At 61.3% G+C, this 55,001-nt stretch carries 53 protein-coding genes and 2 pseudogenes (2 of these 55 only partly in view); 22 read left to right on the top strand and 33 right to left on the bottom strand.

Annotated elements, in window-relative coordinates:
* Positions 1-231, bottom strand: the 5' portion of a protein-coding gene (locus tag CXQ80_RS02840) for a TSUP family transporter (protein ID WP_101316285.1). The gene continues 528 nt to the left of window position 1, outside the view; 231 of the gene's 759 nt are visible here — the first part of the coding sequence; it begins with the start codon at positions 229-231; its stop codon lies off the left edge, out of view.
* Positions 232-372: 141 nt separating this feature from the next.
* Here CXQ80_RS02840 and CXQ80_RS02845 point away from each other — a divergent pair, with 141 nt between their 5' ends.
* Entirely contained in the window at positions 373-1,305 is a 933-nt protein-coding gene (locus CXQ80_RS02845; RefSeq protein ID WP_101316287.1) for a LysR family transcriptional regulator, read from the top strand.
* Between the two features lie 287 nt (positions 1,306-1,592).
* Here the strand turns inward: CXQ80_RS02845 and CXQ80_RS02850 are convergent, their stop codons facing one another.
* The 6 genes from CXQ80_RS02850 to CXQ80_RS02875 all read right to left on the bottom strand — a co-directional run bounded on the left by CXQ80_RS02850 (position 1,593) and on the right by CXQ80_RS02875 (position 6,900).
* A complete protein-coding gene (locus tag CXQ80_RS02850; protein ID WP_101316289.1) occupies positions 1,593-2,366 on the bottom strand; it encodes an amino acid ABC transporter ATP-binding protein in 774 nt (257 codons plus the stop codon).
* A 77-nt stretch (positions 2,367-2,443) separates the two neighbouring features.
* Positions 2,444-3,184: an amino acid ABC transporter ATP-binding protein gene (locus CXQ80_RS02855; protein ID WP_101316292.1), complete on the bottom strand. Its 741-nt coding sequence runs from the start codon at positions 3,182-3,184 to the stop codon at positions 2,444-2,446.
* Entirely contained in the window at positions 3,181-4,683 is a 1,503-nt protein-coding gene (argH, locus tag CXQ80_RS02860; RefSeq protein WP_101316294.1) for an argininosuccinate lyase, read from the bottom strand. Before argH ends, CXQ80_RS02855 begins: the two co-directional genes overlap by 4 nt.
* Positions 4,653-5,372, bottom strand: a complete 720-nt coding sequence (locus CXQ80_RS02865) for an amino acid ABC transporter permease (protein ID WP_101316296.1) — start codon at positions 5,370-5,372, stop codon at positions 4,653-4,655. The genes argH and CXQ80_RS02865 overlap by 31 nt, the downstream gene beginning before the upstream one ends.
* 7 nt (positions 5,373-5,379) lie before the next feature.
* Entirely contained in the window at positions 5,380-6,042 is a 663-nt protein-coding gene (locus tag CXQ80_RS02870; protein ID WP_101316298.1) for an amino acid ABC transporter permease, read from the bottom strand.
* 12 nt (positions 6,043-6,054) lie between these two features.
* Positions 6,055-6,900 carry a transporter substrate-binding domain-containing protein gene (locus CXQ80_RS02875; protein WP_101316300.1) on the bottom strand — a complete coding sequence of 282 codons (846 nt, stop codon included), beginning with the start codon at positions 6,898-6,900 and terminating at the stop codon, positions 6,055-6,057.
* A gap of 229 nt (positions 6,901-7,129) precedes the next feature.
* Here CXQ80_RS02875 and CXQ80_RS02880 point away from each other — a divergent pair, with 229 nt between their 5' ends.
* The 3 genes from CXQ80_RS02880 to CXQ80_RS02890 all read left to right on the top strand — a co-directional run bounded on the left by CXQ80_RS02880 (position 7,130) and on the right by CXQ80_RS02890 (position 9,440).
* Positions 7,130-8,047: a LysR substrate-binding domain-containing protein gene (locus CXQ80_RS02880; RefSeq protein WP_310794598.1), complete on the top strand. Its 918-nt coding sequence runs from the start codon at positions 7,130-7,132 to the stop codon at positions 8,045-8,047.
* Positions 8,048-8,152: 105 nt separating this feature from the next.
* Positions 8,153-8,710 (top strand): hypothetical protein, encoded by a 558-nt coding sequence (locus tag CXQ80_RS02885; RefSeq protein WP_101316302.1) that lies wholly within the window; start codon positions 8,153-8,155, stop codon positions 8,708-8,710.
* 94 nt (positions 8,711-8,804) lie between these two features.
* The gene (locus CXQ80_RS02890; protein WP_101316304.1) at positions 8,805-9,440 is read left to right on the top strand and encodes a hypothetical protein; all 636 of its coding nucleotides are present in this window, start codon (positions 8,805-8,807) and stop codon (positions 9,438-9,440) included.
* Between the two features lie 128 nt (positions 9,441-9,568).
* Here CXQ80_RS02890 and CXQ80_RS02895 read toward each other — a convergent pair whose 3' ends face one another.
* The 5 genes from CXQ80_RS02895 to CXQ80_RS02915 all read right to left on the bottom strand — a co-directional run bounded on the left by CXQ80_RS02895 (position 9,569) and on the right by CXQ80_RS02915 (position 14,319).
* Positions 9,569-9,856 carry a hypothetical protein gene (locus tag CXQ80_RS02895; protein ID WP_101316306.1) on the bottom strand — a complete coding sequence of 96 codons (288 nt, stop codon included), beginning with the start codon at positions 9,854-9,856 and terminating at the stop codon, positions 9,569-9,571.
* A gap of 35 nt (positions 9,857-9,891) precedes the next feature.
* Complete coding sequence (locus CXQ80_RS02900) at positions 9,892-10,494, bottom strand: hypothetical protein (RefSeq protein ID WP_101316308.1); 603 nt, start codon at positions 10,492-10,494, stop codon at positions 9,892-9,894.
* Positions 10,495-10,689: 195 nt separating this feature from the next.
* Positions 10,690-11,352: a hypothetical protein gene (locus CXQ80_RS02905; RefSeq protein WP_101316310.1), complete on the bottom strand. Its 663-nt coding sequence runs from the start codon at positions 11,350-11,352 to the stop codon at positions 10,690-10,692.
* A gap of 243 nt (positions 11,353-11,595) precedes the next feature.
* A complete protein-coding gene (gene dctA, locus CXQ80_RS02910; RefSeq protein ID WP_101316312.1) occupies positions 11,596-12,897 on the bottom strand; it encodes a C4-dicarboxylate transporter DctA in 1,302 nt (433 codons plus the stop codon).
* Between the two features lie 66 nt (positions 12,898-12,963).
* Entirely contained in the window at positions 12,964-14,319 is a 1,356-nt protein-coding gene (locus CXQ80_RS02915; protein ID WP_101316314.1) for an adenylosuccinate lyase family protein, read from the bottom strand.
* 116 nt (positions 14,320-14,435) lie between these two features.
* Between CXQ80_RS02915 and CXQ80_RS02920 the strand changes: the two genes are divergently transcribed.
* A complete protein-coding gene (locus tag CXQ80_RS02920) occupies positions 14,436-15,164 on the top strand; it encodes a GntR family transcriptional regulator (RefSeq protein ID WP_101316316.1) in 729 nt (242 codons plus the stop codon).
* A gap of 173 nt (positions 15,165-15,337) precedes the next feature.
* Here CXQ80_RS02920 and arsH read toward each other — a convergent pair whose 3' ends face one another.
* The 6 genes and pseudogenes from arsH to CXQ80_RS02950 form a co-directional block, all read right to left on the bottom strand.
* Positions 15,338-16,081, bottom strand: coding sequence for an arsenical resistance protein ArsH (gene arsH / locus CXQ80_RS02925; protein WP_371918910.1), 744 nt, complete (start codon positions 16,079-16,081; stop codon positions 15,338-15,340).
* A gap of 14 nt (positions 16,082-16,095) precedes the next feature.
* Positions 16,096-16,566, bottom strand: coding sequence for an arsenate reductase ArsC (locus CXQ80_RS02930; RefSeq protein WP_101316320.1), 471 nt, complete (start codon positions 16,564-16,566; stop codon positions 16,096-16,098).
* A 10-nt stretch (positions 16,567-16,576) separates the two neighbouring features.
* A complete protein-coding gene (locus CXQ80_RS02935) occupies positions 16,577-17,866 on the bottom strand; it encodes an arsenic transporter (protein ID WP_101316322.1) in 1,290 nt (429 codons plus the stop codon).
* 19 nt (positions 17,867-17,885) lie between these two features.
* A complete protein-coding gene (locus CXQ80_RS02940) occupies positions 17,886-18,236 on the bottom strand; it encodes a metalloregulator ArsR/SmtB family transcription factor (RefSeq protein WP_101316324.1) in 351 nt (116 codons plus the stop codon).
* A 76-nt stretch (positions 18,237-18,312) separates the two neighbouring features.
* Positions 18,313-18,676, bottom strand: a pseudogene (locus CXQ80_RS02945) (transposase domain-containing protein); the annotation flags it as partial.
* A 63-nt stretch (positions 18,677-18,739) separates the two neighbouring features.
* Positions 18,740-19,708 (bottom strand): AraC family transcriptional regulator, encoded by a 969-nt coding sequence (locus CXQ80_RS02950; RefSeq protein ID WP_101316326.1) that lies wholly within the window; start codon positions 19,706-19,708, stop codon positions 18,740-18,742.
* A gap of 103 nt (positions 19,709-19,811) precedes the next feature.
* Between CXQ80_RS02950 and CXQ80_RS02955 the strand changes: the two genes are divergently transcribed.
* From CXQ80_RS02955 to CXQ80_RS02975, 3 genes are all read left to right on the top strand, one after another.
* Complete coding sequence (locus tag CXQ80_RS02955) at positions 19,812-21,056, top strand: MFS transporter (RefSeq protein ID WP_101316328.1); 1,245 nt, start codon at positions 19,812-19,814, stop codon at positions 21,054-21,056.
* Positions 21,057-21,420: 364 nt separating this feature from the next.
* The gene (locus CXQ80_RS02970; protein WP_101316330.1) at positions 21,421-22,233 is read left to right on the top strand and encodes an alpha/beta fold hydrolase; all 813 of its coding nucleotides are present in this window, start codon (positions 21,421-21,423) and stop codon (positions 22,231-22,233) included.
* The gene (locus CXQ80_RS02975; protein WP_101316332.1) at positions 22,226-23,401 is read left to right on the top strand and encodes a PAS domain-containing sensor histidine kinase; all 1,176 of its coding nucleotides are present in this window, start codon (positions 22,226-22,228) and stop codon (positions 23,399-23,401) included. Before CXQ80_RS02970 ends, CXQ80_RS02975 begins: the two co-directional genes overlap by 8 nt.
* 92 nt (positions 23,402-23,493) lie before the next feature.
* Here CXQ80_RS02975 and CXQ80_RS02980 read toward each other — a convergent pair whose 3' ends face one another.
* Positions 23,494-25,023: a methylenetetrahydrofolate reductase C-terminal domain-containing protein gene (locus CXQ80_RS02980; RefSeq protein ID WP_101316334.1), complete on the bottom strand. Its 1,530-nt coding sequence runs from the start codon at positions 25,021-25,023 to the stop codon at positions 23,494-23,496.
* A 251-nt stretch (positions 25,024-25,274) separates the two neighbouring features.
* Between CXQ80_RS02980 and CXQ80_RS02985 the strand changes: the two are divergent.
* A pseudogene (locus tag CXQ80_RS02985) lies at positions 25,275-26,246 on the top strand (5-methyltetrahydropteroyltriglutamate--homocysteine S-methyltransferase); the annotation flags it as partial.
* A gap of 105 nt (positions 26,247-26,351) precedes the next feature.
* On the top strand, positions 26,352-27,071 hold the full coding sequence (locus CXQ80_RS02990; protein ID WP_101316339.1) for an SDR family oxidoreductase: 720 nt from the start codon (positions 26,352-26,354) through the stop codon (positions 27,069-27,071).
* A gap of 61 nt (positions 27,072-27,132) precedes the next feature.
* Here CXQ80_RS02990 and CXQ80_RS02995 read toward each other — a convergent pair whose 3' ends face one another.
* A complete protein-coding gene (locus CXQ80_RS02995) occupies positions 27,133-28,311 on the bottom strand; it encodes an acetyl-CoA C-acetyltransferase (protein WP_101316341.1) in 1,179 nt (392 codons plus the stop codon).
* Positions 28,312-28,779: 468 nt separating this feature from the next.
* Between CXQ80_RS02995 and fabV the strand changes: the two genes are divergently transcribed.
* Both fabV and CXQ80_RS03010 read left to right on the top strand, forming a co-directional pair.
* Positions 28,780-29,991: an enoyl-ACP reductase FabV gene (gene fabV, locus CXQ80_RS03005; protein WP_101316343.1), complete on the top strand. Its 1,212-nt coding sequence runs from the start codon at positions 28,780-28,782 to the stop codon at positions 29,989-29,991.
* Positions 29,992-30,068: 77 nt separating this feature from the next.
* Positions 30,069-30,977: an alpha/beta fold hydrolase gene (locus CXQ80_RS03010; protein ID WP_101316345.1), complete on the top strand. Its 909-nt coding sequence runs from the start codon at positions 30,069-30,071 to the stop codon at positions 30,975-30,977.
* Positions 30,978-31,017: 40 nt separating this feature from the next.
* Here the strand turns inward: CXQ80_RS03010 and CXQ80_RS03015 are convergent, their stop codons facing one another.
* The 4 genes from CXQ80_RS03015 to CXQ80_RS03030 form a co-directional block, all read right to left on the bottom strand.
* A complete protein-coding gene (locus tag CXQ80_RS03015) occupies positions 31,018-31,359 on the bottom strand; it encodes a HopJ type III effector protein (RefSeq protein WP_178080741.1) in 342 nt (113 codons plus the stop codon).
* Entirely contained in the window at positions 31,352-31,648 is a 297-nt protein-coding gene (locus tag CXQ80_RS03020; protein WP_150570009.1) for a DUF1244 domain-containing protein, read from the bottom strand. Before CXQ80_RS03020 ends, CXQ80_RS03015 begins: the two co-directional genes overlap by 8 nt.
* Before the next feature lie 9 nt (positions 31,649-31,657).
* Positions 31,658-32,350: a dihydromonapterin reductase gene (folM, locus tag CXQ80_RS03025; RefSeq protein WP_101316349.1), complete on the bottom strand. Its 693-nt coding sequence runs from the start codon at positions 32,348-32,350 to the stop codon at positions 31,658-31,660.
* A 75-nt stretch (positions 32,351-32,425) separates the two neighbouring features.
* Positions 32,426-32,998 (bottom strand): antibiotic biosynthesis monooxygenase, encoded by a 573-nt coding sequence (locus CXQ80_RS03030; RefSeq protein ID WP_101316351.1) that lies wholly within the window; start codon positions 32,996-32,998, stop codon positions 32,426-32,428.
* 215 nt (positions 32,999-33,213) lie between these two features.
* Between CXQ80_RS03030 and CXQ80_RS03035 the strand changes: the two genes are divergently transcribed.
* Entirely contained in the window at positions 33,214-34,140 is a 927-nt protein-coding gene (locus tag CXQ80_RS03035; protein WP_101316353.1) for a MerR family transcriptional regulator, read from the top strand.
* Between the two features lie 3 nt (positions 34,141-34,143).
* Here the strand turns inward: CXQ80_RS03035 and CXQ80_RS03040 are convergent, their stop codons facing one another.
* Positions 34,144-34,752 carry a hypothetical protein gene (locus CXQ80_RS03040; protein ID WP_101322937.1) on the bottom strand — a complete coding sequence of 203 codons (609 nt, stop codon included), beginning with the start codon at positions 34,750-34,752 and terminating at the stop codon, positions 34,144-34,146.
* 65 nt (positions 34,753-34,817) lie between these two features.
* Positions 34,818-35,255, bottom strand: a complete 438-nt coding sequence (locus tag CXQ80_RS03045; protein ID WP_101316355.1) for a PAS domain-containing protein — start codon at positions 35,253-35,255, stop codon at positions 34,818-34,820.
* Positions 35,256-35,362: 107 nt separating this feature from the next.
* Here CXQ80_RS03045 and CXQ80_RS03050 point away from each other — a divergent pair, with 107 nt between their 5' ends.
* A complete protein-coding gene (locus tag CXQ80_RS03050) occupies positions 35,363-35,818 on the top strand; it encodes a flavodoxin (RefSeq protein ID WP_101316357.1) in 456 nt (151 codons plus the stop codon).
* Here CXQ80_RS03050 and CXQ80_RS03055 read toward each other — a convergent pair.
* Positions 35,815-36,693, bottom strand: a complete 879-nt coding sequence (locus CXQ80_RS03055) for a LysR family transcriptional regulator (RefSeq protein WP_101316359.1) — start codon at positions 36,691-36,693, stop codon at positions 35,815-35,817. The genes CXQ80_RS03050 and CXQ80_RS03055 overlap by 4 nt on opposite strands.
* Positions 36,694-36,790: 97 nt before the next feature.
* On the opposite strand from CXQ80_RS03055, the gene CXQ80_RS03060 reads away from it, so the two are divergent.
* From CXQ80_RS03060 to CXQ80_RS03070, 3 genes are all read left to right on the top strand, one after another.
* Complete coding sequence (locus CXQ80_RS03060) at positions 36,791-37,177, top strand: CidA/LrgA family protein (protein WP_101316361.1); 387 nt, start codon at positions 36,791-36,793, stop codon at positions 37,175-37,177.
* Positions 37,167-37,853, top strand: coding sequence for an LrgB family protein (locus tag CXQ80_RS03065; RefSeq protein WP_101316363.1), 687 nt, complete (start codon positions 37,167-37,169; stop codon positions 37,851-37,853). Before CXQ80_RS03060 ends, CXQ80_RS03065 begins: the two co-directional genes overlap by 11 nt.
* Positions 37,854-38,048: 195 nt before the next feature.
* Positions 38,049-38,954, top strand: a complete 906-nt coding sequence (locus tag CXQ80_RS03070) for an alpha/beta fold hydrolase (protein WP_101316365.1) — start codon at positions 38,049-38,051, stop codon at positions 38,952-38,954.
* A gap of 109 nt (positions 38,955-39,063) precedes the next feature.
* Here the strand turns inward: CXQ80_RS03070 and glyA are convergent, their stop codons facing one another.
* Complete coding sequence (gene glyA / locus CXQ80_RS03075) at positions 39,064-40,317, bottom strand: serine hydroxymethyltransferase (RefSeq protein ID WP_101316367.1); 1,254 nt, start codon at positions 40,315-40,317, stop codon at positions 39,064-39,066.
* Between the two features lie 136 nt (positions 40,318-40,453).
* Entirely contained in the window at positions 40,454-44,284 is a 3,831-nt protein-coding gene (locus tag CXQ80_RS03080) for a bifunctional diguanylate cyclase/phosphodiesterase (RefSeq protein WP_178080742.1), read from the bottom strand.
* Positions 44,285-44,532: 248 nt separating this feature from the next.
* Between CXQ80_RS03080 and CXQ80_RS03085 the strand changes: the two genes are divergently transcribed.
* From CXQ80_RS03085 to gdhA, 3 genes are all read left to right on the top strand, one after another.
* Positions 44,533-44,964, top strand: a complete 432-nt coding sequence (locus tag CXQ80_RS03085) for a hypothetical protein (RefSeq protein ID WP_101316371.1) — start codon at positions 44,533-44,535, stop codon at positions 44,962-44,964.
* 188 nt (positions 44,965-45,152) lie between these two features.
* Positions 45,153-46,820: an energy-dependent translational throttle protein EttA gene (ettA, locus tag CXQ80_RS03090; protein WP_101316373.1), complete on the top strand. Its 1,668-nt coding sequence runs from the start codon at positions 45,153-45,155 to the stop codon at positions 46,818-46,820.
* Positions 46,821-47,052: 232 nt separating this feature from the next.
* Entirely contained in the window at positions 47,053-48,393 is a 1,341-nt protein-coding gene (gdhA, locus tag CXQ80_RS03095) for an NADP-specific glutamate dehydrogenase (protein WP_101316375.1), read from the top strand.
* A 121-nt stretch (positions 48,394-48,514) separates the two neighbouring features.
* Here the strand turns inward: gdhA and CXQ80_RS03100 are convergent, their stop codons facing one another.
* The 4 genes from CXQ80_RS03100 to CXQ80_RS03115 all read right to left on the bottom strand — a co-directional run bounded on the left by CXQ80_RS03100 (position 48,515) and on the right by CXQ80_RS03115 (position 51,991).
* Complete coding sequence (locus tag CXQ80_RS03100; RefSeq protein WP_101316377.1) at positions 48,515-49,015, bottom strand: GreA/GreB family elongation factor; 501 nt, start codon at positions 49,013-49,015, stop codon at positions 48,515-48,517.
* A 68-nt stretch (positions 49,016-49,083) separates the two neighbouring features.
* Positions 49,084-49,440, bottom strand: coding sequence for a hypothetical protein (locus tag CXQ80_RS03105; RefSeq protein ID WP_101316379.1), 357 nt, complete (start codon positions 49,438-49,440; stop codon positions 49,084-49,086).
* 133 nt (positions 49,441-49,573) lie between these two features.
* Positions 49,574-51,427: a DUF4105 domain-containing protein gene (locus tag CXQ80_RS03110; RefSeq protein WP_101316381.1), complete on the bottom strand. Its 1,854-nt coding sequence runs from the start codon at positions 51,425-51,427 to the stop codon at positions 49,574-49,576.
* 75 nt (positions 51,428-51,502) lie between these two features.
* The gene (locus tag CXQ80_RS03115) at positions 51,503-51,991 is read right to left on the bottom strand and encodes a DUF3015 domain-containing protein (RefSeq protein WP_101316383.1); all 489 of its coding nucleotides are present in this window, start codon (positions 51,989-51,991) and stop codon (positions 51,503-51,505) included.
* Between the two features lie 255 nt (positions 51,992-52,246).
* Between CXQ80_RS03115 and CXQ80_RS03120 the strand changes: the two genes are divergently transcribed.
* Positions 52,247-54,685 (top strand): Lon protease family protein, encoded by a 2,439-nt coding sequence (locus tag CXQ80_RS03120; RefSeq protein WP_101316386.1) that lies wholly within the window; start codon positions 52,247-52,249, stop codon positions 54,683-54,685.
* A 162-nt stretch (positions 54,686-54,847) separates the two neighbouring features.
* Positions 54,848-55,001, top strand: the 5' end (the start) of a protein-coding gene (locus tag CXQ80_RS03125; protein ID WP_101316388.1) for a hypothetical protein. Its footprint extends 185 nt past the window's final position; 154 of the gene's 339 nt are visible here — the first part of the coding sequence; it begins with the start codon at positions 54,848-54,850; the stop codon falls past the right edge of the window.

Here is a 55,001-nt window from a genome sequence, read left to right on the forward strand (position 1 = left end):
CGCGGGGATCACAAGCCCCCAGTCGATCACCACCTTGCGTATGAAGGACCGGGCCGCGAATGCTGTACCGCAGGCGGCCGCGACCTTGTTGGTACCCAGCAGCGCTGCCGGTTGAGCGGTGGGTAGTACGTTGAACAGTGCGGGTATCTGGATCAGTCCGCCGCCACCCACCGCCGCATCGATCAGGCCGGCAGCGAAAGCGAACACGCAAAGGATGACAATATCGACCATGAACTAAGGCTCTGACTATCTAGGTGGGTGGCGCATATCGCTGCAACCAGAGGACATGCTGATCTGGCTGACGGGAAGGTTAACGGAAGGGCTTTTTCTGTGTTGCAATGCCGCATTGTGAAAAGTGCAATGAGGTGGAGCGTGGCGTTGAACATGTTGGCGGAACTTGAAGCCTTTGCGGCAGTAGCTCGCAAGCGCAGCTTCGTCGCCGCGGCGCGGGCCTTGGGGCGTTCCCCTAGTGCACTGACCCGCGCCATTCAGGCTCTAGAGGAAAGTGTCGGGCTCAAGTTGTTCAATCGCTCGTCCAATACCGTGAGCCTGACTGAGGCGGGTGAGTGCTTATTACCCCATGCCTACAAAATGCTCGAACTGCAACGTGAGGTGGATGAAGACCTGGCCGGTCTCAGCGGCCTGGCCTCCGGCTGGATCCGCTTCTCCGCCCCCGAGGTACTTGGACACGGGGTGTTGCCTCGGTTGATCGCGCAATATTGCGAGCGTTATCCAGACGTCAACATCGATGTGATTTTCACCGATGAAATCATCGACCCGGCCAAGAGCAAACTGGACTTCTCGATCCGCGGGGCATTTCCACAATCCAGCGACTTGATCGGTTTCGCGCTCTGGAGTTACTCACGCCATCTGTATGCCGCCCCCGGGTACCTGGAGCGCAAAGGCGTGCCCGACTCTATCGAGGCGCTGGAGTCGCATTCGCTGATCCTGCATACGGCGCCGCGGATTCTCAAAGAGTGGAATTTTCGCAGCGAGGGGCAAGCCATCAGCTTTCGGGTTCATCCGAAATTTCGTTTCAGTTCCGGTCTGGCGGTATTCCAGGCAGCCATGGCGGGCGTCGGGATCGCCCGCTTGGCCGATTGGATGGCAGAGCCCGAAGTGGAGGCGGGGCGCTTGGTGCGGGTTTGCCCTGACTACAAACTCACCTCCAGCAGCGGCGAGAGCCCACAGATGCATGCGGTTTACCCGGCCGGAAATCTGCCGCTGCGGGTGAGGGCCTTGCTGGAAATGATTCGTGGCGTGGGTGAGAGCCCGAAATATAGCCGCGGCACAGCACTGATATGAGATTACAGGGCGTTCAGCCCGGCGGTACGTCTGACGTCAATACGCGCATTGTCAAACATGGCCATATCTTGTGATCTGTGTGCTTGAGGCCATACCCTGAACGCCGGAACCCGTCGTGGTGCTCTCACAGGGGCAGGTATCGATACCTGCAAAGCTACGAAGCAAAAGTCGAGGTTATGGCCGGCGATGCGGTGTGCAGCGTGGAGCGCCGCAAAAGTGAAGGGGTTACCGCGCACGCGGGGTCGATGACAGCCACCCTAGCTCAACTGGAGGTGCTGCACTGCTGATCAATGCAGCACCTGACTCAAGAACAACCGACTCCGCTCACTCTGCGGATTCTCAAAAAACTCCCTGGGCGTAGCCTCCTCAACAATCTCCCCCTGATCCATAAATACCACCCGGTGAGCCACCGTCCGGGCAAAGCCCATCTCATGCGTCACGCACACCATGGTCATGCCGTCTTCGGCCAGGTCGACCATGGTCTGCAGCACTTCCTTGACCATCTCCGGGTCCAGCGCCGAGGTGGGTTCGTCAAACAGCATGATCTTCGGCTTCATGCACAACGCCCGGGCAATCGCGACGCGCTGTTGCTGGCCGCCTGAAAGCTGGCCGGGGTATTTATGCGCCTGTTCGGGAATGCGCACCCGTTCCAGGTAATGCATCGCCACCGCCTCCGCCTCCTTGCGCGGCATCTTGCGCGCCCACATCGGGGCGAGGGTGCAGTTCTCCAGGATGGTCAGGTGCGGGAACAGGTTGAAGTGCTGGAACACCATGCCGACTTCGCGGCGGATGGTTTCGATCTGTTTGGCATCATTGGTCAGCTCGGTGCCGTCGACGACGATGCGGCCTTGCTGGTGTTCTTCGAGGCGGTTCAGGCAGCGAATGGTCGTCGACTTGCCCGAGCCAGATGGGCCGCACAGCACGATGCGTTCACCTTGGCGCACGCTGAGGTTGATGCTCTTCAGTACCTGGAACTCGCCATACCATTTGTTGACGTTCTCCATCTGGATCATGGTCTGTGCGCCCAGTGGATCCAGGGCTTTGCCGGTCGCTTGACTCATTTGAAACTCCTTGCCGGAGCACAGGCGCGCCGTCCCGGTGGAGGCGGGCACGCCGGGTGTGGAAGAGGATGTTGAAGTCAGTGCAGGACGCTTTCCAGAAACTGCCGGGTGCGAGGCTCCTTCGGTGCGCTGAAGATTTCCGCCGGCGGGCCCATTTCGATGATCTTGCCGCCGTCGAAGAACACCACGCGGTCGGCCACCTCACGTGCGAAGCCCATTTCGTGAGTGACGACGATCATGGTCATGCCCTCGGCCGCGAGGCCTTTCATCACGTTCAGCACGTCACCTACGGTCTCCGGATCGAGCGCGGAGGTGGGCTCGTCGAACAGCATCAGCTTGGGTTTCATCGCAAGAGCGCGCACTATCGCCACCCGCTGTTGCTGGCCGCCGGACAGCTCCGCCGGGTAGTGTTCGGCCTTGTGCCGCAGGCCAACGCGGTCGAGCAGGGCGAGGGCGTGAGCCTGGGCTTCTTGCTTGTTCGAGCGCTTGAGCTTGACCGGGGCGAGCATCATGTTCGCCAGCACGCTCATGTGCGGGAACAGGGTGTAGTCCTGAAACACCATGCCCACCTCTTCGCGCAGCCTGGCCAGGGCTTTGCGGTCACCGGCATTGGCCGAGTCGCCGTTGGCGATTACCACGGTACCGAGGGACGGCTCTTCCAGGCTGTTCAGGCAGCGGATGAAGGTCGACTTGCCCGAGCCGCTGGGGCCGATGATGACCACCACTTCGCCTTGTTGAACGTCCATGTCCACGCCCTTGACCACCTCGTGCGCACCGAAGCTTTTGTGCAGGTCGCGAACCGTCAGGATCGTGCTCATACGCCCGCCTGTGCCCGGGTCAGGGTTTGCAGGTTGAGGTCGGCCGCGCTGAGGCGCTCGCGGCGCTGCTGGTTGGCAATGCGCTCGGCGCTCAGGCGCTCGCTGGCACGTGCCAGGCTTGGCTTGAGTGAGCCGAGCGAGGGGCCGCCTGCGGAGCTGCGGCCTTGGACGTTGCTGACCGGGTCGAGGCAATCACGGACTTTCTGCTCGGGCAGGTTGAGGGCGTGGCCGAGTTGTTCGAGGGCGCAGGCATCGACCATCTGCGTGGTGATCTGGTTGGCCGGCAGGCCCTGGTCCATGGCCATGCGCACCACGCCGCCGACCACATGGTGGGCTTCGCGGAACGACAGGTCGACTTCGCGCACCATCAGGTCGGCGAGGCCGGTGGCGGTGGAGAAGTCTTCACCGGCGCGGCGTACCGCCAGGTCGATGTTGGGCGTTGCGGTGCGCAGCACCAGGTCGAGCAGTTTCAGGCAGCGTAGGGTTTCTTCGGCGGCTTCCCAGAAGCCGCGGGTGCCTTCGCGGTTGCCGTCGCCGGTGTGGGAAAAGTTGGTGCCCTTGATGCTCACGCTGGCGCCCATCAGCAGGCCGACGATGTGCCCGCTGCGGCCCTTGAGGTACTCGAGCACGGTGGGGTTTTTCTTTTGCGGCATGATGCTGGAGGTGGCGGCGACGCTGTCGGGGAAGTCGATGAGGTTGAACTCATGGGTGCTCCAGACAAAGTAGTCCTGCGCGACGCGGCTCCAGAACACCGCCAGGTGGCTCAGGTGCGACAGGCTTTCGAGCAGGAAGTCGCGTGAGCCGATGGCGTCCAGCGCGTTGTCCAGGTAGCCGTCGAAGCCGAGCAGCTCGGCGGTGCGTGCGCGGTCGATGTCGAACGGCGTGCCGGCGAAAGCGGCTGCGCCGAGTGGACACTGGTTCATCGACTCCAGGGTCTGGATCAGGCGCTTGCTGTCGCGCTCCAGCGCCTGTTCCACCGCGCTCAGGTAGTAGCCGTAGGTGATCGGTTGCGCCGGCTGCAGGTGGGTGTAGCCGGGCATCACCACTTCGGCGTACATCGCGGCGCAGCGCAGGGCCGTGGCGCGCACGGTCACCAGTTCATCGATCAGGTCCATCAACAACTCGCGGCAGCGCAGGCGGTCGAGTGTGGCGAGGATGTCGTTGCGGCTGCGACCGGTGTGCAGCCGCCCGCCGATGTCGGCGCCGATCTGTTCGATCAGGTGCGCTTCGTAGTTGAAGTAGGCGTCTTCGCGGGACGGGTCCAGCTCGACCGCATCCGGCCCGGCCTGCTCCATGTCCAGCACACCCTTGGCCAGCGCACTGGCATGTTCGCCGCGAATCAGCCCCTGTTCGGCAAGCATCAGGATGTGCGCCTTGTTGACGTTGCCCAGGTTGGCGAAACCGCTTGCGAAGCCTTCCAGGCGCGGGCGATAGATGTACTCGTTGACTTCCGGCGCGGTGCTTTCTTTCAGACGCCGACTGACTTTGGATTCTTGCATGTTGGAACCTCTCCAATAGAAGTACGTACCGCCGGGCGACCCAGACGACGTTCGAGATAACGGCTAAGCCAGGTCAGTGCCGAGCAGATGACGAAGTACATCAGCAACACCACGGCGTAGACCGAGAAGGCCGGGCTGACGCCGGTCATGACGGTTTCCCGTTCGATGATGATCTGGCCGACCTTGAGGAATTCGCCTACGCCGACCAGGGCACCCAGCGACGTGGCTTGCACCAGGATCGTCAGCAGCCCGGTATAGGCCGGCAGAATGGCTTTCATCGACTGCGGCACGATCACGTGCAGGTAGATCTGCCAGGGGCGCAGGCCCAGGGCCCAGGCGCTTTTCCACTGGTGTCGGGACACCGACTCCAACCCGCCCCGCACGATCTCGATACCGTTGGCGCTGCCCCACAAGGTCAGGCCGACGGTGACCGCGGCAAACGGGCTTAGATCGACGCCGAACATCGGCGCGCCGAAGAAGATGAAGAACACGTTGACGATCAGCGGAATGGAGCGGAACAGCTCCACATAGGCATGAATCGTCCACCACAGCACGCGGTTCTTGACCGTGGCCAGTACGCCGAGCACGGCCGAAATCAGCGTGGTGAACAACAGCACCACCAGCGCCAGCTGCAGGGTCATCAACAACCCTTTTAAAACGAAGCTCCAGTTATCGAAGATGAAGTTCATGCTCGCCTCACTGCCGGAAAGGGCGTTGTAAGTGGGCGGAAAGGCGCGCGGTCAAAAGCGCGAGCACGCCGACCAGCACCAGGTACATGACGCAGATGGCCGTGAACATCTCGATGGCGCGAAAGTCCGTGGCGATGCGGTCCACCGCGACGAAGGTCAATTCCGCCAGGCCGATGGCCTGAAGGTACGAAGAGTTCTTCAGCAGCGAGATCGCGGTGTTGAGCATCGCCGGCAGGCTGGTGCGAAACGCGATCGGCAGGGCGATCAGGGCAAAGTACTGCGCGGGCTTGAGGCTGAGTGCCAGGCTCGCCTCGCGCATGCCGCGCTCCACGGTGGCCAGGCCGCCGCGGATGTTCTCTATCTGATAAGCCCCAGCCCACAGTGACAGGCACACCACCCCCGACCAGAACAGCGACAACCCCAAGCCAATGGCCGGCAGACCGTAGAAGATGAAGAACAACTGCACCAGGATCGGCGTATTGCGGATCAACTCCACGTACAGCACCACCGCCTGCGACAGCACCGGCACTTTCATCACCCGCACCGCGCCGCCCAGCACACCGATCAGCATTGAAAAGAAGATGGCCAGCGCGGTGATCTTCAGCGTCATCAACACGCCGTCGAGCAGCGCAGGCCACTGCGCTATCAAGTAATGGATGTCGAAATCCATGATCGCGGCCGATCAGAGCGATTCGGCAGGTTTGGCCTGCTCGAACACACTGATGTAATAGCCCTGGATATTCTTCGGTACGAACTGCTCTACCCAGCCGCGGTACAGGTGCTCTTCACGCATGCGCAGCACCGCCGCGCTGAGGAAGTCGCGCCACTGCTCTTCGTTCTTGCGCACACCGATGGCCGCGTCGGAGATCTGGAACGGTTCGCCGATCAGGCGCGCGTCCTTGTCGTTGTCGGCCACCACCACCAGCGTTGCGGCGTCGTGGGTGTAGGCATCAGCGCGGCCTTGGCGGAAGGCTTGCAGGGCATCGGCGGCGCTGTTCATGCGCAGGGTTTTCACGTCGGGCATGTGGTCTTCGAACCACTTGGCCTGCACCGAGCCCTTGAGCGTGGCGAGGGTCTTGCCCTTGAGGTCGGCGATCTTCTGTGCCGGGCTGTCCTTCTTCACCACCACGTCACTCGCCCCCCAGCGGTAGGGCGTGGTGAAGTCGATCACGCGCTGACGCTCCGGAGTCACGCCGAGGGTGGCGATGAGGAAGTCGACCTTGCGCCCCAGCAGTTGCGGCACTCGGTTTTCGGCAGTCACGCAGGTAAAGCTGACCTTGTCCTTGGAGCCCAGGGCCCACAGTGACACCTGCTTTGCCATCTCTACTTCGACGCCGGCAAAGTCGCCCTTGTTGTCTTGATAGCCATAAGGCGGCTGGTCGCAACGCACGCCAGCTCGCAGCTGGCCTGCCTCTTTGATAGCTGCAGGAACGGCCGGCAAGTCGACGGCTTGGGCGGTGGACACCGCTGCCAACGACACGCACGAAAGGGCCAGTGCAGCGCTTAGTTTTTTATACGAGAACGACATGATGCCTCCTGATTACCGGGCTGCATCGCCCCACTGGCGTGCGGCGAAACGATGAGTACAAGGGCAGAGCTGAAATGAAGCTTGAGCACCGGTTTTGTTTTTGTTGTTGCGGGTATGCGCTCGGTTGGCATCGCGCTGCATCGGGGCAGACGTCGATGTGGATCTAGTTATAAAATCTTCGGGTCATGCAATCAAATGACAATCCATCAACCAGTCATGCAGAAATGATATGGCCATTAACTTCAAGCAGATCGAAACCTTCCGCGCGGTGATGGTCAGCGGCTCCATGACGGCGGCGGCGCAGGCGTTGCACACCTCGCAGCCGAACGTCAGCCGCCTGATCGCGCAGCTCGAACGGGCCAACGGCTTCAAATTGTTTGAGCGGGTGGGCGCGCGATTGGTGCCAACCGATGAAGGCGCGCAGTTCTTCGCCGACGTCGAGCGTGCCTTCATCGGCCTGCACAGCCTGGAAAACTCCGCCCAGCACCTCAAGCGCGGTGGCACCGGGCGCTTGCGCATCGGCGCTGTGCCGTCGCTGACCCACGGCCTGCTGCCGGCGATCATCCAGCGCTTTCGCCAGCAGAACCCCCACGTGCATATATCGATCCACACCAACGACTCGCCCAACGTCGCGCACTGGGCGGCGACCCGTTTCTGCGATGTATGCCTGGTGTCCTACGTGGCCGAAGACATGGCCGGTGTGCAGTCGGAAATCATCTGTGATGTGCCTGGCGTGTGCATTTTCCCCAAAGGGCATCGACTTGGTGCCTTGGAGGTAGTGACACCGGCAGATTTGAAGGGCGAGGAATTCATCTCGCTGTCGCACACCGACGGCTCGCGCACGCGGCTCGACCGACTGTTTGCCGAAGAAGAACCGCGCGTGCTGAACATGGATGCGACCCATGCTGCCACTGTCTGCTCACTGGTCGGGCTTGGGCTGGGCGTCAGCGTGGTCAGCCCGCTGGTGGCCAACGAGTACCTGCATACCGATATCGACATCCGGCCGTTTGCGCCGGAGCTGCGCTTTTATACCTATTTGCTGCTGTCGTCCGACCGGCCTGAGAACGTGCTGACGCAGAGGTTTCGGGTGTTGGCGGGGGAGATGTTGAGGGAGGCGGCGCGGGGGAGTTTGGAGAGGGAGCGGTAGGCAACGTGGCTTCCTGGCCCGCTAGATAAAGCAAGTATTCAGAGTTGCCTTGAGCTATTGTTAGTTGCGCAAAAAATTGCCTGATGCACTTTTTCAAGGATTGAAATGAAAGTTCTATTGCTTGTGCTATCGACCTTGCTCCTGCTTTCCGGCTGCTCCACGCCGCTCACCGCTACCAAGGCCAGCCCCTCGATCGCCGAAACCAAATCGGTGCAGTTCGGTGGGAAGACGTTTGTCCTCAAGTTCCAGAAGCAGGGCCTGTGGGAATATTTCCCTGAAGATGAAAGCATGGATGCCTGGACCGAGATGGTCGACTTTACTGTCGTGCCTCGCGAGCTGAACCGCTTCAAGCCCCTCGACCTGGCCAAACGTGCCATCCAGCTGCATCAGCAGGAAAACCCGAACATGCCGGCAGTCCTGCTGACAAAAAATAGAACCGGGATCGACTACGCGATGATGTACTACCCCGATTCAGTCCGTAAGGACGGGCAGTTTTCGGAGATTAGTTACTTCAAGTACTACACCGATGGCACCACTGGCCAGACCATAATTTTTCACTTCGCCCGGACCATCCCAAAACCGAACGATCCCACCGAGAGCGCAACAGCGATGGGGCAGGAGATCCCGCCGCTGATGGAAGCATTCCCGCTGTACCGGCCGTGACACCCTCAGTGTTAGGCCAGGCGGTGAAAGGGCGCTAATTAAAATTTCATCCCTTTCAAGCAACATTAATTAAAATCTCTGTTTTAGGTTAGCCATGAAAAATCTACTGATTGCTTGCATCCTGTTGGGTTCGGCGGTGTCTGTTAAGGTTTTAGCGAACACGCTAGAGGTCGAGCATCAGCGGATTGAGCAACGCTGGTATTCGTTCAGCGAGGTAGTAGAGAAAAGAAAGAAATATGACCGAGTGGATATTTCTCGAGGGTATATCGAATACTACTTCGAGGGTGAAAACCATGCCTCCAACGCTCCGGAGGAACGCCTGTCGCCGCGTGAAAAATTCTACGCCAATCATGCAACCGTTGGCACTTATGCCGTTGCTGATTACGCGACCGCGCTGGACAAGGCGTGCGTAGATGTGGTCTCTGAGTCGCTGGGATCGTTCAGAGGCAGCTATGAAAACGCTAAGAGACCTGACAGGCAACAATATAAGAGAAAGGTCGTTGGTATCAGGTCATTAAGCTACAAAGGTCCTGAGTTTAACTTCAAGAGTCCTGCCTCTTGGTCGTCCATAGAGTTGCCGAAGGACAAGAGAAGCCTTCTGTGTGAGATTTATGAAGTCAAGGATGAGGCCAATGACGTGAAATACATCGTCTACGCTGCATCGGTGACAACCGCTATGTTCGACGAAATTCATTCGGCACCACTGCCCGCTAACAAACCGAATAATTAGTTTCTTTGCGACAATGCTGCGGCACCTAACGCTGTGGCATCGAGCAGATCAGCTTTGAGCCTTGGCACGCTCAGTAATTGTCTGCCAATCGACCCATTTTGCTGTCTGACAGCCGTCGTACTGTTAGATCACGACCAGCGGATACGGGCAATTTCTGCGTCGCTCATCTGGCGCCAATCATCCTTGCTGATCCCGTAATCCTGCTCGGCGGATTCCAGAGCCTGCTCCAGCGTAATCATCAAATGATCGCCTTCAATCTGCTGGCTGGCGTAGTCCACGAAGCGAATCTCCATGTATACCGGCGGCTCGTGCTCACCCGCGACTTCAAGACCAAACAACACGATCGTCGAGACGCTGGGGCGGTATGCGCAAGGTACTTTCACATCGGCAACCAAGTGCAACGGTTGTGGCTTCATCTGGATACCTGAGTCGCTGGGCCTTTGTGTAGCCGCTATCTGACGTCTGTGCCGGGGTATAGCTCGGGCGGTGGCTGGTAGTCAGGGTCTTCGAATTGACTGTTGGTGTAGAAGGTCTCGGCGGTGGGCCCAGTATTCTTGTAGGTTACATTTTCGTTACGGACCAGATGCCAGCCCGTACCTTCTTTGTCACGCTCGATCAGCGTTGGGGACAGCGTGCACTTCCCACTGGAACCAGAAGTGAGGAGGAACTGATAGTAGCGCCCGGCTTCAGGTGTGAATTGGGTTGTGACAAAGCAGGTCCTGGTACGCGAGCCCTCCCATGTCATATACACAGTCGTTTCCAGGCCCGGCCGAATCGTTGATTCGTAGTAGTCCCAGGTCAGGTCTTGACCCGCTTTGGGCATGCCAATGTCTTGGGTATGGGTAAAGGGGAGAGGCCCGGTACGCACCACACCGCCGGTCCTCACACCGTTGTCGGTCTGGTAGATTGCCGCATGCTGGGTGAAATTGACGACACGAATCCAGGCCGGATTCGGCTCATTCGCGGGTGCGACAAAGTAATCGGTGTGGGGGAAATACTTGCAACCTGCGAACATTGGCAACAGCACTAAACAGAATCTCAAGCGTGTCGTCATTGATCCATTTCTCTGCAGAATTTTCGCTATGACCGCGTCTGCAGGGGTTTATTCGTCACCCGCACTGATTTCCTCGGGGTGGATGGCTACTGGTCTGCGTGCCTGATCACGAGCTTCTGGAACGAGCCAGGCAACTTCCCCTGACCCCAAATGCGCCCCGCTATCGCGGGGCTCAACACAGAGGGAGGCTCGTAGTCAGAACGACTCGACTGGCTTCTGGGCTTGTTGAACAAGCTTGTTTCCATCCAGTTTCGGGAAGGAAAAATTAATGATGATGCTGGACTCGTCATCCACGCCAGAGATGACTAAATCAGCACCCCTGACGTTGGCAGGTGCTGACTTCATAAGGCTCTGAAGGTTGGTGGCCGCTTTGTCGAGGGTGAGCCCTTCAACGAAAGAGTAGGTCAAATCGTTGGCGGCCAACGCAACACTCTCGTAGTTCGTGAGTTTGGCTGTGTAGTCATCCTTGTTTTTTGTTTTGCGCGCGGTATCAACCAGATCCAGCACGGATTTCCCGTCAGTGAGCGCCACCAAGGTAAATGTCTTTGCAAGCGCTCCAATGACGCGAGCGTACAGGTCACGATCATAGGGTGCAAACAGCGAAACCGACGCCAGTTTGTCACTGCTGAAAACCAGGGCTACCGTGAACTTCTGATCCAGAAAGTCCACATCGTCCACACAGCGTGCAGGAGCTCCAATATCAGCTGTACAGTCGTAGTAGCCTGCTACCCCGGTGTATTTCGCGATCGGCGCGTCGTAAGCATATGTTTTGAACAGGTTGTCTGCGGCTACCGCATTCTGCATGCCGGTCAACATCGCCGTGGCGGCCAGCGCTGCAGAAATAGCTTTCTTTGACATGGATTCCCTTCCTGAATGAGCATCGAGATGAATAGCCAGATGCTATCAGTCAGGTGTGCACTGCTCAACACCGGCACTCCATTTGGTGACGCCGCAGCCCATATCTCGGTCTCTTGAAAGACGGTCGGGTCTGCCGGGCGCCGTTTCTTCGATTCGCCAACCCAGTGCAGCGACAAGACCGATACCAGCTTGCATGCTGTGATCAATCCTGTCGCTACCGCAGTCAGTTCACCACGTGACCGTTTAAAGAGCCGCTTCCGGACTACGCCCGAGTACCCGGTTGTACTCCAACTTCGCAGTCTTCTCGGTGAACTCCCCGGACCACTTCGATACCACTACTGTCGCCACACTGTTGCCAACGGTATTGCACGTCGCAATCGCCATCGACATGAAGCGGTACACGCCAAACAGCAGCGCCAAACCTTCTACCGGCAGGTTGCCAATGGCGGTCACGGTCGCAGCGAACACCACGAAGCTGCCGCCCGACACCGCTGCCGCACCCTTGGAGGTGACCAGCATGACGGCGAGGATACCCAGCTGTTGTTCCCAGCTCAGGGGCACGCCATAGGCGTTGGCAATAAACAGTACGCACAACGACATATAGATGGAGGTGCCGTCGAGGTTGAACGCATAGCCAGTCGGCAACACCAGGCCAACGCTCTGCTTGGAGCAACCGAACTTCTCCAGTTTCTGCAGCAGGCGCGGCAGCGCGCTTTCCGACGAGGCGGTGCCCAGTACTATGAAGATTTCATCCTTGATGTACTTGAGGAAGCGCCACAGGCTGAAGCCCGATACACGACACACCACGCCTAGTACGACGAAGATGAAGAACGCGATGCAGACGTAGAACATCAGCACCAGGTTGGCCAGCGACATTAGCACCGCAGTGCCGTTGCTGCCCACGGCATAAGCGACCGAGCCGAATGCACCCAGCGGGGCGAACTTCATGATCAGGTTGATGAACTCGAAGAAACACTCCGAGACGCGGTTCAAGCCGTCTTCGATGACTTCACGACGCTCAGGCTTGAGCGCCAGCAAGGCGAAGCCGAACAGCACCGAGATCACCAGCACTTGCAAGAGCTGGCCGCCGGAGAAGGCGCCGACGAAGTTGTCCGGGAAGATCGCGTAGATGAAGTCCAGGGTCGAGGCCGGCGCGTGGCCTTTGGCAACTGCTGCAGCCGAGGCCGCAGTGGCTGCGCTGCTTGGGTGGGCGTCGTGCATGCCCGAGCCGATTTGCAACAGGTTGCCCCACAGCAGGCCGATGGCCAAGGCAATGGTGGACACCACTTCGAAGTAGATCAGCGCACGTACACCAACCTTGCCTACGCGCTTGATGTCGCCGGCGGAGGCAATGCCATGCACCACGGTGAAGAACACCAGCGGCGCGACAGCGGTCTTGATCAGTTTGAGGAAGATATCCCCGAGGATCTTGAACTTGGCGGCCAGCTCCGGCGCGATGAAGCCAAAGGCAATGCCCAGCAGCATGGCGGCAACGACCTGAAAGGTCAGGTCCTTGTAGAACGGTTTTTTAGCGGTAGCATTCATGACTGCGATCTCGTTGTTTTTATTCGTAATCGATAGGCAGCGGGATGCGGCGCACCCCGGGAACATTCAGCGTTTGACCTTGCCCTCGCGGGCCAGGGCGATGTCGACCATCTGCGGCGCCAGGCCGATGTAGTTGGTCGGGTCGGTCAGGCGCTTGAGTTCTTCGATGTCCAGCTGTGCCGTGGCTTCGCCTTGCGCCAGCAGCGCGTCAAGCAGGCTGGTGCCTTGGTCGTTGGCCATGCGGCAGGCGGCATAGACCACGTCGTGGGCTACCTGGCGACCCAGCGCCGGGGCCAGGCCCATCATCACGGCTTCGGCAACGATCAGGCCTTGGGTCATGTCGAGGTTCTTGAGCATGCGCTCGGTGCGCACTTCCAGGCCGGCCAGCATGAATTTCGCCTGGCCCAGCGACGCAGCGCTCAGGGCGAAGGCTTCTGGAATGGCGATCCATTCTGCCTGCCATGGGCCGGTGGAGCGTTCGAAGTCCTGGATCATCGCGTCGAGCATCAGCCCGGCTTGCTGGCGCACACCTTTGGCGGCGGCGTACATCAGCTCGCAGGAAATCGGGTTGCGTTTCTGAGGCATGGTGCTGCTGGCGCCACGGCCTTTGACGAAGGGTTCGTACACTTCGCCCAGCTCGCTGGTCATCATCATCATCACGTCGAGGGCGACCTTGCCCAGCGAGCCGGTGACCAGGCCAAGGAAGTTCAGGGTCTCAGCCAAGCCGTCGCGGGCGACGTGCCACGTGGCTTGCGGTACGCCCAGGCCGAGTTCGGCCATCATCGCTTGTTGTACTTCCAGGCCCTTGTCACCCAACGAGGCCAGGGTCCCGGCAGCGCCAGCAAACTGGCCAACTTCGACCCGTGGGCGCAACTCGACCAGGCGCTCGGCGTGACGGTCGAACATGCTCAACCAGACCGCGCATTTGTAGCCGAAGGTGATCGGCAGCGCGTGCTGCAGGTGGGTACGGCCTGCCATCGGCGTGTCACGGTATTTTTTCGCCAGATCTGCGAGCAGGCCACGCACGGCCTGGATATCACGCTCGACGATCGCCAGTGCCGCACGCACCTGTAGCACTACGGCGGTGTCCATGATGTCCTGGGTGGTAGCGCCCCAGTGCACGTAGCGGCCGGCTTCGCCGCACGTCTTCGACAGTTGTTCCACCAGCGGCAGGATCGGGTAGCCGACGATTTCTGTCTCGTGCTGCATCAGCGCCAGGTCGAGGGAGTCGTAGGTCGACAGCTTGGCGATCTGCTCGGCAGCTTCGGCCGGGATCACGCCGCAGCGCGCTTCGGCACGGGCCAGAGCGACTTCCACTTCGATGTAGCGCTCGATCAGGGCTTTGTCGGAGAACACGTTGCGCATTTCGGCGGTGCCGAACATGTCGCGGAACAGGGCGGAGTCGAAGACGGTGCTGGACATGGAGTAATCCCGATATGTTTGTTATTGGTCGGACATATTGTTAATGTCCGTACATAATTCTTACGTCCTCGCTGGTACACTGTCAACTCGCTTAAACCAGTGGGCTGATTGAAGGTATGAACCAGACGCGTTATGCGCTCGTTGCCAAGGACTTGATGGACGGGATTGCCAGTGGCCGATTCCCTCTAGGCAGCCTGTTGCCGACCGAATTCGAGCTATGTGAGCTGTACGCGGTCAGCCGCCATACCATTCGCGCTGCGATTACCCAGTTGCAGAACCAAGGGCTGGTTTCGCGGCGCAAGCGGGTGGGTACGCGGGTCGAGTCGGTGTCGCCCAAGGGCGGGTACTCGCAGTCGCTGGCCTCGGTGACCGACCTGGTGCATCTGGCCGAAACCCAGATGCGCAGCATCCAGCACGTCAGCCATTTTGTGGCTGACATCGCCCAGGCGCGGCGCTTGGGAATGGAGCCGGGCGGGCATTACTTCTGCGTATCGAGCATCCGCGTAGATGCCGACAACCGCCGTGCGCCGCTGTGCTGGACCGATGTGTATGCGCAGGAGTCATACGCCGAGGTGATTGCCTTGGCCGAGGAGCATCCGGACGAGTTGATTGCTGCGCTGATCGAGCGCCATTTTGGTCGCCATATCGACGTGGTCGATCAGCAGGTGCGCGCGGTGCTGTTGACCCCGGAGGTTGCCAAAAACCTCAATGCCGAGCCGGGTTCGCCGGGTTTGAACATCATTCGTCAGTACCGTGATGGCGACGGCGCGCTGATGGTGGTTTCGGAAACCGTGCATCCGGAAGATCGGTTTACGCTGGTGTCGCAGATGAAGCGCGAGCGGTAGAGCCTGTACCGCATTGGCCCGCTGTAGGAGCGGCCTTGTGTCGAGAAAGGGGGGCGAAGCGCCCCCAAAAATGTCAGCTCCGCCGCTGACATCGCCGGGCCCGCTGCGCGCGCCTTTCGCGACACAAGGCCGCTCCTACAGTTGACCATGTATGGCGCAGTCGGCAGCTTAAGTTATCCAGCTCGGCAACTTTGACCGCCGCCGGTTGAAACCACACCGGCCACGAGCTGCGATGCCGCGCTTTCTTTTCGCTCCGAGTAGCGATCCACCAGGTAGCTCTCACGACCGCGAACCAGCAGAGTGAATTTCACCAGTTCCTCCATCACATCGACTACTCGGTCGTAGTACGGTGAAGGCTTCATTCGATCTGCCTCGTCGAACTCCAGATACGCCTTGGGCACAGACGACTGATTCGGGATGGTCAGCATGCGCATCCACCGACCCAGAACCCGCATCTGGTTCACTGCATTGAAGGACTGCGAGCCGCCGCACACCTGCATCACCGCGAGAGTCTTACCCTGTGTGGGGCGTACGGCACCCATGGTCAGAGGAATCCAGTCAATCTGCGCTTTGAACACCGCAGACATCGCTCCGTGTCGTTCCGGGGAGCACCACACCTGACCGTCTGACCACAGCACCAGATCGCGCAGCTCCTGCACCTTAGGGTGATCGACTGGCGCGTCATCCGGCAACGGCAGTCCGGACGGATCGAAGATCACCGTCTCGGCACCCATTTGTTGGAGCAGACGTGCAGCTTCATGCGTCAGCAGACGGCTGAACGACCGCTCTCTGGTCGACCCATAGATCAGGAGAATGCGTGGTTTGATGTTCGAACCATCTGGAAAACCCAATTTTTCAGCGCTCGGCATATCCATCAGCGACAGATCAAGAGCTGGAAAAGTATCGACAGAGTCCATATCAAATTCGCTCATCACAGGGCTCCGATCCGATCCAGAGCCTGCTTCAGATCAGCGCCCTGAAGCGTTTTCAGATTCAAGGTGAAGAGCGCGGTAAATCGCCTCTTGATACGTTCAACGGTCGCATCAAATGCGGCCTGAACCTCCTCATCAGAGCCGTCGACCTCAGACGGGTCGGACAGCCCCCAGTGGCTTTTGATGGCCGGGCCGAAATACACCGGGCAAGGTTCGCCGCCCGCCTTGTCGCACACGGTGATGACGATATCGGGTGGTGTTTCTACGAAGACTTCCGAGCCTTTGCTGTACAGGCCGGACGTGTCGATTCCCAATCCTTGCAGAGTGCTCAGCGCTCGCGGATTGAGTTTGCCGCTCGGGAAGCTGCCCGAACTGATGGCCGTGAAGCCGTCTGGGGCGACATGGTTGAACAGCCCCTCGGACAGGACGCTACGACAGCTATTGGCCGTACACATGAACAGAATCTTCATAAAGCAACTCCTAAGCGCTGATGCTCAAGCGCACGGCAAGTGCTGCCAGTGTCGTAAGCAAAATGGGAAAGGTGAGTACGCAGCCAACCTTGAAGTAGTAACCCCAGGTGATGCGGATGTTTTTCTGGGCCAGGACGTGCAGCCAGAGCAGCGTGGCCAAACTGCCGATGGGGGTGATCTTCGGGCCGAGGTCGCAGCCAATGATGTTGGCGTACACCATGGCCTCGTGTGCGAGTCCCGATACCCCACTGCCCTGGATCGACAAGGCACCGATCAGCACGCTGGGCATATTGTTCATCACGGATGAAAGCAACGCGGCGGTGAAACCGGTACCCAGCGTGGCAGCCCACAGGCCATGGTCGGCGAAGGTGCCAAGCAGCGAGCTGAGTCCTTCAGTCAGCCCGGCATTCTTCAGCCCGTAGATCACCAGATACATGCCAAGCGAAAACAGGACGACTTGCCAGGGGGCGTTGAACATCACTTTGCGTGTCGAGATTACATGCCCCTTTGCGGCAATGATCAGCAGCACCAAGGCGCATGCGGCGGCGACAGCACTGACAGGAATACCAAGCGGCTCAAGGACGAATAACCCGAGCAACAGAAGTACCAGCACCCACCAGCCTGCAAGGAACGTATGGCGATCTTTGATGGCTTTTTCTGGCCGCTTTAGTTGCTCGGGCGAATACGCCTGCGGCACCTCCTTTCGATAGAACAACCAGAGCATGCTCAGGGTCACCACGACACTGACCAGATTAACCGGCCACATGATCGAGGCGTACCGGGCGAATCCGATATCGAAAAAGTCGGCAGAGACGATGTTCACCAAGTTCGAGACAACCAGCGGCAGGCTGGCAGTGTCGGCAATGAAACCGGCAGCCATCACGAAAGCTAAGGTCGCCGCTGGACTGAAGCGGAGCGCGGTCAGCATCGCGATCACGATGGGAGTCAGTATCAATGCTGCGCCGTCATTGGCAAACAGGGCCGAAACCGCTGCCCCCAAGAGCACCATCAGTGCAAACAGGCGTGCGCCGCTGCCTCCTCCCCAGCGAGCCACATGAAGTGCTGCCCACTCGAAAAAGCCCGCCTCATCCAGTAGAAGGCTGATGATGATCACCGCGATGAACGTTGCCGTGGCGTTCCACACTATGTGCCAGACCACTGGGATATCGCTGAGCGTGATGACACCGGTCAACAATGCGAGTACCGCCCCGGCAGACGCGCTCCAGCCAACGCCAAGTCCACGGGGTTGCCAGATCACCAGTACCAGCGTGACCAGAAATATTGAAATTGCCAACAGCATGTCAGTTCTCCAGAAACACTTAGCAGCAGGAAGCCTGGCGTACTGGGCGACCTTCCATCGAAGCAAGGCGACCTTGATCATCGCCGAGCCAGGAATGGTTAGCCTCAAGCGTCGTTTGGAGTACCTCCACTGCCCACTGAGGGAGTTCTGGATGAAGGCGGTAATAGATCCATTGGCCCTGACGGCGATCTTCCAGCAGCCCGCAGGTGCGCAACTGAGCGAGGTGTCGGGACACTTTTGGTTGGTGATCGTCGAGCGCCCAGATCAATTCGCAGACACATAGCTCTCCCTCGGCAGCGAGCATCAGCATGATTCGGGCGCGAGTTTCATCACCGAGGCATTTGAAGAACGTGTGGGGCTGAAAGGACATGGTCAACCTATATATTTGTTTATTCGTATATTCGAATTTACAGATATTAATACCTCAGTGGAAGCAGCTTCTTTACTTAAGCCGAGCAAGCGCGCGGATGCAGGTCGTGCAGATTGCTTGCTTGGTGAATTGGCAAGCGCGTCAGTACGTCCTTCAGGTATCTGTACGGATCATGCCCGTTCATGCGCGCCGACTGGATCAAGCTCATGATAGCCGCCGCTCGTTTACTACTGCGCAGCGAACCGGCGAACAACCAGTTGGAGCGACCATCGATAGGCACAGCACCATCATCAAGCTCCGCGCAGCGCATCCACCAAGGGCTGGAGCTGCACGCCGGTTTGCCCTACCCATTGAGCCAGTGTTGAACGCGGGATGGCCAAGCCTGCTCGGCCAAAGATCCTTTCTTGCCGGTACAGCGGCAGATGGTCGGAGAGCTTGGCGCTGGAGTTGGCAGCCGCAGACACATTCGCTGCTCTCCGGCTCGGCACCAATTCCCCTCAGCTTCAGGTGGCAGCCAACTGCCTCAACCTGCGACTCAACCCAGGCGTGGTACCCGTAACTCGCTTGAACGCCCGGCTGAAGGCCGCCTGGGACGTATAGCCCAACCGCTGCGCGACCTCTTCAATAGGTACTCTTTCCAGCGTCAGCCACTGGCTGGCAAGCCGCATTCGCACTTCGGTAACGTAGCGCAGTGGGCTCATGCCAATCGTCAGTTGGAAGCGCTCGGCAAAGACCGAGCGGGAGGTATTGCATTGCTCCGCCAACTGCTCGACGGTCCAGTCTCGGCCCGGTTGCTGATGAAGCGCCAGAAGTGCACCTGCCAGCCGCGGATCGCGCAGAGCGGCAACCAGGCCGGAGGCGTTGCCGCAGGCGCACTCGACCCAACCGCGAACGACCATGGCGGCGACCACATCGGCCAATCGCGCGAGGATGCCGGCGAAGCCAACGCGTGCGGCGCTGACCTCGCGCTCCATGGTGGTGAGAATAGGCACCAGCCCGGGGTAACGCTGGCCGCCGGCGTCAATAAGCATCAGGCCCGGCATCAGCTTGCCAAGGCCATGGAGGCTACCCAATTCGAATTCCATGCATCCACTGAACAAAAGCGTGGTCGGCATGGAGCCGGGATCGGTTCCGGTGTCCACCGCGCTTACGGTTTCGCCGAGAGGCTCGCCGTCCAGCAGATCAATGTCCTGCACGGGTACCTGCGTATGCGAGAGCAAGTGATGGGCCGCGCCATGGCAGATGAAGACGGCGTTACCGGCTGACAGCGCATAGGTCGTCCCGTCTTCCATACGTAGCACCGCGTTGCCGACCGCCAGGAAGTGGAACCAAGCATGCCCGGGTTTGGCAGCGAAGGCCAAGCCGAAGGCTGGGCCCGCCTGGATACGGCGGTACTCGACACCGCGCAGGCGCATGCCGCGCAACAGCTCGTTGATGAGGTCGGAAGAGAGGGCAAATTGGTCTGTCGACATCGGTTCGGTGTTTTAATCAAAAAATTGAGTTTTTCGATCATAGATCATCCGGAATCTCGCGCCTAGACTACCGGTCGCAATTGAAGATTGGGAGATCCATGCAGTGACTGACCTTTTATGCAATGCCGTACCCGACAGCCGTCGAGGCGCCGCGACGGATGCAGAACCTACAACTCCAGCGTGGATGGCCGTATTCTCGTTGGCGATGGGCGTGTTTGGCTTGCTGACCGCTGAGTACCTTCCGGCCAGCCTGTTGACGCCGATGGCAACCGAGCTGGGGGTGTCCGAAGCGCTGGCTGGCCAAGCGGTAACGGTGACAGCGGTGGTGGCGCTGTTCGCTGGCCTGTTGGTGCCAGGCCTGACTCGAAGTATCGATCGCCGCTGGGTGTTGCTGGGGTTTTCCACGTTGATGATCGCATCCAACCTGCTGGTCGCCGTTTCCTCCAGTTTCGCGGTGCTGTTGTTGATGCGTATCTTGCTCGGCATCGCGCTTGGTGGGTTTTGGAGCATGGCGGCAGCGGTGGCGATGCGCTTGGTGCCCGTGGCTTTATTGCCGCGAGCGCTCTCGATCATTTTCAGCGGCATCGCCGTCGGGACGGTGGTCGCGGTCCCGCTGGGTAGTTATCTGGGCGGGCTCTATGGCTGGCGCAGCGCGTTCTATGCAGCGGCAGCAGTGGGGGTGGTGACCCTGATTTTCCAGTCGCTTACGCTGCCGAGCCTTGCGCCACGTCGGCCGGCACGCCTGCGTACAGTGCTTGAAGTGTTGCAGCGCCCAGGCATTGCTATGGGGATGTTCGGTTGTGTGCTGGTGCACAGCGGCCACTTCGCGATGTTCACGTATATTCGGCCATTCCTCGAAGATACGACCGGCATTGGCCCGCAGGGCCTGTCGCTGATGTTGCTGGGTTTTGGTGTGGCGAACTTTGTCGGCACGTTGGTGGCCGGGTGGATGCTCACTCGTCACCCATTGGCCACCCTGGTGTTGATGCCAGCGTTGGTAGGCGTTGCGGCACTGGCGCTGGTCTTGTTGCCAGCTTCGGTGCCAGGGCAGGCTGTACTGCTGGCGGTCTGGGGCCTGGCCTTTGGGGGTGTGCCGGTGGCATGGTCGAACTGGGTCGCCAGCGCGGTCCCTGATCAAGCGGAGAGCGCTGGCGGCATGGTGGTAGCGTCTGTGCAGTCGGCCATCGCCACAGGCGCAGCCGCGGGTGGGGCAATGTTCAGCCTCGGTGGCAGCGCAGGCGTATTCGTGGCGGCGGCCGTGCTGATGCTGCTGGCCGCGTTGCTGATTGCACTGCGTGTGCGAGTTCCTGCGGTAGATGGAGCTGTGCTGAAAGGGGGTTTGCCTTGATGGGCATTTTCGCCACAGTTTTATCTCGCTATCTGTATCAGCGGCCCCGTTTGGCGAGAAGCTAAACAAGGTTGCGGTCAATTTCATAGATTTCTTGGCGGACTTCGTCCAGAGAGGTGCAAGGTACATCCATCTCTAGCTTTTCATTTCCACCCGGTTTACAGGGACTATCGCGTATCTGTCCTCCAGAACCGGCTCGCAGCAGTGACGCCAGAACCATGTCCTTCCTTGCCCCTCTAACCGTGATCGGGTATTGAATCTTCATCATTGATCCGAACCATGCCCTCAATGCCTGATCTATTCTCAGTGGCAGGTGGTGCGGATCATCACGGCCTGGCCTTCGCTGTACGAGATCGAGATAAGAATGACTCTGCAAAAGCGCAACAACGTAAACATCTCCGGCAGCGGCAGCGCGACCTTGATCCTTTCGCACGGCTTCGGTTGCGACCAAACCATGTGGAAATTGCTGCTGCCGCACCTTGCTTCGCGTTTTCGGGTGATCAGCTACGACTTGGTTGGTGCAGGCCAGTCAGATCTTGCTGCTTACGACCCTGAGAAGTATTCCTCGCTGTGGGGCTACGCATCGGACCTCAACGAGCTTATCGACGCGTACGCCGAGGGCCCGGTTATCCTGGTTTGCCATTCTGCAAGCGCAATGATTGGTACCCTGGCTCAGCGCCAGCAGCCAGGGCGCGTCGCGGCGATGGTCATGATTGGCGGATCGCCCAGCTATATCGACTCGGGCGACTATGCCGGTGGCTTCCTGGCTGAGGAGGTCGATGCGTTGCTCGAGGCCATCGACGACAACTATCAGGGCTGGTCAACCACCATGGCGCCGGTGTTGATGGGCGAACCTGGGGAGCCTGCGCTGGGTGAGGAGTTGCTCAGCAGCTTCAAGCGTACCGATGGGCAAATCGCTCGGCATTTTGCGCGGGTGATCTTCTTGGCTGACCACCGCGCCGACGTTGTCGGGCTGGACACGCCTACGCTGATTCTGCAGTGCACACGCGATCCGGTTGTGCCGGTTGCGGTGGGTAAGTACCTGAATCGCGTGCTACCCAACAGCCAACTGAGCCTGATCGAGGGCATGGGCCATTACCCGCAATTGAGCGCGCCAAGTGCGTGCACGGCGGCCATCGATGGCTTCCTCGCCCAGCTCGATTTCGACCATGGATGACACCCTCCTGGTCTGTGACGAATCGTTGTTCGAGCGCGCGCCTTGCGGGCTTGTCGTCATGACCGTGGAAGGCACGATATTGCGTTGCAACCAGACGTTCAGCCGGTGGCTTGGCTATGACATGGCCACGTTGAACGCGCAGAATTTTCATGACTTGCTGACGGTGGGCGGGCGCTTGTTCCAGCGCACTCACTGGGGGCCGTTGCTCAACAGCCAAGGCTCGGTGGCGGAGGTCAAGCTAGAACTGCGCCATCACGATGGCCATGCGCTGGCGATGCTGCTCAATGGCGTGCGCCGAGAAACCCGCGAGGGTGTGCGATACGAGCTGGCGCTGTTCGGCACTGCCGAGCGCGATCGTTACGAGCGCGCGGTGCTGGCGGCTCGGCAGCGTGCCGAGGAATTGCTCGCGCAGAAGATCGCTGCGGAAGCGGCGTTGCAGGAGGCCAAGGCAGAATTGGCTAAGGCATGCGAGAAGGCGCAGCGGCGTGCCGCCTTTGCTGAGCAGATGGTCGCTATTGCCAGCCATGACCTGAAGAACCCGATGATGGCCATCAAGATGGCCGCGCACATGCTCGAGCATGGGCAGCGCTCCGAACGGGAGCAGCGCCTACTTGATGGCATCAGCACCTCAGCCGAGCGGGCGCAGCGGATGATTGTTGACCTGCTGGATTTTGCCTCGGTGCGGATTGGGCAGGGCATCAAGATCAGCCGGCATCAGGTCCCCCTCCCTGAGTTTGTGGACCAGTGTGTAAGTGAGCTGAGGATTGCATTTGCTGATGCGCACATCCGGCATCTGTCGCGCGGGCGCGGCACGCTTGAAGTGGATCAGGATCGTCTGCAGCAGATGATCGGTAATCTGGTTGCCAACAGCGTTGCTTATGGTGATCTGAGTTTTCCGATCACCGTGAGCACTGACCTGTCCGCAGCAGGCGCGACCTTGAGCGTTCACAACCATGGCGAGCACATCGCCGAGGCGGTGATCCCGACGTTGTTCGAGCCCATGATGCGGGCCAATGAGTATGACGGTTCGATTCGGTCGGTCGGACTGGGGTTGTTCATTGTCAAGCAAATTGCCGAGGCGCATGGCGGGACGGTGAGCATGGTTTCGGATGCTGTGGCGGGGACTGCGTTCACGGTTAGCCTGCCCGTGCAGGCCGCTACAAGTTAGTGGGCTGCCAAACCTGGCCCTAGCGCCAGTTGCATCAAAACCGCTCCTTTTGTCGTAACGTGCTATGGCCTGCAAGGCCGCAGTCGATGGCGTCAGTTATCCACCTCAGCAACCGCTACCTCACGCTGAACAGACTCCGAACCTGCAGTCCGCCGCACCGCAACCACCGGCTCAACCTTGACCACCGGCGCCGGTTGAAACCACACCGGCCACGAGCTGCGGTGGCGGTTCTCGACTTCGACGCAAGGGATCAATCGCTCGCGCAGCACATCGGTCTCGCCCACAGTCTTGGCCACGCGGTACTTCACGCCATGCACGCACTCGCGATCACCGAACTCGCAGCGGTTCAGCGAGGTGCCGCCGCAGGGGCCGTTGGCGAGGCCTTTGGGGCAGGATTCTGGGCAAATGTAGAGGGTGTCTTGTAGGCGACAACTGCCGCAGGTGTCGCAACCAACCAAGGGTCTTTTGATGCCGCGCTCAAGGCCATGCAGCAGGCTTGCTGCGCCAGGTTTCGACCATAAAGGTCTAGTCACAGCCCAGCCAAACGCACGACTGGCCCAGTTCTCGCGGTCGAATAACAACCCGTGCATGCCCGACAACAAGTGATAGCGAACCCGCTCCCGCGGGCTGGCGCTGACCCGTGACTGGTCAAGCCGCCAGTTCGCGCCGGGCGGGGTGAAGGTCACCGTGGGCAGGTCCGGCATCTGCCAGCTGGCGGTCCAGGCAGGCGCCCATTGTTCCAGGGTATGAACACTTGCCAGCACTTGCTCCAGTTCACGCTCGAGCGTTTGCAACTGGGCAAGCTCATGCACTCCGGACAGGTGCACGCCGGCATAGCCCATCAATTTCAAACCCACCACCTGCAACGCCAGCCGCTGAATACTCCGCGCCTGGGCATACGCCTTGGACAGCGCCAGCTCGGCAGCCAGGACATCGCGCATCGATGGTGTGACGACGGCGCCGGCAACGTGTTCGAGCATCTGCGCGCGGCCGTGGGTGAGCGCCATAAGGCAGGCGATCAGCGGTTTCGGTGTGCGCTGACGAGCCATCCACTGCAGCGCTTCCTGATGTTTTTGATCGTCGTAGCCGAGCTGCAGGGTTAGGAAGTCAGCACCGGCACTGAGCTTTTTCTCAGCCTTGAGATACTGCGCAGCGCCTTCTTCTTCGCGGTACTTGAACGGGTTGAGAGCGGCGCCGAGCAGCCAGTCGGGGCGGGCCTGGCGGGCGATCTGCAGGGCGGCGACGGATTCGAGATAACGCACTGGCTGCTGGCCGGGTGTATGTCCGGGCAAGCGGTCGCCGGTGAGGATCAGCAACTGGTCGAGGCCGGCGGCATCCATGTGTTGCAGCTGGCTGAGCAGGTCGTGGCGTTCGCGGGCCTTGCCGGAAAAGTGCAGCAGGGCGGGCACGGGTGTAGTCAGCGAGTTGAAGGCGTCCAGCGGCGACATGTCCAGCGGGCTGCCGACGCGGTCGCCGATGGACACGGTCAGTGGCCAGCCGCACAGCTGTTTGCGGGCCATGATCGCTTCAAGCGCGGCGAAGCGCTCGGCAGAGGGCTTGGGCACGAATTCCATGATGCAGACGAAGGCGTGCTCATGCAGCGCGGTTTTCAGCAGGCTCATGCGGGGCTCGGCACCGGCAGTGGATCTGGCCGGCATTGTGCGGCAGATGGGTGAGGTTGGCTTGTCTGATTGCGCTGGTGACAGGTGTGGAAAAGACATGCCATGGCGCGGCTGGGCCAATCTTAAGTCGGTGTACGTCAAAGCGCTGTATGAGAATTTCTTGAGATGATCATAAATTATATGAGTTTGTCTCAGCATCGCATTGCGCACAGACTTGCCCCATTGAAATTTAACGGCAAGGAACACCTCACATGGCACTGGCACACAACCTCGGCTTTCCACGCATCGGCTGTGATCCCGAACTGAAGAAGGCCCAACAGGCGTTCCTCACGGGCGCGCTGGATGAAGCCGGCCTGCGTGCGGTGGGCCGTGAGTTGCGTGCCAAGCACTGGCAGCTGCAGAAAGATGCCGGCATCGAGCTGCTGCCAGTCAGCGACCACGCGCTGGAGCTGACCCAGTGGTTCGACAGCAACAGCCACCACCTGGCCCCGCAGCTCAGCGCCGATCAGCAGTTCGCTCTGAGTTGGGAGCAACTACTTGAAGAGGTGAACGAGGCCAAAGCGCTCGGCCATGTGGTCAAGCCAGTCGTGCTCGGCCCGCTGACTTACCTGTGGCTTGGTGAATGCCAAGGTGGCGACTTCGACAAACTGGAATTGCTCGATCGCCTGCTGCCGTTGTACGACCAGATCCTCAACCAGCTGGCTGCGCAAGGCGTGGAGTGGGTACAGATCGACGAACCGATCCTGGCGCTGGAACTGCCACAGGCCTGGAAGAATGCCTACGAGCGGGTTTACAACATCCTTCAGCGTGCGCCGCTGAAAAAGCTGGTCGCGACCTACTTTGGCGGCCTGAACGCCAACCTCGGCCTGGCCGCCAATCTCCCGGTCGACGGCCTGCACATCGACCTGGTGCAGGCCCCTGAACAATTCCCGACCATTCTTGATCGCCTGCCGGCGTACAAGGTGCTATCGCTGGGCGTAGTCAGTGGCCGTAACAACGGGCACTGGAATCTGGACGATGCGCTGCACGTCCTGCGCCTCGCCGCCGAGCGCCTTGGCGACCGGTTGTGGGTAGCGCCGTCGTGCCCGCTGCTGCACAGCGCTGACGCGCAAGCCGATGCCGAGCTCAACAATGAGCTCGCCCTCGCCGCCGACAAGTGCCAGCAGGTAGCACTGCTGACCAAGGCGCTCAACCACTCGGACGTAGCCCAGGCTCGTGCCGCGTAGCAGGCGAGCCACTGCTCATATCCTGATACAACCTGGCTTTGCCGCACCTGCCGAGTTCTGTTTCGATGCCGCTCGGCTATCCGGCCTACAGGGAGTGTTGGGATGAAAGTTCTAGTGGTGGGTGCCAGCAAAGGGCTGGGCAAGGCATTGATCGACGGGCTGGGAGCAACGGGCGATACGCTGATCGGGGTGTCACGCACGCAGCCTGAACCGTTGCCGGTTCGCGATGGCATTGCAGTGCAGTGGATCGCAGCGGACATGGGCCAGCCCAAGATGGCGGCCCAGCAGATTGCACATGCAGTGGAGGCGGGCGGTATCGATGCCCTGATCTACAACCTTGGTTTGTGGGAAACGCAGGCGTTCGAAGCCGGCTACAGTTTTGCAAGCGACGATGATGAGCAACTGGAGCACATGGTCAGCTGCAATATCACCGCGACAATCCTGCTGATCAAACGTCTGCTGCCGGTTCTGTTGCGCAGCCAAGCGCCGCGAATCATCCTCACCGGCTCGACCTCCGGCCTGAGTCAGAGCGGTCGCCCTGAAGTTACCTTTGGCGCATCGAAATTCGCCTTGCGCGGTATCGCCGAAGCGCTGCGCGAAGGCTACCGAGATCAACAGCTCGGCGTCACCTGCCTCAATCTCGGCTACCTGAATACCGAAGACGGCCTTGAAGTGCCGTTGGCCGAAGCCGCAGCACGCGGGGCAGGGGAGTTGATTCCGGTGCACGATGTGGTGCTGATGGTGCGCACATTGCTCAGCTTGTCGCCAGCCAGCTACGTGCGTGAGCTGACTCTGCCAGCCATCGCTGACGAGCGCTTCTGAACCTTCTTGAGCAACCAGGCTGCCGGCACACGCCGCCAGCCCGGTTCACGCAATCGCCGACCTAGCGCTCGATCGCCAGCGCCACGCCCTGACCACCACCAATGCACAGGGTCGCCAGGCCTTTCTTGGCATCACGTTTGATCATCTCGTGCAGCAGGGTCACCAGCACTCGGCAACCAGACGCGCCAATTGGATGACCGAGGGCAATGGCGCCGCCGTTGACGTTGACCTTGTCGGCATCCCATTCCAGCGACTTGCCCACCGCCAGCGCCTGCGCGGCGAAGGCCTCGTTGGCTTCGATCAGGTCCAGGTCAGCCAACTGCCAGCCGGCTTTGGCCAGGCAGCGCTGGGTGGCCGACACCGGGCCAATGCCCATGATCGCCGGGTCGACCCCAGCACTGGCGTAGCTGGCAATCCTGGCCAGCACCGGCAGGCCCAGCTCGGTGGCTTTGGCCGCGCTCATCAGCAGTACCGCCGCTGCGCCGTCGTTGAGGCTGGAGGCGTTGCCGGCGGTGACGCTGCCGTCTTTCTTGAACGCCGGGCGCAGTTTGGCCAGTGCTTCGGCGGTGGATTCGGGGCGGGGTTGCTCGTCGCGCTCGACCACCTTTGGCTCGCCCTTTTTCTGCGGCAGCACGATGGGCGTGATCTCGTCCTTGAAACGCCCGGCCTCGATGGCGGCGACGGCCTTGCGCTGGGATTCGGCGGCAAAGGCGTCCTGCTGTTCACGGCTGATGTCGAACTTGTCGACCAGGTTCTCGGCAGTGATGCCCATGTGGTAATCGTTGAAGGCGTCCCACAGGCCGTCGCTGATCATGCTGTCGATCAACTGGCCATGGCCCATGCGCTGACCGGTGCGGGCCGAGGGCATGACGTAGGGCGCCAGGCTCATGTTCTCCTGGCCGCCGGCTATGACCACATCGGCATCGCCGCAGCGGATCGCCTGAGTGGCCAGATGCAAGGCCTTGAGGCCCGAGCCGCAGACTTTGTTCAGGGTCAGCGCCGGCACGCTGAACGGCAAGCCGGCCTTGACCGCAGCCTGACGCGCCGGGTTTTGCCCGGCACCGGCGGTCAGCACCTGGCCGAGGATCACCTCATCGACCTGCGCCGGGTCCAGCCCGGTCTGCTCGAGCAGACGCTTGATCACCGCAGCGCCCAGATCGACGGCTGGCACGCTGGCCAGAGCGCCCTGAAAACTGCCGATGGCGGTACGGGTGGCGGCGACGATGACGACTTCATGCATGTTGTTGTTCTCCTATGAAGGTGGCGCGACGAGGCGACGCAGTACCACCCAGCATCGGTGCAAACGGTTCATTTGTTAAGTTTGTTTTTCTTTGGCATTGATCCGCAAAGTTAATCAATCACCCCGTTAGACGGCAGGGCAATGATGAGTGACGCAGTGAATGCCACCGCCGCCTGCGGCAATCGCGTCGATGCGCAGTGGCGCAGGGTTTACTGCAGGCGTTGTCGGCACAGCGGGTCAGGGGCCCGGGGTGGGCGTGCCTGGTGCACCGCGACAGCCAGGATGACCCGCTGGCGCGGGCCTTCATGCAGTGGCTGCGTGAGCAGCTGGGGCGATCTGCGGTTGGAACCACCCCCGTCAGCCCGTAATATGTGTCGGATAACTTGCGGGGGTAGTCTCACCCTCAGATCAAACGGAACCGGCCCGCGCGGCGCGGCTCCCTAGCCTAAACCTGACGAGGTACAGACATTGGCCATCATTCATCCCAAGGTTCGCGGTTTCATCTGCACCACGACCCATCCGAAGGGCTGCGAGCTCAACGTCCGTGACCAGATCGAAGCCACCCGCAAGCTGGGCGTGCGCGATGATGGTCCGAAAAAGGTCCTGGTGATCGGTGCTTCCAGCGGCTACGGCCTGGCAGCACGCATCACTGCAGCCTTCGGCTTCAAGGCCGACACCCTCGGCGTGTTCTTCGAAAAGCCAGGCACCGAAACCAAGCCAGGCACCGCCGGCTGGTACAACGCTGCTGCATTCGACAAGTTCGCCAAGGCTGAAGGCCTGTACAGCAAGTCGATCAACGGTGACGCCTTCTCCGATGAAGCCCGCGCCAAGGTCATCGAGCTGATCAAGAACGAAATGGGCGGCAAGGTTGACCTGGTCATCTACTCGCTGGCCTCGCCTGTGCGCAAGCTGCCACAGACTGGCGAAGTGATTCGCTCGTCGCTCAAACCAATCGGCCAGCCGTACAAGTCGACTGCCATCGACACCAACAAAGACGTGATCACCGAAGCCTCGATCGAGCCGGCCACCGAGCAGGAAATCGCCGACACCGTTACCGTCATGGGTGGTCAGGACTGGCAGCTGTGGATCGACGCTCTGGCTGATGCCGGCGTGCTGGCCGAGCAGGCGCGTACCGTCGCGTTCAGCTATATCGGCACCGAAATCACCTGGCCGATCTACTGGCACGGTGCACTGGGCAAGGCCAAGCAGGACCTGGACGACACCGCCCTGCGCCTGGACCAGAAGCTCGCCAGCGAGATCAAGGGCGGCGCCAACGTTGCCGTGCTCAAGTCGGTGGTCACCCAGGCCAGCTCGGCGATCCCGGTAATGCCGCTGTACCTGTCGATGGTGTTCAAGATCATGCAGGAAAAGGGTCTGCACGAAGGCACCCAGGACCAGCTCGATCGCATGTTCCGCGACCGCTTGTTCCGACAAGACGGCGCGCCGGCTGAAGTCGACGAAAAAGGCCGCCTGCGCCTGGACGACTGGGAACTGCGCGACGACGTCCAGGATGCGTGCAAGGCCCTGTGGCCACAAGTGACCACCGAGAACCTGTTCGAAATGACCGACTACGCCGGTTACAAGAAGCAGTTCCTCAACCTGTTCGGCTTCGAACGCGCTGACGTCGACTACGACGCAGACGTGGCGACCGACGTCCAGTTCGACTGCGTTCAGCTGTAATCTGCGAAGCGTGTGTCTGGTGATGGCGTGGGGCTGAAATTTTGCTAGCGTGAGCGGACTCCAACAAAGAGTCCGCCATGAGCAGCCTGACCCAACCCGCCAGCGCCCTGCGCCACAAAGCCGCCGATGGCTACAGCCTCGGCGGTTTTGTCTGGCGCCATGCTCGACCTGATCCTCAGCGCCCGCTGGTGATCATCAACCCGGCCACTTCGGTGCGCTGCGCTTACTACTCGCGCTTTGCCGACTACCTGTTTGCCCAGGGCTGTGATGTGCTGTGCTTCGATTATCGCGGCATCGGCGAATCACGGCCGCCGTCGTTGCGTGGCTTCACGGCGTCATGGAGCGATTGGGGGCAACTGGATTTCGAGGCCATGCTGCAGTATGCGGCCAAGCACTTCCCCGGGCAGCCAGTGGATGTGGTCGGGCACAGCTTCGGCGGTTGGGCGGTAGGCCTGGCGCCCTCGGCGCAGCAGGTGCGGCGGGTGGTGATGGTCGGTGCGCAGTTTGCCTATTGGCGCGACTATGCCGCGGCGCAGCGCTGGCGCTTGTTGGCCAAATGGCATGTGGCAATGCCGCTGTTGACCAGGGTGATGGGCTATTTCCCGGGCAAACGCCTGGGTTGGCTGGAAGATACCCCGGCAGGGGTTGTCGCTGACTGGAGTACGCCCACGCCTGCGTACGAACAGCGTCCTAGCGGGCGCTTGCTGGCGGCTAAGCCATTCGCTCAGGTGCGCGCGGCAACATTGGCGATCAGCTTGAGCGATGACCCGTTCGGCACGGTGGCTGCTACCGAGCGTTTACTGGCTTATCTGAGCGAGGCGCAACCCGCGCATCTGCGGATTGCCCCGGCAGACATACAGGTCGCCGAGATCGGCCACTTTGCCTTCTTTCATGACCGCTTCAGGCAGACGCTGTGGCCGATTGCACTGGAATGGTTGCAACACGGCCAGCTGTCACCAGGCACGCCCGGCCAGCGGCTGCGCTGACGCCGCAAGCCAAGGGGCTACGCAGGCAGCCCCATTGTCATCAAGCCAGGCGCTTGAGCGGCTGCTGGGCGAACTTCACCCCAGCCAGGCCATACGCAATCAACGCACGGATATTGCCGTGGTCGCTGCCATCTGGCGTGGCGACCACGCTGCGGTAATGCTCACCAAAGGCCAGCAACGCTTCGCGGTCGCTCAAGCCTTCCAGCACGGCCATGCCGAGGGTCTTGCACGAGCCTTCGTTCTGCCCGGCGGCGTTTTCCACGTCACCGTTGGTAAACGCCTGCGGCTGATAGCTGTAGTGCTCGGCGATGAAGGCAAGGGTGTCGGCAAAGGCGTGTTCGCCGCTTTCGAGGCTGGCGCGCAGGGTATTCAAGTCAGTCACGGGGTTTTCCTTGTTCGAACGCCGCTTGCTGATCGGCGCTGGCTTCTTTCTGGTATTGGGCTTTCCATTCGGCGTAAGGCATGCCGTACACCGCTTCGCGGGCGTCATCCAGGCTGATGTCGACCTGCTGCTCATCGGCAGCCGCCTTGTACCACTTGGACAGGCAGTTGCGGCAGAAACCAGACAGGTTCATCAGGTCGATGTTCTGCACATCGGTGCGTTTTTGCAGGTGATCGACCAGCCGGCGAAACGCGGCGGCTTCGAGTTCGAGCTGTTGTTGTGGGGTCATGGGCTTCTCTCAGATCATGCGGTTCTTCAGGTGGCGGCCACCGTTGATGACCACCTGGCTGCCGGTGCTGTAGTGGCTGTCGAGCAGGTACTTGACCGCCTCGATCAGCGGCCCGGCGCCGGGTTCGAATTCCAGCAGGGCCTTTTTCAGGGTCTGCTGGCGGTAGGCTTCGTCGCCGCCTTCCTTGAGGATCAACAACCCCGGCAGGATACCGTTGACGCGCACCGTCGGCGCGTACTTTTCGGCAAACGACAGCACCATGTTCTGCAGTGCGGCCTTGGTCGCGGCGTAGCCGATATGGCTCTTGCTGCCGCGCGAGGAGGTTTCGTCACAGATGTGGATGATGTCGGCCTTGTCGACCTTGCGCAGCATGTCGCCAAGGGCCAGGTTGAGGTGATAGGGCGCCTCGACGTGCAGGCGGAACATCAGCTCAAGATTGACCAGGTCGTCATCCAGCCACACCGAGGCGTTGTGGATGATCGCGCGCAGGCCGTCGTAGTGGCTGCCCAAGTGATCGATCAGGGCATCGCGGTCGGCCTGCTGGCACAGATCGGCGCGAAACTGGACGATGTTGGGGTGCGCAGATTGCGCATGGACATGGCGACTGGCAGCGACCACCGTATGGCCGGCCTGTGCCAGTTCAAGTGCCAGAGCCAGCCCTACGCGTTGGCTGGCTCCGGTGATCAGAATGGGGCTGTTCATGTTCAGGGCGGTCTACTTGTCTGTGCAGGCAGTGATGCCCCAGCATACCCGAACTGCTTCCCTCTGGGGTGCGCCTCAGCGGCTGCGCAGCCCGCGCGTGGGCTCTGCGCTGGCGGCTGGCGCCGGGTGTAGCCAGCTGGCCAGCAGCCGCGTCGACAGCGGGATGAATACATAGACCATGACTGGCGTCAGGCCCAAGGTGCTGAGCAGCACCCGCGGCAGCAGGTCGAGTGCGCTGAGCCAGTGGCCGAAGACCAGGTTGAACAGCAGCGAGACCGGGAAGAACGCCAGCCAGATTGCCACGGCCTGCTTCCAGCGCGGCGGCTTTTGCACTGTATTGGCGCCGAACCAGTCGTCGATGCCGCTGACGCGCTGCTCCCTGGGGCGTTCGAACAGGCCGTCGCCGCGTTGCAGCCAGGCGCGGCGCGAGGCCGAATGCTCCCAGGCATGCATGGTCTGCTCGCTGGTGAAACGGAAGATGATCTGGAATTCGTCGCCATCACCGGGCGGGGCGAGGATGCCCGAGCCGAGGTAACCGGTGAAGTCAGTGGCCAGCTGCTCGCCTTCATGCAGCCAGGTCAGCAGGTCCTGGTAGCGGCCATGGGCGGCGCGGCGCGACACCATCAGGGTAACGGGGGGGGTAGACATTGTGTATCTCCTGGCGACAGGACTGGCGGGTAGCCGGCCCTTAGGCTTGCGCGCCCGGGGTGGTGGGCGACGCAGGCATGCATGCAAGAATCAGGCGCGGATTATCGCGGATAAACTGTGACTCGTCAGTGTCAGCGGGCGAACGGTTGGTTATTTGTTTGCCCGTCCCGGCGTAGAATGTGCTTTGTTCCATCGAATCCGGGTTTTCACCACGCATGAACGAGCAGGCACTCCCTATAGCCGATCTGGACCACCAAGATCTGTTTCCAATCCGCGAGGTTTCGCGCCTGACCGGGGTCAACCCGGTGACCCTGCGTGCCTGGGAGCGTCGCTACGGCCTGATCCAGCCAACTCGCACCGACAGCGGCCACCGCTTGTACTCGCAGGCCGACGTCGGCGCGGTACGCAGCATCCTCGGTTGGCTTGAGCGCGGTGTGGCGGTGAGCAAGGTCGGCAGCATTCTCGCCCGTGGCCAGGCGCTGGCGCAGGACAGCAGTGCTGCAAGCAATGCCGATGACCTGGCCAGGTGGCGTACCCAGGTACGCGAGGCAGTGCAGTGCTTTGACGGCGCTGGACTCGACCGTTTGTTCGATCAGGTATTTGCCAGTACTACCCAGGAGCGGGTGTTCAACGACGTATTCATGCCGGTTTGGCACACCCTGCGCGGGGCGCCGCGCGGTTTTGGCCAGGCCAGCGAGTGGGGTTTTCTCGACCAGTTCTTGCGCGGGCGGGTGCTGATGCGCCTGCAGCTGGCGCGGGCACCGCGGCGCCAGCGCGTCGTGCTGGCGCCGCTGTCAACCGCGCTGCAGGAGCTGGAGTTGCTGGTGGCCGGGCTGCTGCTCGGCAGCGAAGAAGTCGGCGTGGTACTGCTGCCGGCCAGTCAGCCGCTGCAGGAGCTGGCGCTGATCTGTCGGCAGCTGGAGCCGGATGCGGTGGTGCTGTTCTCCAATCAGCGGCCAACTGCCGAGTTGGGTAAGCGCCTGGCACGTTTAGGGTTGGGTTGCCCGTTACTGCTGGCGGGGGAGGCGGCGGAGTTTGCTCAGGACACGCTGGCCGGCAGTGCGGTGGTCTGCCTGGGAGCCGAGGTCAGCCTGATGCGCCGACGCTTGCGCCAGTATCTGGCCGGTCAGCTCGATACCTGAAGCTTAAGCGTGCAGTTCGGGATGGGCGCTACGGTGGGCCTGGAGGATGTATTCGCGCAAGCGCTCGATCTCTTCTGCCGGGCTGCGGCTGAGGTCGTACGCGGCCAGGTTTGCACCGATACGCCGGCGCAGCACGCCGTGCAGGCCGATTGGCGCGATGCCGTCAGGGGCGAAGCTCAGGTCGAAGCGCTTGGGCGCCTGTTTGAGGCCGCGCACTTCAAGCAATACACCCTTGAATGAGATGTCCCGGACCCACAGGTTGCTGCGTTTGCCTTTGCTTTCGAGCAGCGCCGAGGGCTCTTCGAGTGACAAGCGCCATGGCCGCAGTTGCGGCCCGTCTTCCTCGTAGATTTCCGGGGAGCCAAGCTGCAGGTGCAGGGCGTGGAATTCGTCTTCGACCAGTTGCAGCGGGAAGCTGATCTGCTGGTTGTTGAAATGCGCCTGCAGGGTAACCTGATCACTGGCCGCAAGGCGCGTCAGCAAGGTCTGCAGCTGGCGATCGCCGTTGACCAGCAGGCCGGACATAGGGTCAGCCAGGTTCAGTTGCGGCGAATGCTGCAAGTCTTGGATGAAGCTCATCTCGGCCTGAGTGAGCAGGGTATCTGCTTGCATGGTCGCATCCGAATGTGGCGATTTTTTCAACAGTGACAGGATGGACAGCGGCGGCGGCGGTTGGTTCATTTGAGCAGCTCGGATTTCAGATCGGCGAACTGTGCCTGGCATTGTTCCAGGCTGCGCTGCAGTTCGACCTGGCGGCTGACGTCCTTCTGGATACCAATGAAATAGCGGCGCTGGTCGGCTTCGTTGTACACCGGCGTGATAGACAGCTCATTCCAGAACGCGCTGCCGTCCTTGCGGTAGTTGAGCAACACTTCGCGGCACGGTTTGCCGTCGAGCATGGCCTTGCGGATGCGTACGCGGGCCAGTTGGTCGCGGTCATTGCCCTGCAGAAAGCGGCAGTCCTGATAGAGGATTTCGTCGCGGCTGAAACCGGTCAGGCGCTCGAAGGCGGCGTTCACGTAGATCAGGATGGTGTCGTCACCTTCCTGTTCACAGACCACGATGCCGTCATTGGAGGCATCGACCATCGATTGCAGCAGTTGAGCGTTGATCATGTGCGGACCAGAGATTGGATAGCGGCGACTTACGCCTCAAGCGGCCTTTTGCCATTGCAGGATGCTAGTATCCTACGTTTTTACTCAGTTTCGGAATCCTCCCGCAGATGAAAGTCGTCATTATTTCCGGTTCAGTGTATGGCACCGCCGAAGAAGTTGCCCGTCATGCCGAGGCGTTGCTCAAAGCCGCTGGCCTTGAAGCCTGGTACGCGGCGCGGGCCAGCCTGGCCGACATCGAAGGCTTTGCCCCGCAAGCCCTGCTGGCTGTGACCTCGACCACCGGCATGGGTGAGCTGCCGGATAACCTTATGCCCCTGTTCTGCGCTATTCGCGACAGCCTGCCAGCGGCATGGCGCGGCCTGCCCGGCGCAGTGATCGGCCTGGGCGACTCGAGCTACGGCGACACCTACTGCGGCGGCGGCGAGCAGATGCGCGAGCTGTTTACCGAACTGGGTGTGCACGAAGTGCTGCCGATGCTGCGTCTGGATGCCAGCGAAACGGTCACCCCGGAGGCTGACGCCGAGCCGTGGTTGGCCGAGCTGGCCGCCACACTGAAGGCCTAAGCTTGCTCGCGCAGCAATCCCAGCCAGGCTTGCGCTGCCCGTGACAGATACGCGCCGCGGCGCCAGATAAAGGCAATGTCCCAGCGCAGCGCCTCGGGTGCCAGTAATGGCAGACGGACCACCCCAGGGCGCTCCAGCGCGCGGGCGACTACCCGCGGCAGCAGCACCACGCCTTGGCCTGCTGCCACCAGTGCCGCGAGAAAGTCCGCCTGACCGCTGCGCCCGCCTTCTTTGGGGGTGAAACCCAACTGCTGGCAGGCGCTGAGCAGGCGGTCGTTGAGGACGAAGCTGCGCTGGTAGAGCAAGAACGGCGTCTCGGCCAGTTGGCCCAGGTCAACCTCGGTCAAGCCTGCCAGGGCGTGTCCGGCGGGCAGCAGGGCATCCAGCGGCTCGTTGCAGAAGGGCTGAAAGGCGAAGGCGTCGTCGTTTGGCGTCAGGCTGCCGCCCAATTCCAGCTCACCGCTGCGTACCGCCTGCTCAATGGTGCGGCTGCCGCCCTCGAGCAGGTGAATGACGATGTTCGGATGGCGCCGCCGGTACTCGGCGAACAGCCCGGCAAACAGCGCATCACTGCCCAGCAGTGGCAGGCCCAGGCGCAATTCGCCACGGTGCATCTGGCTCAGATCATCCAGCTCGCTCAACAGCTCCTGGCGCTGGCGCAGCAGCGCCTCGCCGCGCTCGAGGACGATGCGCCCGGCGGCGGTCAGGTGCATCTGCGAGCCCTGCCGTTCGAGCAGTTGCTGGCCGATGTCATCCTCCAGCTGAGCCACCTGCTTGCTCACCGCTGACTGGCTGATATTCAGCGTCTGCGCGGCCTGGGTAAAACCACCGCGATGAACCACTTCGACAAAGCTGCGTAGCTGCTTGAATTCCATCGCCTGAATTCCTTTTTGGAATGGCAGGCAGTCTAACAATTCGCTTCTGGCCTAGGCACGGCAAATTTACAATGGGCACCCGTCGAGGAACCCATTGATGAACGCTGTATTGCTTAAAAAACTCACTCGGCTGATCTGCGAGCTGGCGGTGCTGTTTGCCTTGTTCCTGTTCGGCAGCCAGCTTGCGGCCTGGTCTGGCTGGCCCATTCCGGGTGGTGTGTTCGGCCTGGCCCTGCTCTTGATCCTGTTCGCCAGCGGCCTGCTGAAACCGGCCATGCTCCAGGCCGGTGCGGGCTGGCTGATGGCCGAAATGCTGTTGTTCTTCATTCCGGCGCTGATGAGCCTGCTCGATTACGGCAGCCTGCTGCGCGATGAAGGCTGGCGCATCCTCCTGGTGATTGCGGTGAGCACGCTGCTGGTAATGGTGGTCACTGCCGTGACGGTCGAGCTGGTGTGCCGCTGGAGCCTGCGCCATGAGCCTTGAACCGATGCCGCTGTTCTGGCTGGCGCTGACACTGGCCGCTTATCTAGGCAGCCGCTGGCTGTACCGGCGCAGCGGGCGTTATCTGCTGTCGCCGCTGATCCTGGTGCCGGCTTTGCTGCTGGCGGTGGCCGTGCCACTGCACACCGCCTATGCCGAGTACGCGCGCAATACCCATTGGCTGATGGCCGTGCTTGGCCCGGTGACGGTGGCCTTTGCCGTGCCGATCTGGCAGCAACGGGGGTTGCTCGCGCGGCATTGGCCGGCGTTGCTGCTGGGCATGCTGGCCGGCAGCTGCGTGTCGATCGGCAGCTCCTGGGGCCTGGCACACCTGATGGCACTGGACGATGCAGTCAGCCTGTCGCTGCTGCCGCGCTCGATCACCACCCCGTTTGCCATGCCGCTGGCCCACGACCTGGGCGGCGTGCCGGAGCTTACTGCGGTGTTCGTGATGTTCACCGGGGTGCTCGGGGCACTGTTCGGCGGCACCTTGCTGCGCTGGCTGCCATTGCGCACGCCACTGGCCCGTGGCGCGCTGTTTGGCGTCGGCGCACATGGCGCTGGCGTCAGCCGGGCGCAGGAAGTGGGCCGCGAAGAAGGTTCGGTGGCCGGCCTGGTCATGGTCCTGACCGGCTTGCTCAACTTGTTTGCCGCGCCATTGCTGGCGGCGTTGCTGTGACCGTTCGTGCCACTGACCTGTACGGTCATCAAGCTGGCTGCCAAGGCGAGTTCCGCCGACCGAGGCGCTGACTATGCTGTGCAGGACGCAACATAAAGAGCACATGTAAGTGCCAAGGTGACATGCAATGAGCGCAGCCTTGCCGTATTCGACCCACGCAGCTTTGATCCAAGCTACTACTCCAGGACAACTCTGATGCCTTTGGCCGAAATTCCATTGTGCGTCTGGCGTACCCGGGGTCAGGATTTCTCATTCCAGGGCCAGAGCATCCGCTACTGGACGGCAGGGCAAGGCGAGCCTCTGCTGCTTCTCCACGGTTTCCCCACGGCCAGCTGGGACTGGCACTATTTATGGGGCCCATTGACCCAGCGCTTTCGCGTAGTGGCCTGCGACATGCTCGGCTTTGGCGACTCGGCCAAGCCGCTCGGCCATCGCTACAGTCTGATCGAGCAGGCCGATCTGCAGCAGGCCTTGCTTGCTCACTTGGGCATCGACGAGCCAGTGCACCTGCTCGCCCACGACTATGGCGGCAGCGTCGCTCAAGAGTTGCTCGCACGGCACTATGAGCAGCGCAGCAACATCGCCAGCTGTGCCTTCCTCAACAGCGCGCTGTTCCCCGAGCATTGCCCGCTGCTGCTGGTGCATAAGCTGTTGCTCAGCCCGCTTGGCTGGCTGATCGGCCGCTCGTTCGGCCGGGATGACCTGGTGCGTACCGTCACCCAGATCTACGGGCCCTGCACCCACCCCAGTGAAAGCGCTCTGGACGACAGCTGGAGCCTGATCACCGCCAACCGTGGCACGCATATCCTGCACCGGCTGATCAACTACGTGCATGAACGGCGCCAGCAGCGTGAGCGTTGGGTAGGCGCGCTGCAGGCTGATGGCGTGCGTTTGCGCCTGATCAACGGCTCGGTTGATCCACTGTGCGGTGCCCACATGGTCGACGCCTTCCGCCAGCTCGTCGTGGATGCCGATACGGTGCAGTTGCAGGGCATTGGTCATTACCCGCACATCGAAGCGCCGGTGCAGGTGTTGCGCCATTACCTGAGCTTTCGCGAGCAGCCGTTGAGCTTTGTGCCGCAGAAAGTGGCCTGGTGTTGATGGAGCCGCCGGGCTGAAAAACAAAAAACCGATGTCAGCGAACTGACATCGGTTTTTCATGCAGCCTGGTTTTCAACAACAAAAAGCGACAGGCTGGATCACGCGTGGATCAGTTGCCGTAAACCGGCAGCTTTTTGCAGATGGCCTTGACCTTCTCACGTACCGCGTCGATCACGGCCTGGTTGTTCAGGTCGGCGAGGATGTCGCAGATCCAGCCAGCCAGCTCGCGGCATTCGGTTTCCTTGAAGCCGCGGGTGGTCACAGCCGGGGTGCCGAAGCGCAGGCCCGAGGTGACGAACGGTGAACGTGGGTCGTTCGGTACCGAGTTCTTGTTGACGGTGATGAAAGCGTTGCCCAGGGCAGCGTCAGCATCTTTACCGGAGATGTCCTGCTTGATCAGCGAGAGCAGGAACAGGTGGTTTTGAGTACCGCCGGACACCACGTCGAAGCCGCGCTCGATGAACACCTCGGCCATGGCCTGGGCGTTTTTCACCACTTGCTGCTGGTAAGCCTTGAACTCAGGCTGCAGCGCTTCCTTGAAGCAGATCGCCTTGGCGGCGATGACGTGCTCGAGCGGGCCGCCTTGGGCGCCTGGGAACACTGCCGAGTTGAGTTTCTTCTCGATGTCGGCGTTGGCACGGGCCAGGATCAGGCCGCCACGTGGACCGCGCAGGGTCTTGTGGGTGGTGGTGGTGACCACGTCTGCGAACGGCACCGGGTTCGGGTACACGCCAGCGGCAACCAGGCCAGCAACGTGGGCCATGTCGACGAACAGGTAGGCACCGACCTTGTCGGCGATGGCGCGGAAGCGCGGGAAGTCGAGAACCTGCGAGTAGGCCGAGAAGCCGGCTACGATCATTTTCGGCTTGTGTTCAACAGCCAGGCGCTCGACTTCGTCGTAATCGATCAGGCCATTGCCGTCGATGCCGTACTGCACGGCGTTGTACAGCTTGCCCGACGAGCTGACGCTGGCGCCGTGGGTCAAGTGACCGCCGTGGGCCAGGCTCATGCCCAGGATGGTGTCACCGGCCGACAGCAGGGCCAGGTAGACCGCAGCGTTGGCCTGGGAACCGGCATGCGGCTGGACGTTGGCGTAATCGGCGCCGAACAGCTCTTTGGCGCGATCGATAGCCAGTTGCTCGACCACGTCGACGTATTCACAGCCGCCGTAGTAGCGCTTGCCTGGGTAGCCTTCGGCGTACTTGTTGGTCAGTACCGAACCTTGGGCTTCCATCACCGCGGGGCTGGTGTAGTTTTCCGAAGCGATCAGCTCGATATGCTCTTCCTGACGCTGAGCTTCTTGCTCCATGGCGGCAAAGAGATCGGCGTCGTACTTGGCAATGGTCAAATCACGGCTGAACATGGCGGTCCTCAAGGATCGGGGCTGAATTGGGTGTGCATTCTAACCGATTGGCCGAGGCGTGGCATATGAACTGGCGTCATGTCGCAGACCAATGCCATTCACGTCGTAAAATGACCGGGCGGACATGCCGCTCGGCTCACTGGAACATGAACAGCGTCTCGTTGCTGAACTGCGCTTCGAACTGCTGCGGCGGCATTGGCCGGCCGAACAGGTAGCCCTGCACTTCGTCGCAGTCGTGCTCGCGCAGAAACTCCAGCTGCTCGTGGGTTTCGACACCCTCGGCGATCACCGCCAGGTTGAGGCTGTGGGCCATGGCGATGATCGCCCGGGCGATCTGCGCATCTTGCTCGCCGGAGGGCAAGCCGTCGACGAAGGTGCGGTCGATCTTGAGCACATCGATGGGGAACTGCTTCAGGTAGTTGAGCGATGAGTAGCCAGTGCCGAAGTCATCCACGGCGATGCTTAGGCCAAGGTTTTTCAGGCTGTCGAGAATCTGCATGGCCTCATGCACTTCGCGCATCAGGATGCTTTCGGTCAGCTCCAGCTCCAGGCACGCCGGCGGCAGCCCGGTTTCTTCAAGAATGGTCGCGATGCGCGTGCCCAACTGGCCGTCGGAGAACTGCCGCGCCGAGATGTTCACCGACACTTTCGGTACGCGCACCTTGGCCTGATGCCAGGCCTTGAGCTGGCGGCACGACTCGCGCAACACCCAGTCACCGACATCCACCACCAGCCCGACCTCTTCCAGCACCGGGATGAAATCGCCCGGCGGCACCAGCCCGCGGCGTGGGTGGCGCCAGCGCAGCAGCGCTTCGGCGCCGGTCAGGCGTTTGCCGTCGCCACTGAATTGCGGCTGGTAATAGAGGATGAATTCGTTCTGTTCGAGGGCATGGCGCAAATCGCTTTCCAGTTCCAGGCGCTCGAGGGCACTGGCGTTCATCTCGGTCTGGTAGAACTGGAAGTTGTTCTTGCCGCGCTCCTTGGCGTGGTACATGGCGGTGTCGGCGTTTTTCATCAGCTGGCTGAGTTCGCTGCCATCCTGCGGGCTCAGGGCGATGCCGATACTGGCGGTGACGAAGAACTCGCGGTTCTCCAGTACGAACGGCCGCACCAGGCTGCCAAGAATGCTCTCGGCAACATGAATGGCGCGGTTCAGGGCCTGCTCGCGGCTGGCGCGCGGCTGCAGCAGCAGTGTGAATTCGTCGCCGCCCATGCGCGCTACGGTGTCGTCGTCATCGACGCACTCGAGCAGGCGCTGGGCCATGTCCTTGAGCATGCGGTCGCCGGCGGCGTGGCCGAGCGAGTCGTTGATCGGCTTGAAGCGGTCCAGGTCGAGGAACATCAGCACCACCCACGACTTGTGCCGCTCGGCCTGCTGCAGCGCCGTGTACAGGCGATCCTGGAACAGGGTGCGGTTGGGCAGGTGGGTCAGGGCGTCGTAATAGGCCAGGCGGTGAATGCGCTGTTCGCTGGCCTTGCGCTCACTGATATCGGTGAAGAAACACACGTAGCTGGCCAGGTCGCCCTCGTCGTCGAGCACCGCGGTGATGCCGACCCAGGCCGGGTAATGCTCGCCGTCACGGCGTTTGAGCCAGACTTCGCCCTCCCAGCTGCCGCGCTGGTTGAGTTGCTTGAGTACGTAACGCAGGTGCGATTCCTGCTGGTCCTCGACGGTGAGCAGGCGTGGCAGTTGGTCGAGCACTTCGCTGACCGCATAACCACTGACCCGGCTGAAGGCGTCGTTGGCCTGAACGATGTAGCCGGCCGGGTCGGTGATCAGAATCGCCGAGGTCGAGTGCTCGAATACCGTTGCCGCCATGCGCAGGTCTTTTTCTGCACGGCGTTGCTGGCTGATGTCGCGGCCGACCCCAAGGATGCCCTCGAAGCGCTCGTGCTCATCCCACACCAGTACCAGGCGCAGCTCAATCGGGATCTTGCGGCCATCGGCGCGCAGGCAGTCGAACAGGAACAGCTGGGTCGGCAGCTCGGTGCGCAGCAGGGCCAGTTGCGCGCGGTCATCGATCGCTTTGCTGACCTGCTCCATCAAGCTGTAGACACCGCTCAACTGGGCCGGGTTGGCGACCACCGACTGCCAGCCATTGGCGAATATCCACTCTGCCTCATAGCCGAGCACCGCGCGCACCGACGGGCTGACGTAATTGAGCAGCAAGCGGCTGTCGGTGGAGAAGATCACGTCGCTGATGCTCTCGGCGAGCATGCGGTAGCGTTGCTCGCTGTCACGCAGCGACGCGCTGGCCTCGATCTGTACGGTGACGTCCTTGCCGACGCCGACGATGCGCGTGACCTGGCCATCGTTGTCGCGGGTCAGCACCTGCTCGCGGATGTCATAGCAACGCCAGCCGCCGTCATGGTGGCGGAAGCGCAACTGGCAGTGCAGCGCATCGCGGTGGCCGCTGTCGCGTTGCAACTGCAGCTGGCTGCGATAGTGCGCGGCGTCTTCGGGGTGCAGCAACAGCTCCCAGAAGCGCTCGCCCATCTGCGCCAGCTCGGCGCGGTTGTAGCCCAGGGTCTGGCCCAGATGCCGGTTGCTGAAGATCATCCGCTGGCTGGCCACGTCCTGCACGTAGAGCTGATCGGGCACGGTACGGACCACGTCCGACCAGAAGCTTTCGCGCTCCAGCAGCGACAACTCGACCTGCTTGCGGCTGGTGATATCGCTGATGCTGAGGATCACCGCCTGATAATCGCGGCGTTGCTGTGGCAGGCGCACCATCAGCCACAGGTGCAGGTCGCCTCCCAGTGGCGCCGGCAGGCAGACTTCCAGTTCAAGCACGCCGCGCTGTTCGATCAGGGCGTCGATCAACTGCATGCCGACGCTCTCGCGGCCATGCCCGGACGCCTCGATCAGGCGCTGCCAGGCGCCTTCGTGGCATTCGACACTGAGCAACTGGCGCGCCACCTGGTTGATCTCGGTGATTTTCAGCTCCTGCAGCAACGAGCGGCGCAGGTTTGGTTCCAGCGCCAGGCTCTGCCTCAGTGCAGCCAGGTTGCGCAGGTGATAGCGGTCGAGCTGACCGGGCAGGCTCGACAGGTCGAGCACGCACAGGGCAACCCCGGTGCCTTCGAAAATCTCGTGATAGCGGCGGCGGTCTTCCTGCAGCGCGCGCTGGCGCCGGCGCATGTTGATCAGTGCCAGCAACGGCAGCAACGCACAGATCAGCACCAACAGGCACTTGCCCAGCATTGGCAGCAGCAGTTGCTGGCGAGTCAGGCCTTCGTCATACAGGCCGCGCAGTTGCCAGGTACTGTTATCGAGGAAGGCGAGCATCACGCTTTGTAGCGGTTCACCGCTGGAAGCGGCGGGCTCATGGCGCTCCAGCACCGCACCGTCGCGGCTGCTTTCCAGCAGCCAGAGCGGGTGGTCAGGGCCGTCCAGATGCTCGGTCAGCGCCGGGTAATAGTCAGGGCTCAGACGCAGCAGCCAATACCCGACGCCTTGTTCCGGCGTTTGCCGCAGCAGCAGATAGATCGTGCCGTTGTCCGCAGCATTGGCAAAGAAATGGCTGCGGCCGCGATTCAATTGCAGCAACTCGTCAATCAACTGGCGGTCAGGGCTGCCGACCAGGCTGTCGGCCACGACCTGGCCATTCTGGTTCAACCAGGCCACATGGCGCAGGCTAGGCAGGCGCGTCTGCAGGGTTTGCAGCAGCGACGGCAATGCTTCAGGCGTCGGCGCTTTGACGTAGGGCTGGACCAGGTTCAGCGCTTGCTGAGCCTTGAGCGCCAGATTCAGGTTGAGGTTGTCGGCCAATTTGGCACTGGCGACAACCGTGTGTTCGCGCATTTCAGCCTGGGTATGGCGGAACTGCGCGAACAGCTGCCACAGCAGCAAGCCCAGCAAAACCAGCGCAAGCATGGCCAGCGCGCCCTTGAGCGAGCCGCGCAGGGATACACTGCTCGAAGTGGGAGCAGGGCGCAAAACGGGCGGTTGGTTGAGATTGGTCAAGCGATGGTCCTGCAATTGGGCGGCGACGGCAGGGGCGCACATGCATGGGTCGTGCCTGAGCCTGGAGTGGCGCGCACTTATAGTTGTGGACACATGAAGGCGGCTAGCATGCCTGCAATTGTGGCGAAGTGCCAGCTCCGCATTCAGCCTGTCGCCGATGCGTTGATCGGGTCCGGTTCGGCAACCCCAGGCTGGCTGTGCGAGAATGCCTGCCGCTCGACTGTTTATGCTTCTGGAGATGTACGGTTTTGGTTACCCACTATTCCCTCAACGGCCTCGATTCCGCCTGCGGGCGCAGCAGCCAGACCCTGGTCAGCACCGGTGTGGCCGATGCCGTTTCATGTAAATCCTGCCAGCGCTCGCTGGTCAAACCTGATGCCAACGCGGCAGTGGTGCGCAAGAGCCCGTCCCTGGCTGAGCTGCGCAAGTCGGCGAAGGCTGCCAAGGCTGCCAGTGAGCCTGGTTTTGCGGTCGCCTCGGTGGTGTTGCCTGTAGCGGCACCTTCGCTGGCCACGCCGCAGGTCAACCCTGCGCTGGCGTCTGTGCTCAAGCAGCCAGTGTCGAGCCAGCCAGCGCCTGCGGCCAGCTTCAATGCCAAGGCCGCCTGGGCGGCGCAGCTGGTCAAGCAGGCCGGCAATCGCCCGCCGCGAGGCAAGCAGGCCAAGCAGCGGCGTGGTTGAGGCTGCTGGCTTGACAGCTGTGTGATTGGGGCTGCAAAGCAGCCCCTGCACCTCAAGCCCTGACATCTGGCCAACGCCTGCAGTTGGCGTAGAATGGTCGCCTTTGTTCACTGACACCCTGTAAGCACATCCCCCTGGCATCAGCCGGGTAGTTCGGATGTCTTCACCTATCTATAGAGGGCTTGGTTTTGGCTCAATACGTCTACACCATGCATCGGCTGAGCAAGGTCGTGCCGCCGAAGCGCGAAATCCTGAAGAACATTTCGCTGTCGTTCTTCCCCGGCGCCAAGATCGGCGTGCTCGGCCTCAACGGTTCGGGCAAATCGACTTTGCTGAAGATCATGGCTGGCGTCGACAAAGAGTTCGACGGTGAAGCCCGTCCGATGCCTGAACTGAACGTCGGCTACCTGCCTCAGGAGCCGCAGCTGGACCCAACCAAGACCGTGCGTGAAGTGGTCGAGGAAGCGGTCAGCGTGATCAAGGACGCCCAGGCGCGCCTGGACGAGGTCTACGCTGCCTACGCCGAACCGGATGCCGACTTCGACAAGCTGGCTGCCGAACAGGCCAAGCTCGAGTCGATCCTGCAGGCCGCCGACGGCCACAACCTCGAGCGTCAGCTCGAAGTCGCTGCCGATGCCCTGCGTCTGCCGGCATGGGATGCCAAGGTCGAGCACCTCTCCGGTGGTGAAAAACGCCGCGTCGCTCTGTGCCGCCTGCTGCTGTCGGCCCCCGACATGCTCCTGCTCGACGAACCAACCAACCACCTGGATGCTGATTCGGTGGCCTGGCTCGAGCGCTTCCTGCACGACTTCCCGGGCACCGTGGTCGCGATTACCCACGACCGGTACTTCCTCGACAACGTTGCCGGCTGGATCCTCGAGCTCGACCGCGGCGCCGGTATCCCGTACGAAGGCAACTATTCGGGCTGGCTGGAAGCCAAGTCGGACCGTCTGGCGCAAGAGTCCAAGCAGCAGAGCGCTCACGAAAAAGCCATGAAGGAAGAACTGGAGTGGGTGCGCAAAGGCGCCAAGGCCCGCCAGTCCAAGTCCAAGGCCCGTCTGGCACGCTTCGAAGAAATGCAGTCGCAGGAATTCCAGAAGCGCAGCGAGACCAACGAGATCTATATCCCGGCCGGTCCACGTCTGGGCGACAAGGTCATCGAGTTCAAGAACGTCAGCAAGAGCTATGGCGATCGTGTGCTGATCGAGAACCTCTCATTCGCCATGCCTAAAGGCGCCATCGTTGGCGTGATCGGCGGTAACGGTGCCGGTAAGTCGACCCTGTTCCGCATGCTGATGGGCAAAGAGCAACCGGACTCGGGCACCATCGAGATCGGCGAAACCGTGCAGCTGGCCTGTGTTGACCAGAGCCGCGAAGACCTCGACGGCAGCAAGTCGGTATTCCAGCAGATTTCCGACGGCTCCGACCAGATCCGCATCGGCAACTATGAGATCCCGGCGCGTACCTATGTTGGTCGCTTCAACTTCAAGGGCGGGGATCAGCAGAAGTTCGTCAAGGACCTCTCCGGTGGTGAGCGTGGCCGTCTGCACCTGGCGCTGACCTTGAAAGAAGGCGGCAACGTCCTGCTGCTCGACGAACCGTCCAACGACCTCGACGTCGAAACCCTGCGTTCGCTGGAGGAAGCGCTGCTCGACTTCCCAGGCGCAGCCATCGTGATCTCTCACGATCGGTGGTTCCTGGACCGTGTCGCCACGCACATCCTTGCCTACGAAGACGACTCCAACGTGCTGTTCTTCGAAGGTAACTACACCGAGTACGAAGCTGATCGCAAGAAACGCCTCGGCGATGCAGCGGCCCAGCCGCACCGTGTTCGCCACAAGAAGCTGGTGCAGTAACCGCTTCATCCGCTGCACGAAATTGGGGCTCCGTGGGGCCCCTTTTTTGTGCCTGCCTGAACGCCGGTCAGGCTGATTTCACGAGCATTCCGTGTGGTTGTTTGTATACATTTATATAAAACGCACCAATTTATTTCAAAAAAACGACATTTCGCCCTGTTGCAGTGCGAGCGGTTCTTGATAGAGTCGGGAAAAAATATAAGTCCAACCCTCTCTTGGTGAGATGTCTAGCATGATCGAATCCGTCGACGATTTCCTCGCGCGCCTGCAGCAGCGTGACCCAGGCCAACCCGAATTCCACCAGGCGGTGGAAGAGGTACTGCGTACGCTTTGGCCCTTCCTCGAGGCCAACCCCCACTACCTGCAAGCCGGCATTCTCGAGCGTATCGTCGAGCCTGAGCGCGCGATTCTGTTCCGTGTCTCCTGGGTCGATGATCAGGGCAAGGTCCAGGTCAACCGCGGCTACCGCATCCAGATGAACAGCGCCATCGGCCCCTACAAAGGCGGCTTGCGCTTCCATCGCTCGGTCAACCTCAGCGTGCTCAAGTTCCTCGCCTTCGAGCAGACCTTCAAGAACTCTCTGACCTCGCTGCCCATGGGCGGCGGCAAGGGCGGCTCGGACTTCGATCCAAAGGGCAAGAGCGACGCTGAAGTGATGCGCTTCTGCCAGGCCTTCATGAGCGAGCTGTACCGCCACATTGGTGCTGATTGCGACGTGCCGGCCGGTGATATCGGCGTGGGTGCACGCGAGATCGGCTTCATGTTCGGCCAGTACAAGCGCCTGGCCAACCAGTTCACCTCGGTGCTGACCGGCAAAGGCATGACCTACGGCGGCAGCCTGATCCGCCCGGAAGCGACCGGCTACGGCTGCGTGTACTTCGCTGAAGAAATGCTCAAGCGTCAGGGCCTGCGTATCGACGGTCGCCGGGTGGCCATCTCCGGCTCCGGCAACGTGGCTCAGTATGCAGCGCGCAAGGTCATGGACCTGGGCGGCAAGGTCATCTCGCTGTCCGACTCGGAAGGCACGCTGTACTGCGAAGCTGGCCTGAACGATGCCCAGTGGGATGCATTGATGGAGCTGAAAAACGTCAAGCGTGGGCGTATCAGCGAGCTGGCCAGCCAGTTCGGCCTGGAGTTCCGCAAGGGGCAAACTCCATGGACCCTGGCCTGCGACATCGCCCTGCCATGTGCTACTCAGAATGAGCTGGGAGCCGAAGACGCGCAGACTCTGCTGCGCAACGGCTGTATCTGTGTGGCAGAAGGCGCCAACATGCCGACCACGCTCGAGGCTGTGGATATCTTCATCGACGCGGGCATTCTGTATGCCCCGGGTAAGGCTTCGAACGCCGGCGGCGTTGCCGTCAGCGGCCTGGAAATGTCGCAGAACGCCATGCGCCTGCTGTGGACCGCGGGTGAAGTGGACAGCAAGCTGCACAACATCATGCAGTCGATCCACCATGCTTGCGTGCATTACGGCGAAGAAGCCGACGGTAAGGTCAACTACGTCAAAGGCGCCAACATCGCCGGCTTCGTCAAAGTCGCTGACGCGATGCTGGCGCAAGGCGTGGTCTGACATACGCTTGTGTAGGAGCGGCCTTGTGTCGCGAAAGGGTCGCGTAGCGGCCCCGGGATCTATACAACGCCGCTGAATTGCTGGGCCCGCTGTGCGGGCCTTTCGCGACACAAGGCCGCTCCTACCCAGCGTCCGGCGTTATGGCGGTAATAACGATCATCTGGTCCCCGGCCGGGCGCCGCCACAGGACTTCATCCCCCGGCGCCGCGCCTAGTAATGCGCGCCCCAATGGCGAACCCCAGTTGATCAGGCCCTGCCTGGCGTCTGCTTGATCCTCGCCGACCAACTGCACGCTGTGTTGTTGCTCATCCTCATCGATAAACATCACGCCGCTGCCAATCTGCACCTTCTGCTCGGAGGTCGCCGGTGGCACCACCTGTGCGCTCTGCACGCGCGCGGCGAAGTAACGCAGTTCGCTTTGGGTATTTGCCACCTGCTGCTTGTCGGCCCGCTCACCCTCTGCCAGCAGTTGCTCTCGCTGGGCGTTCAGCGCGGCCACGCGCTGCTGCAGCAAGCGCAGGCCAGCAGCGGTGACGTAGTTGGGTTGCTCGCTGACCCGCCGCTCAACCGGCTGTTCGGCCTGGGCGGCGGCGTGGTCTTCGTTGACAAATGCTCGGCTCATGCTCGGCCCTCCTCAGGCATGAGACCTCTGCCACAGGCTGGTCGTTTCAGTTGAAGGCAGTTCGGGGCTTAGTTATGACGGTAGGCCCGCGCGGTGTCGCGATCCTTTTCCTGCTCCCAGTCGCGGTCACGCTCGTTCCAGTAGTGTTCGCGGTAGTCACGCAAATCCTGATTGGCCTGCATGCTCTGGCACTGCCGAAAGCCATCGTCCCATCCGGTTTCATACTGGCGCTCGGCGAGATAACGCGGCACGTTCTTGCGAAAGTCCCCGACCATCAAGCCCGCCGCCTGGCGGCCGCTGCTGCAGCCGTCGCCGTAACCATCGGCGTAGGCGGGCGGATAGCCGTGCTCGATCATCTGCTCGTGAGCTGACTGGCAGCCCGTGAGCAACAATGCTATTCCGATTCCAAGCCAGTACCGCGACATGTGCCAGACCTCCACGTAATAGAGAGAGTCTAGGCGCCGGATTGTCGCGCTGATGTCAAAACAATGTTGGATTGCTTTACGGCCAAACCCGGCCTGAACGCAACCCTATGCGCTCAGACCGGGGCTGGCTGCATCAGTAGTGGTACCACTTCAACTCGAGCATCACCTCGTTTTGCGCAGTGGCCAGGTGGCTGTATTCACGCTTGGCGCTCAGGCGCAGGCCCAGGTCCTGGCTGATTTCCCACTGCTGATTGAGGCTGAGGCTGCGGCGCACTTCGCCATTGGTGAAGTAATCGCCCTTGGCTTCGACGGTCATGTTGCCCAGCCCATTGCGCCAGAGCAGGCCACCATTGAAGCCTGCAGCCGGGCTGATGAACTCGGCAAAGTCGTTGTGGTGTTCGACCCGTACCGTGCCCAAGGCAAAGCCGAGCAAGCCGTCGGCCAACTGCCAGGTGCCGCCGGCGCCGCCGTTGACGTGGCTGACCAGCACCTCATCGTCATGCTTGCCCGGTACCCGCTCAAGGCCACCGGCAACCTGCCACGACAGCGGTTTGAGCAGCTCGTTGCGCGGCGTCAGGGAGCGGATGGTGGCGAGGTCGAGTTGCTGTACCTGCCAGTCGTTGCCTTCGTACTGGCGCAGCTTGAGTTGGAGAATCTCGATCTGCGCGCCGAGTGGGAAGCCGTAGGCGTTGTCGTTGAGGTCGTGGTAAGCCATGCGCAGGCCGTACTCGGCAAAGGCGCGGTCTTCACGGGTGCCAACGCCAACCTGCCAGGTGCGCGACTGGTGGCCGTTTTCAGGCAGGCCCGGGCGTTCTACTTCGAGTGGCTCAGGTGGATTACGGTTGATTGCCTGCAGCAGCTCGAAACTGCGCTTGGCCTGAGCCGGGTCGCGTTCCTGGCCGTTGGCGCGATAGCGCTCGAGGCGGTAGGCGGCGTCTTGCACCAGGGCCTGACGCGGCTTGGGCAGGGCGTTGAATTCGGCGCTCTGCAGCTGCGCGGTGTCGGCGCTGATGGCCAGCACTTGCTGTTTTTCCTGATGATCGAGCGAATCTGCGCGGGCCAGCAGTTCACGTTCACGCGAGGGCCGGTAGCGAACACTGGAAACCAGCCCGGATTGCTTGACTGCCTTGACCGTGTCGGTAGGGATCGCGGTCAGCGGGAACTGCGAGGTCAGGTCCAGCCCGGGGCGGGCGACCTGCAGCAGTTCGAGCAGGCGATACGAGCAGTTTTCGTCAAAGAAGAAATAGTCGAACTGGACCTGTTTGAGTTCCCACACGTGTTCGACCATGCGCCCGGTCTCGGTCGGCGTCAGGTCCAGCTGGTACTCCCACAGGTCGCGGTTTTCCAGGCTGCGATACTCGGACAACTTCTCCTGGTACGGCATCAGGGCGAATAACCCGGGGTAGCCGCCTGCCAGGCCTTTCCAGGCATAGAGAATGCTGTTGTCGCTGCCTTCGATGTAGGCACCGAAGTTGATCGCGTAGCTGAGCAGGGTGGTGTCGTCGTCGCGGGTCTTGGCCTGGTCGATACGCAGCAGGGTATGGCCGAACATCGACGACGGGCTGTTCAGGTAAGCCGCGGGGAATATCAGTACTGCGCTGTGCGGGTCTACCGACTGATACCACTGGCGGAATTCGGCGCAGTCGGGCTGCGGCAGGTCTTGCAGGTCGAGTTGCTCACGCAGCCAGCGGGTGCGCGCGGGGTAGACGCATTGGGCGTGCTTGTCGCCGAGGCCGGCCGGGGCGTACAACGCTTGTACAGTGGCCGCCAGTTCGCGGTCGGGATGGTGCCCGCCGTCTTCGGCGAGGAAGAATTTGGCATCGTCGACATAACTGCGCCAACCGCCCAGTTTGCCGGTCTCGTAGTGGCCGAGGGCAATCCAGTAGGGCGTGGCCGCCAGCTGTTGCAGGCGCGCAGGGTCGACGTGGGGTGCAGCGTTGAGCTGGGCGCTGCCAAGCAGAGCCAGAAGGGCAAGGCGTTTGAGCATGTCGGGCAACTACTTCTTGAAGGATGCCGATGATGATGCCAGTCCCGCCCCGGTGAGGGGCGGGAAGGGCCGGACTCAAGCCTCGGTAGCGTACTTGGCCAGTTGCGGGTCGCTTTTGAGCACCGCGAGGGTGTTGTTGTGCACGGTTTCAGCAGTGGCGTCGGCGCTGTTGAAGATCTCGCCGAAGTGCTGGTGGGTAACCGCGGCGAAGTGCGCGCGATCTTCAGGTGCAACGCCGAGAACCACGGCGTAGGTGGTCAGAGCTTCGCCCTGGCCTTGCGCCATGTCTTCGGAAAGCTCGTTCATCATGCCGTTCATGGCGAACCAGGACTTGCCGCCGTAGGTCAGCGAGGCCTTGGTCGAGCAACCGTTGGTGCCCGAGGTCATGCCGAAGGTGGCGTTGCCGGAAGTACCGTTGGTGGTGGAAGCCAGGAAGTGAGCAGGAGTCCCGCGCTGGCCTTCAAACAGCATGTTGCCCCAGCCGCAGTTCGGGCCACCAGGCGCTTCTGCCATGGCGTTGATCGAGATTGCGGTGAACAGAGTACCCAGAAGAATCCGTTTCATAGCTTCGTTCTCTTTCTTAGTAGACTTACCAATGGTCAGGGGTTCTGGCAATTCCTTGCCAGCTCGGAACAGCATAATGCTACCCCGCGCAATGTTGGAGTTTAGGCACGATCCAAAGGTTGCGTGGCTTATTACAAAAAATTGCATGAGTAATTGCCAGAGGTTGGCTGCGACATAAAGTCCCGGTGAGCCTTGCAACGTGCGGTCAGGCAGCGCCAGAATGCTTTCATCGCCCCGCCGAAGTAAGGAAACCCAATGCCCGATCCTGTCGCTGCGCGCCTGCGTCTTGCGCCTGAAGCCCTGACCCGGCGTTTTTCTCCTGAGCAGTTTGCTTTCACCAATACTGACGATCTGGAACCGTTTCGCGGCGTTCTGGGCCAGGAACGTGCTGTCGAGGCCCTGCAATTCGGTGTGGCCATGCCGCGCCCTGGTTACAACGTGTTTGTCATGGGCGAGCCGGGTACCGGTCGCTTCTCTTTCGTCAAACGCTACCTGCGCGCCGAGGGCAAGCGCCAGAAGACGCCGGCTGACTGGGTCTACGTCAACAACTTCGAGGACATGCGCGAGCCGCGTGCGCTGGAGCTGCCGTCGGGCACTGCCGGCGAGTTCATCAGTGACATGAACGGTTTGATCGACAACCTGCTGGCGACCTTCCCGGCAGTGTTCGAGCACCCGTCCTACCAGCAGAAAAAAAGCGCCATCGACCGCGCCTTCAACCAGCGCTACGACCGTGCCCTGGACGTTATCGAACGCGCCTCGCTGGAAAAGGACGTGGCCCTGTACCGCGACGCCAGCAACGTTGCCTTCACGCCGATGAGCGACGGCAAGGCGCTGGACGAAGCGGAGTTCGCCCAGTTGCCGGACGAAGTGCGCGAGCGCTTCCACGACGACATTTCGCAGCTTGAAGAGCGTCTCAACGAAGAGCTTGCCAGCCTGCCGCAATGGAAGCGTGAGTCGAACAACCAACTGCGCCAGCTCAACGAAGAAACCATCACCCTGGCACTGCAGCCGCTGTTGGCACCGCTGTCGGAAAAATACGCTGAAAACGCAGCAGTCTGCGCCTATCTGCAATCGGTACAGTTGAACCTGCTGCGCACCGTGGTTGAAGAACTGGTCGATGACGCCAAGACCGACCCGGTCGCGCGCAAGATGCTCGAGGAGTATTACGCACCAAGCCTGATGGTCGGGCACCCCAACAGCGGCGGCGCGCCGGTAGTGTTCGAGCCGCACCCGACCTACGACAATCTGTTCGGTCGCATTGAATACAGCACCGACCAGGGCGCGCTGTACACCTCCTACCGCCAGCTGCGTCCAGGTGCCTTGCACCGGGCCAATGGCGGCTTCCTGATCCTTGAAGCAGAGAAGATGCTCGGCGAGCCGTACGTCTGGGACGGCCTCAAGCGTGCGTTGCAGTCGCGCAAGCTGAAGATGGAATCGCCGCTGGGTGAGCTGGGCCGCGTAGCCACGGTCAGCCTCGCGCCGCAGATGATCCCGCTCAACGTCAAGCTGGTGATCATTGGCTCGCGTCAGCTGTACTACGCGCTGCAAGACCATGACTCGGACTTCCAGGAGATGTTCCGGGTGCTGGTCGACTTCGACGAAGACCTGCCCATGGTCGACGAGAACCTTGAGCAGTTCGCCCAGTTGCTGCGTACCCGCACCAACGAAGAGGGCATGGCGCCGTTGACCAGCGACGCGGTTGCGCGTCTGGCCACCTACAGCGCTCGCCTGGCAGAAAACCAGTCACGCCTCTCGGCGCGCATCGGCGACCTGTTCCAGTTGGTCAGTGAGGCGGACTTCATCCGCCAGTTGGCCAACGGCGAAATGACTGATGCCGGGCATATCGAACGGGCCCTGAAAGCCAAGGCGACTCGTACCGGGCGCGTCTCGCAGCGGGTGCTCGACGACATGCTGGCCGGGATCATCCTGATCGACACAGAAGGTGCGGCGATCGGCAAGTGCAACGGCCTGACCGTGCTCGAGGTGGGTGATTCGGCGTTCGGTATGCCGGCGCGGATCTCGGCCACGGTGTATCCGGGGGGGAGCGGTATCGTCGACATCGAGCGTGAGGTCAATCTGGGCCAGCCGATTCACTCCAAGGGGGTGATGATCCTAACCGGGTATCTGGGCAGCCGGTACGCCCAGGAATTCCCTCTGGCGATCTCGGCGAGCATCGCCCTTGAGCAGTCCTACGGCTATGTCGATGGCGACAGTGCGTCGCTGGGCGAGGCCTGTACGCTGATCTCGGCGCTGTCGCGCACGCCGCTCAAGCAGTGTTTCGCCATCACCGGCTCGATCAACCAGTTTGGCGAGGTGCAGGCGGTTGGCGGGGTCAACGAGAAGATCGAGGGCTTCTTCCGCCTGTGCGAAGCGCGCGGCCTGACCGGCGAGCAAGGGGTGATCATCCCGCGCGCCAACGTCGCCACGTTGATGCTCGATGAGCGTGTGTTGCAGGCAGTGGAGGCGGGTCAGTTCAACGTCTACGCGGTCAGCCAGGCGGACGAAGCGTTGAGCCTGCTGGTCGGCACCGATGCCGGTACGCCGGATGAGAACGGTGAATTCCCCGAGGGCAGTGTCAACGCCCGAGTGGTCGAGCGGCTCAGCGAGATTGCCGAAATGATCAGCGAGGAAGACATCAAGGACGCTGAGAAGGAGCGTATGGAGGAGATGATCGCTCAAGCTAAACCGGCGTAAGTCAAAAAAACGGCGCTGGAGGCAATGTGCTACCGTTCGGCGCCGGTTTTCCATCTTTTTCCGTTGATCTTCTATGCTGGAACTTAGGGAGAGCAACAGCGTTCAGGATGGAAACAGCCTGCAGTAATTGGCTGAAATGGTTACCTCGGAGGGGACGCCGCCATGCGCAACCTCAGCCTCACCCGCCAGTGCCTTGGCCTGGTGACTCGTATTGAATGCAGCATTCGTCCGCTGTCTGGCGACAACGGCATGTGGACGCTGCTGTTTGCGGCCGGCATGGCCGGTGAACAGCCCTCGGCGATCAAGGCCCAGGGGC

The organism is Pseudomonas sp. 02C 26 (genome assembly GCF_002843585.1).
In the GTDB taxonomy this organism is placed as follows: Bacteria; Pseudomonadota; Gammaproteobacteria; order Pseudomonadales; family Pseudomonadaceae; genus Aquipseudomonas; species Aquipseudomonas shirazensis.

What these genes read in the sequence shown, in the direction of transcription:
- CXQ80_RS02850 (WP_101316289.1), bottom strand. Translation starts at nt 2,366, where the DNA reads ATGAGTCAAGCGACCGGCAAAGCCCTGGATCCACTGGGCGCACAGACC.
- CXQ80_RS02855 (WP_101316292.1), bottom strand. Translation starts at nt 3,184, where the DNA reads ATGAGCACGATCCTGACGGTTCGCGACCTGCACAAAAGCTTCGGTGCG.
- argH (WP_101316294.1), bottom strand. Translation starts at nt 4,683, where the DNA reads ATGCAAGAATCCAAAGTCAGTCGGCGTCTGAAAGAAAGCACCGCGCCG.
- CXQ80_RS02865 (WP_101316296.1), bottom strand. Translation starts at nt 5,372, where the DNA reads ATGAACTTCATCTTCGATAACTGGAGCTTCGTTTTAAAAGGGTTGTTG.
- CXQ80_RS02870 (WP_101316298.1), bottom strand. Translation starts at nt 6,042, where the DNA reads ATGGATTTCGACATCCATTACTTGATAGCGCAGTGGCCTGCGCTGCTC.
- CXQ80_RS02875 (WP_101316300.1), bottom strand. Translation starts at nt 6,900, where the DNA reads ATGTCGTTCTCGTATAAAAAACTAAGCGCTGCACTGGCCCTTTCGTGC.
- CXQ80_RS02880 (WP_310794598.1), top strand. Translation starts at nt 7,130, where the DNA reads ATGGCCATTAACTTCAAGCAGATCGAAACCTTCCGCGCGGTGATGGTC.
- CXQ80_RS02885 (WP_101316302.1), top strand. Translation starts at nt 8,153, where the DNA reads ATGAAAGTTCTATTGCTTGTGCTATCGACCTTGCTCCTGCTTTCCGGC.
- CXQ80_RS02890 (WP_101316304.1), top strand. Translation starts at nt 8,805, where the DNA reads ATGAAAAATCTACTGATTGCTTGCATCCTGTTGGGTTCGGCGGTGTCT.
- CXQ80_RS02895 (WP_101316306.1), bottom strand. Translation starts at nt 9,856, where the DNA reads ATGAAGCCACAACCGTTGCACTTGGTTGCCGATGTGAAAGTACCTTGC.
- CXQ80_RS02900 (WP_101316308.1), bottom strand. Translation starts at nt 10,494, where the DNA reads ATGACGACACGCTTGAGATTCTGTTTAGTGCTGTTGCCAATGTTCGCA.
- CXQ80_RS02905 (WP_101316310.1), bottom strand. Translation starts at nt 11,352, where the DNA reads ATGTCAAAGAAAGCTATTTCTGCAGCGCTGGCCGCCACGGCGATGTTG.
- dctA (WP_101316312.1), bottom strand. Translation starts at nt 12,897, where the DNA reads ATGAATGCTACCGCTAAAAAACCGTTCTACAAGGACCTGACCTTTCAG.
- CXQ80_RS02915 (WP_101316314.1), bottom strand. Translation starts at nt 14,319, where the DNA reads ATGTCCAGCACCGTCTTCGACTCCGCCCTGTTCCGCGACATGTTCGGC.
- CXQ80_RS02920 (WP_101316316.1), top strand. Translation starts at nt 14,436, where the DNA reads ATGAACCAGACGCGTTATGCGCTCGTTGCCAAGGACTTGATGGACGGG.
- arsH (WP_371918910.1), bottom strand. Translation starts at nt 16,081, where the DNA reads ATGGACTCTGTCGATACTTTTCCAGCTCTTGATCTGTCGCTGATGGAT.
- CXQ80_RS02930 (WP_101316320.1), bottom strand. Translation starts at nt 16,566, where the DNA reads ATGAAGATTCTGTTCATGTGTACGGCCAATAGCTGTCGTAGCGTCCTG.
- CXQ80_RS02935 (WP_101316322.1), bottom strand. Translation starts at nt 17,866, where the DNA reads ATGCTGTTGGCAATTTCAATATTTCTGGTCACGCTGGTACTGGTGATC.
- CXQ80_RS02940 (WP_101316324.1), bottom strand. Translation starts at nt 18,236, where the DNA reads ATGTCCTTTCAGCCCCACACGTTCTTCAAATGCCTCGGTGATGAAACT.
- CXQ80_RS02950 (WP_101316326.1), bottom strand. Translation starts at nt 19,708, where the DNA reads ATGTCGACAGACCAATTTGCCCTCTCTTCCGACCTCATCAACGAGCTG.
- CXQ80_RS02970 (WP_101316330.1), top strand. Translation starts at nt 21,421, where the DNA reads ATGACTCTGCAAAAGCGCAACAACGTAAACATCTCCGGCAGCGGCAGC.
- CXQ80_RS02975 (WP_101316332.1), top strand. Translation starts at nt 22,226, where the DNA reads ATGGATGACACCCTCCTGGTCTGTGACGAATCGTTGTTCGAGCGCGCG.
- CXQ80_RS02980 (WP_101316334.1), bottom strand. Translation starts at nt 25,023, where the DNA reads ATGAGCCTGCTGAAAACCGCGCTGCATGAGCACGCCTTCGTCTGCATC.
- CXQ80_RS02990 (WP_101316339.1), top strand. Translation starts at nt 26,352, where the DNA reads ATGAAAGTTCTAGTGGTGGGTGCCAGCAAAGGGCTGGGCAAGGCATTG.
- CXQ80_RS02995 (WP_101316341.1), bottom strand. Translation starts at nt 28,311, where the DNA reads ATGCATGAAGTCGTCATCGTCGCCGCCACCCGTACCGCCATCGGCAGT.
- CXQ80_RS03010 (WP_101316345.1), top strand. Translation starts at nt 30,069, where the DNA reads ATGAGCAGCCTGACCCAACCCGCCAGCGCCCTGCGCCACAAAGCCGCC.
- CXQ80_RS03020 (WP_150570009.1), bottom strand. Translation starts at nt 31,648, where the DNA reads ATGACCCCACAACAACAGCTCGAACTCGAAGCCGCCGCGTTTCGCCGG.
- folM (WP_101316349.1), bottom strand. Translation starts at nt 32,350, where the DNA reads ATGAACAGCCCCATTCTGATCACCGGAGCCAGCCAACGCGTAGGGCTG.
- CXQ80_RS03030 (WP_101316351.1), bottom strand. Translation starts at nt 32,998, where the DNA reads ATGTCTACCCCCCCCGTTACCCTGATGGTGTCGCGCCGCGCCGCCCAT.
- CXQ80_RS03035 (WP_101316353.1), top strand. Translation starts at nt 33,214, where the DNA reads ATGAACGAGCAGGCACTCCCTATAGCCGATCTGGACCACCAAGATCTG.
- CXQ80_RS03040 (WP_101322937.1), bottom strand. Translation starts at nt 34,752, where the DNA reads ATGCAAGCAGATACCCTGCTCACTCAGGCCGAGATGAGCTTCATCCAA.
- CXQ80_RS03045 (WP_101316355.1), bottom strand. Translation starts at nt 35,255, where the DNA reads ATGATCAACGCTCAACTGCTGCAATCGATGGTCGATGCCTCCAATGAC.
- CXQ80_RS03050 (WP_101316357.1), top strand. Translation starts at nt 35,363, where the DNA reads ATGAAAGTCGTCATTATTTCCGGTTCAGTGTATGGCACCGCCGAAGAA.
- CXQ80_RS03055 (WP_101316359.1), bottom strand. Translation starts at nt 36,693, where the DNA reads ATGGAATTCAAGCAGCTACGCAGCTTTGTCGAAGTGGTTCATCGCGGT.
- CXQ80_RS03060 (WP_101316361.1), top strand. Translation starts at nt 36,791, where the DNA reads ATGAACGCTGTATTGCTTAAAAAACTCACTCGGCTGATCTGCGAGCTG.
- CXQ80_RS03065 (WP_101316363.1), top strand. Translation starts at nt 37,167, where the DNA reads ATGAGCCTTGAACCGATGCCGCTGTTCTGGCTGGCGCTGACACTGGCC.
- CXQ80_RS03070 (WP_101316365.1), top strand. Translation starts at nt 38,049, where the DNA reads ATGCCTTTGGCCGAAATTCCATTGTGCGTCTGGCGTACCCGGGGTCAG.
- glyA (WP_101316367.1), bottom strand. Translation starts at nt 40,317, where the DNA reads ATGTTCAGCCGTGATTTGACCATTGCCAAGTACGACGCCGATCTCTTT.
- gdhA (WP_101316375.1), top strand. Translation starts at nt 47,053, where the DNA reads ATGATCGAATCCGTCGACGATTTCCTCGCGCGCCTGCAGCAGCGTGAC.
- CXQ80_RS03100 (WP_101316377.1), bottom strand. Translation starts at nt 49,015, where the DNA reads ATGAGCCGAGCATTTGTCAACGAAGACCACGCCGCCGCCCAGGCCGAA.
- CXQ80_RS03105 (WP_101316379.1), bottom strand. Translation starts at nt 49,440, where the DNA reads ATGTCGCGGTACTGGCTTGGAATCGGAATAGCATTGTTGCTCACGGGC.
- CXQ80_RS03110 (WP_101316381.1), bottom strand. Translation starts at nt 51,427, where the DNA reads ATGCTCAAACGCCTTGCCCTTCTGGCTCTGCTTGGCAGCGCCCAGCTC.
- CXQ80_RS03115 (WP_101316383.1), bottom strand. Translation starts at nt 51,991, where the DNA reads ATGAAACGGATTCTTCTGGGTACTCTGTTCACCGCAATCTCGATCAAC.
- CXQ80_RS03120 (WP_101316386.1), top strand. Translation starts at nt 52,247, where the DNA reads ATGCCCGATCCTGTCGCTGCGCGCCTGCGTCTTGCGCCTGAAGCCCTG.